The following is a 57,098-nucleotide window of genomic DNA, read 5'->3' as shown; positions in this document are numbered from 1 at the left end:
CAACGTGCGCGCGATCACACCGACAGCCCGGTGACCGTTGCCGTACCGCTCAGTACATTGACGTAAACCCTCGTTCACTCCTCTCATCCAAGGGGCTGTGCCTCATGTCCGGAACGAACAACACCACTTCAGTGATCGTCGCAGGGGCCCGCACGCCCATGGGGCGGCTGCTCGGATCGCTCAAGTCCTTCTCGGGTGCCGACCTCGGCGGTTTCGCCATCAAGTCCGCGCTGGACCGGGCCGGGATCTCCGGCGACCAGGTGCAGTACGTGATCATGGGCCAGGTGCTCCAGGCCGGCGCGGGCCAGATCCCGGCCCGCCAGGCCGCGGTCAAGGCCGGCATCCCGATGAACGTGCCCGCCCTGACCATCAACAAGGTGTGTCTGTCCGGCCTGGACGCGATCGCGCTGGCCGACCAGCTGATCCGCGCCGGTGAGTTCGACATCGTGGTCGCCGGCGGCCAGGAGTCCATGACGAACGCGCCGCACCTGCTGCCCAAGTCGCGCGAGGGCTACAAGTACGGCGCCATCGAGATGCTCGACGCGATGGCCTACGACGGTCTCACCGACGCCTTCGAGAACATCGCGATGGGCGAGTCCACCGAGAAGCACAACACCCGCCTGGGCATCGAGCGCGCCCCGCAGGACGAGTTCGCCGCCGCCTCGCACCAGCGGGCCGCCGCCGCGCAGAAGAACGGCGTCTTCGACGCGGAGATCACCCCGGTCGAGATCCCGCAGCGCAAGGGCGAGCCGGTCGTCTTCTCGAAGGACGAGGGCATCCGCCCCGAGACCACCGCCGAGTCCCTCGGCAAGCTGCGTCCCGCTTTCGCCAAGGACGGCACCATCACCGCCGGCACCTCCTCGCAGATCAGCGACGGCGCCGCCGCCGTGGTCGTGATGAGCAAGGCCAAGGCCGAGGAGCTGGGCCTGGAGTGGCTCGCCGAGATCGGCGCGCACGGCAACGTGGCCGGCCCGGACAACTCCCTCCAGTCGCAGCCGTCGAACGCGATCCTGCACGCGCTGAAGAAGGAGGGCCTGGAGGTCTCCGACCTCGACCTGATCGAGATCAACGAGGCCTTCGCGGCGGTCGCCGTGCAGTCAATGAAGGACCTCGGGGTGACCCCGGAAAAGGTGAACGTCAACGGTGGCGCCATTGCCCTGGGGCACCCGATCGGCATGTCCGGCGCCCGCGTGGTGCTGCACCTGGCGCTGGAGCTCAAGCGCCGCGGCGGCGGCGTCGGCGCGGCCGCCCTGTGCGGCGGCGGCGGCCAGGGCGACGCCCTGATCGTCCGCGTCCCCGGGGCCTGAGCACCCCGGCAGCACCCGTACCCGTACGAGAACCGAGGAGCGCAGCACGTATGACGGCGGTGGACGTCCCCCAGCTGGTGGCCCAGGCGCGTGAGGGCCGGCCGAGAGCGGTGGCCCGGCTGATCTCGCTGGTCGAGGGGGCGTCCCCGCAGTTGCGCGAGGTGATGGCGGCGCTCGCGCCGCTCACCGGCAACGCGTACGTGGTGGGGCTGACGGGGTCGCCGGGCGTCGGCAAGTCGACCTCGACCTCGGCGCTGGTGTCCGCGTACCGCAAGGCCGGGAAGCGGGTCGGCGTGCTCGCCGTCGACCCCTCGTCGCCCTTCTCCGGGGGTGCGCTGCTCGGCGACCGGGTGCGGATGTCGGACCACGCCTCCGACCCGGGGGTCTACATCCGCTCCATGGCCACCCGCGGCCACCTGGGCGGCCTCGCCTGGGCCGCCCCGCAGGCGATCCGGGTGCTGGACGCGGCCGGCTGTGAGGTGATCCTCGTCGAGACGGTCGGAGTCGGGCAGTCGGAGGTGGAGATCGCCGCGCAGGCGGACACCTCGGTGGTGCTTCTGGCCCCCGGGATGGGCGACGGGATCCAGGCCGCGAAGGCGGGGATCCTGGAGATCGGCGACGTGTACGTGGTCAACAAGGCCGACCGGGACGGCGCCGACGCCACCGCCCGGGAGCTGAACCACATGCTGGGCCTGGGGGAGTCCCGGGGCCCGGGGGACTGGCGTCCGCCGATCATCAAGACCGTGGCCGCGCGGGCGCAGGGCATCGACGAGCTGGTCGAGGCGCTGGAGAAGCACCGGGCGTGGATGGACGAGCGGGGCGTACTGGCCGAGCGGCGCACGGCGCGGGCGGCGCGCGAGGTGGAGACGATCGCGGTGACGGCCCTGCGGGCCCGAATGGCCGATCTGCACGGCAACGCCCGGCTCGAGGCGCTGGCGGCCCGGGTCGCCGCGGGCGAGCTGGATCCGTACGCGGCCGCCGACACGCTGTTGGGCAGCTTGGCGGAAGCCTGATGCGGGCGGGGCCGGGCGACCCTAGACTGGCGAACGCCCGGAATACCCCGATCCAGGGAGTGGTGGCTCATGGCCAAGCGCGGCAACAAGAAGCGAGCACGCAAGAAGAAGAAGGCGAACCACGGCAAGCGTCCCAACGCCTGACCGGAACCGCCTGACGTACTGGACGTACGAGAGGAGCCGCGCCCCGGACCAGGGGCGCGGCTCCTCTCGTGTGTGCGCCGGCCGGTGGTTTCAGTAGTTTTGGTCCTGGTCCTGGTCCTGGTCCTGGTCGCTGTCGTTGTCCGGGGCCGTCTTCCACGGGGTGACCTTGGCGGTGGTCGGGTCCACGGCGCCGTACCAGTCCTTGCCGTCGGTGCCCTTGACCTTGACGTGCCAGTACGGGGCCTTGCCCTCGTCGTCATCGTCCCAGTCGACCGCCCAGACCTTCCCCGGGTGGTCTGCCACGGCCGCCTTGATGGCCTGCTCGGCGGTGACCTTGGCGTCGATCAGCGCCTTGTACTCGGCGCTGTCCTGCTCGGTTTCCTCGTTCCGCGTGGTCACCGCGCCGCCGGCGGCGTCGACGTCCAGCTCGGCGTGGCCCCGGCCGTCCTTGCTGATCACGTCCACGTGCCAGGTGGAGCCGTCCTTGTCGAGGGACTGGACCACGCCCGGGTACTTCTTGAGCGCCGCGGCGGCCGCCCCCTGGGCGTCGACGTCGGCCCGGGCGGCGGTGGCCGCGGTCACGGTTCTCGCCGTGTCGGCGGATGCCGCCGCGGCGACCGCCACCGGTCCTCCCACCATCAGGACCACGGACGCGGCCGCGGAGATGTACACGTTGCGCTTCATGGGCTGGACCTCCTCAGGCCGGCCATGACCGCGTACCCGCGGTTGCCCGGGGGCGGGCGGCCGGCAGCGAGCGTTCCCGCTCATTGTCCGGCCGGTCGCCGCGGCCCGCCGCCGGGAGCGTGACGCCCCTGGTCAGACCTTGCCGCGGGTGCCCCGCAGGTGGTCGGCGACCGGGGTCAGGGAGGCGCGCAGCGCCGTCAGGGCCTCCGGCGGGAGCAGGTCGATGAAGTGCCGGCGGACGGATGCCACGTGGTGCGGGGCGACCTTGCGCATGGTCTCCATGCCCTCGTCCGTGAGCACCGCGAAGAGGCCGCGGCGGTCGGACTCGCAGTTCACGCGGCGGACCAGGCCCGCCGTCTCCATGCGCGTGATCTGGTGGGACAGCCGGCTCTTGGACTGCAGGGTGGCGGTCGCGAGATCGCTCATCCGCATCCGGTGCCCCTCCGACTCCGAGAGGTTCACGAGGATCTCGTAGTCGTTGTTGGTGAGTCCGAAGGGCTGGAGATCCTTTTCCAGCTGGTGCATCAGCAGTCTGCTGACGTCCAGGTGGGTGCGCCACGCGCACTGCTCGGAATCGGTCAGCCAGCGGGTGGCCGTCTCGGTCTCCATGGTCTCCATGAATGAACTCTACCTAAGAAGTTGAATTACGTACAAAGATGGGTGGCCAGAGGCCGGCGTGCGGGCCGGCCCGGGGTCACAGTCCGAAGCGGCGCTGGAGATCGCCCAGCTGCCCCGGCATCCGCGGTACGCCCAGCTGCCCCAGCGGACCCTGGCCGGCCCCCGGAACCCCCTGCGCCTGGCCCGCGGCCGCGCCGGCGCCGACCGCGCCCACCGCCTGCTCCGCCATCAGCATCTCCGACGACTGGAGCAGCACCGTCCCGGCCCCGACGAACTCGAACTGGTGCTCCTCGCCCGAGGTGCCGCCGAGCCCGGTCAGCGAGCGCAGACCGCCCATCACCCCCGACATGTAGCCGTGGTCGTAGTGGTGGCAGGGGGAGGGGCAGTCCGCCCAGCCCACCAGCGCCTGCGGGTCCACGCGCAGCGGCGGTTCCATGAACACCACCGGCCCGTTGGACGCCGCCACGAACTTCCCGGTCCCGATCAGCGTCAGGAAGCCCGGGACGATCGACTGCTTCAGGGCGAGGGAGGGCTGGTACGCGAGCAGGTTGCCCGACCGGATCGTCAGGTTGCCGTTGTCCAGGTCGTACGAGTTCACGTCGAAGGCCCGGTCGGCCAGCAGCATCTTGCCCTGTCCCTCGGCCACCACCCAGTCGCTCGCGTGCAGCGGCGAGTGGAAGCTGGTGCGCAGCAGCCGGTCGAAGCGGCCGTTGCCGATGCCGTTGAACTCGATGCTCCCGTAGTACGAGATCATCTTGCCCTTCTGCAGGAACCACTGGCTCCCCTTGAGCTCGACGCAGAAGGTGTACGCGTTCACGTTGTCGTCGGAGGGCAGGGTGTACGGGTCGAAGACGGTCGGGCCGCCGGGTCCGCCCGTCACGGGACCAAAGTTCACAGCTTCTCCTCCGAGGCCTGTACGTACACCGCGCCCTGGCCGGACAGCTCCAGCTGGAACGCCTCGCCCGAGCCGCGCCCCACCATGTCGCGCCAGCCGAGGGCGGTGGAGAGCTTGTTGCGGACGTCCCCGTGGTGGGCGACGTACGCCTGCGGGTCCACGTGGACCGGCCGGTTCGGGTGGATCGGGAGCTCGATGACCCCGCCGTGGGCCATCACGGCGACCGAGCCGTGGCCCTTGAGGGTCGTGGTGAACAGGCCCTGGCCGGTCACCTGGCCGCGGACCATGCCCATGACCCCGCCCTGCGAGCCCATGAACATCGTGCCCTGCTGCAGGGTGCCGTCGAAGGCGAGCAGCCGGTCGGCCTCGACGTAGAGGGTCTCGCCGGTCAGGTTGATCACCTGGATGTGGTGGCCGCCGTGGCCGAACATCACGGTGCCGCTGCCCTCGACGGACATCAGCGGGGTCTGCTCGTTCGCCACGCGGCGCCCGATCATGCCCATCACGCCGCCCTGGCCGCCGGTGATGCTCGGGGTGAAGGAGACGTCGCCGCGGTAGGCGAGCATCGCGCCGCGCTGGCTGTACATCTTCTGCCCGGGGACGACCTGGGCCTCGACCATCTTCGAGTTGATCTCGCGGAACGGCATCAGATGTCGCCCCCGATGGTGTTGCGCTCGCTGGGCTGCACGTACACCAGGCCCTCGCCCTCGAAGCGGATCTGGAAGGACTCGCCCGAGCCCTCGCCGATCAGCGTGCGGAAGTTGACGCCGGACTGGAAGGACTGCTGGAGGTTGCCGGTGTGCGCGATGTACGCACCCGGGTCGACGGAGAGCGGGTACTGGGCGCTGACGCGCAGCACCACCGCCGGGCCGTCGGACATGATCGCCGCCTGGCCCGAACCCTCGACGGTCGTGGTGAACAGGCCGTTGCCCGTCGTCGCGCCGCGCAGGCCGGTGAAGGTGGTGCCGGTGCGCAGACCGGCGTCGGTGCACAGCAGGTTGCTGGACTCGACGTAGAGCTTCTCGCCGCGCAGGTTGACCAGATTGATCTCACTCGCACGGTCGGCGAAGAAGCAGGTGCCGTGTCCCTGCACTTCCATCACGGTCATCTGCTCGCCGGTCAGCCGGCGGGTCACCATGCCGCGGAGGCCTTCGCCGCCGCCTGTCATCTTCTTGAAGGCCATCTGACCGTCGTACGCGACCATGGAGCCGTTCTTCGCTTTCACGGCATCCCCGGTCAGGTCGACGGCGAGCACCTTGCTGCCTTGGAGTCGGAACTGAGCCACGGGATGACGTTATCGGCAGCGGGCGGACCCGAACAGGGGCACGTGGCCGATATGTGCCACAGCCGGAGGTCCGGGGTCGGGAGCCAGAGCCCGGGGGCCCGGGGGCCCGGGTCAAGATCCCGCAAAGCGGCTGAGACACTGGGACGGACCCTGACCTCCACCCGAAGGTTCCCCGTGGACATCAAGACCGCCTCCGCCCTGCACCGGCTGCGCCTCATCTCCGTCCCGGAGGCGCTGTCGTTCCCGGCCCTGCTGATCTTCGGCTCGCTGCTGAGCCGGATCTCGGACATCGACTACCTGATGATGCCGCTCGGCATCCTGCACGGGATCCTGTTCGTCATCTACGCGGTGTTCCTGCTGGACGTGTGGAACAAGGCGAAGTGGCCGGCCAAGAAGGTCGCCCTGTTCTTCCTGCTGGCACTGCTGCCCTTCGGCGGTCTGTACGGGGACAAGCTGCTCAAGCGGGACGAGGCCGACAGCGTGATCGCGGCCCGTGCGCGCCAGGCGGCCGACGCATGATCATCGCATTCTCGGTGACCCCGCTGGGCGTCGGCGAAGAGGTCGGGGAGTACGTCGCCGACGCGGTGCGCGTGGTCCGCGAATCGGGGCTGCCGAACCGGACCGACGCGATGTTCACCACCGTCGAGGGTGAGTGGGACGAGGTCATGGACGTGGTCCGGCGCGCGGTGGCCGCGGTGGAGGCCAGGGCGCCGCGGGTCTCCTTCATCCTCAAGGCGGACATCCGCCCCGGCGTCTCCGACGGGATGACCTCGAAGGTCGAGACGGTGGAACGGCACCTGGCCGAGGGCTGACCCCGGCCCGGCTCCCTGCCCCGCGGCGGGGGATTGGCCGGTTCTCCGTCACTCCCCGGCGCGGCGAGCCCGGGCGGCTCAGGCGGGGATGCCCGTGGTCAGGGCGATGGCCAGCGGGGTGCGCTCGTACAGCACCTGGTGGCCGTGGCGGGCGGAGACGAGCAGGCCCGCCGCGTGCAGGACCCGCAGGTGCGCCGAGACCGAGGACGGGGCCAGCCCCAGGCGCCGGGCCAGGCCCGTCGTGGAGTCCGGCTCGCCGAGCGCGCACAGCACGCCGGCGCGGGCCCGGCCCAGCAGGCGGGCCAGCGAGTCCGGGGCCGCCGCCGTGGAGGCCGCCCACAGGGCGCCGATGCCGCGCGCCGGATAGACGAGGGTGGGCTGCCACGGCGGGTCGTAGCCGCCGACCACCTCCGGCCAGACGAAGGCGCTCGGCATCAGCAGCAGGCCGTCGCCCCCGAGGGCGCGGTCGTGGTGGCCGGGCTTGTCGATGGTGAGGGTGTCGGTGTCCCCGTGCCACCGCAGATCGGGATGCAGGCCGTCGAAGAGCGCCTCCAGGCCGCCGGCCGCCAGCCGCCGCGAGTGGAAGAGGACGTCCGCCTCCATGAGGCCGCGCAGCCGCGGCCAGTGCGGGGCGACCAGCGCCTCCCAGGCCCGCTCGTACAGATCGGCCAGCTCCCGCACCGCCCGTGCCGGATCCGCGAGCATCCGCTGCCCGATGTCGCTGTCCAGGGCGCCGGCGGTGCAGGCGAGGGAGCGTCGCAGGTCTTCGCGAGCCGCCTCCGGGCTGGCGGCCCGTATCCGGGCCAGCTCCTGCTCGAAGGTGACGGAGGGGCCGAGCGGGGGCGGACTGAGGAAGTCCGGATTGTGGCCCTTCTTCGGCATCAACAGCCACAGGGGGCGCAGGTCCAGTCCCTCGGCGGCGGCGCGGACCTGCCGGAGCCACGGGAGGTGGTAGCTCTGCCGGTCCGGACGGAGCAGGACCCGGACCGCCTCCTGCGTCTCCCAGCGGGGGGAGAGGGAGAAGCGGCACCGGAGCAGGTCACCGGGCCCGAAACGGAAGTGGAACCCCATACCGGCCGCGCCCTCCCCGTCCGGGAGATTCGGGTCAGGCCGAATCTCTACGCCCGCCACCCTAGTCGGCGCGAAGCTGCCCGGCATGGCAACCGTCAAGCAGACCACCGCCCCCGCCCCAGCCCCCGCCGGCTACGGCCCGGTCTTCCGGATACGGGAGTTCCGGGCCGTCTTCGCCGCGCACCTGGTGTCCGTGCTCGGGGTGGTCGTCGCCGAGATCGCGCTGACCGTCCTCGTGTACCGGGCCACCGGCTCGCCGCTGCTGAGCGCGCTCACCTTCGCCCTCGGGTTCCTCCCGTACGCCCTCGGCGGCACCCTGCTCGCCGGGCTCGCCGACCGCCACCCCGCGCGGCGCGTGCTCGTCGGGTGCGATCTGGTCTGTGCCGCCTGCGCCGCGGCCATGGCCCTGCCCGGCACCCCCGTCGCGCTGCTCCTCGTACTGCGCTGCGCGACGGCCTTCGTCGCCCCGTTGTTCCAGGGCGCCCGCAGCGCCTCCCTCCCCGACATCCTGGGACCCGGCGAGGCCTTCGTCCTCGGGCGCTCGCTGCTGCGGATGGTGGCCCAGAGCGCCCAGCTCATCGGCTTCGGCCTCGGCGGGCTGCTGCTGACCGTTCTCCCGCCGCGCGGGGCCATAGCCCTGACCGCCGCCGGATTCCTCGGCTCCGCACTGCTCCTGCGCCTCGGCACCCGCAGCCGCCCCGCCCGCGCGGGCTCGCGCGAGTCCCCGCTCCGGGGGCTGCGGGCCGTGCTCGGCGACCGCCGCATCCGCGCGCTCACCCTCCTCTTCTGGCTGCCGCCCGTCTTCCTCGTCGTACCGGAGGCCCTGCTCGCCCCGTACGCCGCCGGGATCGGCGCCGGCACCGCCGCGCTCGGGGTGCTGATGTGCGCCCTGCCCGTCGGCACCATCGCGGGTGAACTGTGGGCCGGTTCCGCACTCACCGCCCGAACGCGTTCGCGGATCACGGCCCCGCTCGCCGCCGCCGGACTGCTGCCGCTGCTGCTGTACGCCGCCCGGCCCGGGGTGCCGGTCGTCCTCGGCGCCCTGCTGCTCGCGGGGCTCGCCCACGCCCACACCCTCGGGCTCGACCAGTGGTACCTGGCCGCCGTCCCCGACGACCTGCGCGGACGCGCGATGACCCTGCTCAGCACGGGGCTGATGACCCTCCAAGGCGTCGGCATGGCCCTGGCCGGCCTCGCCGCCGAATTCCTGCCGGTGCACGTGGTCGTCACCGGGGCCGGACTCACCGGCACGGCCGTCGTCCTGCTCCTGCTCGCCGAACTCCGGGCCGCGACCCCGAAGTCCGTGGCGGCCGAGGAGTGAGACGGGGCTCCCGGTCATATGACCGCCCGGTAGGGTCTGGTCCGTGCCCAAGCCGCTCAGCCTTCCCTTCGACCCCATCGCCCGCGCCGACGAGCTCTGGCAGCAGCGCTGGGGACCGGTGCCGTCAATGGCCGCCATCACCTCGATCATGCGGGCGCACCAGATCCTGCTCGGCGAGGTCGACGCGGTGGTCAAGCCGTACGGACTGACCTTCGCGCGGTACGAGGCGCTGGTGCTGCTCACCTTCTCCAAGGCCGGCGAACTGCCGATGTCGAAGATCGGCGAGCGGCTGATGGTCCACCCGACGTCGGTGACGAACACCGTGGACCGGCTGGTGCGGTCCGGACTCGTCGACAAGCGGCCCAACCCGAACGACGGCCGCGGCACGCTCGCCTCCATCACGGACAAGGGGCGCGAGGTCGTCGAGGCCGCCACCCGGGACCTGATGGCGATCGACTTCGGCCTCGGCGCCTACGACGCCGAGGAGTGCGCGGAGATCTTCGCCCTGCTGCGCCCCCTGCGGGTCGCGGCCGCGGACTTCGAGGAGAGCTAGGGCCTGTCGTCAAAGCCCGTCTGCCCCGCGACGCCTGGCACGCACTCTCGCCGCGCCGGGCGAAAGCCAAGTACGTCCAGTACGCGGGCTTCCGCCCGGCGCACCGAGAGCACGCACCAGACGCCGCGGGGCCGCCCTGCGGTCGACGACGCGACTTTGACGACAGGCCCCAGGGGAGAGCCGGGGGCGTCCGGCGGATCAGGACGAGGCGGGACCCGGGCCGGCCGCCGACCCCGGCCCCCGGTCAAGATCGGCCAAAGCGGACGGTTAGGCTCGACGCCATGAAACGCAGTGTGCTGACCCGCTACCGGGTGATGGCTTTCGCGACCGCCGTGATGCTGCTGGTGCTCTGCACCTGCATGCTCTTCAAGTACGGTTTCGACAAGGGCGCCGACCTGACCCTCGTGGTGTCCCAGGTCCACGGCGTGCTCTTCATGATCTACCTGGTCTTCGCCTTCGACCTGAGCTCCAAGGCCAAGTGGCCCTTCGGCAAGATGCTCTGGGTCATGATCAGCGGCACCATCCCGCTGGCCGCGTTCTTCGTCGAGCGCAAGGTCCGCGCCGAGGTCGAACCGCTGGTCGCGGACGATCTCGCGACCGCGAACGCCTAGTCCGCCAGTAGGGCGCCGGCAGTGCGCCACTAGGGCGAACCCACCCCGGGGGGCATCTCCCCCGGGGTTGCCCATCGACATTTACTAGGACGTCCTAGTAAATTCATGGGTATGGAAGCTGACGCCATCGAGGAGGGCCGCCGCCGCTGGCAGGCCCGTTACGACAAGGCCCGCAAGCGCGAGGCAGACTTCACCACGCTCTCCGGCGATGCCGTCGATCCGGTCTACGGGCCCCGGCCCGGCGACGCGTACGAGGGGTTCGAGCGCATCGGGTGGCCGGGGGAGTACCCCTACACCCGCGGCCTCCACGCCACCGGGTACCGCGGGCGTACCTGGACCATCCGGCAGTTCGCCGGGTTCGGGAACGCCGAGCAGACCAACGAGCGCTACAAGATGATCCTGGCCGCCGGCGGCGGCGGGCTCTCCGTGGCCTTCGACATGCCGACCCTCATGGGGCGGGACTCCGACGACCCCCGCTCGCTGGGCGAGGTCGGGCACTGCGGGGTCGCCATAGACTCCGCCGCCGACATGGAGGTCCTGTTCAAGGACATCCCGCTCGGCGACGTGACCACCTCCATGACCATCTCGGGCCCCGCCGTGCCCGCCTTCTGCATGTACCTGGTCGCCGCCGAGCGGCAGGGCGTGGACCCCGCCCTCCTCAACGGCACGCTCCAGACCGACATCTTCAAGGAGTACATCGCCCAGAAGGAGTGGCTCTTCGAACCCGAGCCGCACCTGCGCCTCATCGGCGACCTCATGGAGTACTGCGCCAAGGGCATCCCCGCCTACAAGCCGCTCTCCGTCTCCGGCTACCACATCCGCGAGGCCGGGGCCACGGCCGCGCAGGAGCTCGCCTACACCCTCGCCGACGGCTTCGGCTACGTGGAGCTGGGCCTCTCGCGCGGCCTGGACGTGGACCACTTCGCCTCCGGCCTCTCCTTCTTCTTCGACGCCCACCTCGACTTCTTCGAGGAGATCGCCAAGTTCCGCGCCGCCCGCCGCATCTGGGCCCGCTGGATGAAGGAGGTCTACGGGGCCAAGAGCGAGAAGTCCATGTGGCTGCGCTTCCACACGCAGACCGCCGGGGTCTCGCTCACGGCGCAGCAGCCGTACAACAACGTCGTGCGCACCGCCGTGGAGGCCCTCGCGGCCGTCCTCGGCGGCACGAACTCCCTGCACACCAACGCCCTCGACGAGACCCTCGCACTGCCCAGCGAGCAGGCCGCCGAGATCGCCCTGCGCACCCAGCAGGTGCTGATGGAGGAGACGGGCGTCGCCAACGTGGCCGACCCGCTGGGCGGTTCCTGGTACGTCGAGCAGCTCACCGACCGCATCGAGGCGGACGCAGAGAAGATCTTCGACCAGATCAAGGAGCGCGGGCTGCGCGCCCACCCGAACGGGCAGCACCCCATCGGGCCGATCACCTCGGGCATCCTGCGCGGCATCGAGGACGGCTGGTTCACCGGGGAGATCGCCGAGTCGGCCTTCCAGTACCAGCGGTCGCTGGAGAAGGGCGACAAGCGCGTCGTCGGCGTCAACGTCCACCACGGCTCGGTCACCGGGGACCTGGAGATCCTGCGGGTCAGCCACGAGGTGGAGCGCGAGCAGGTGCGCGTCCTCGCCGACCGCAAGGGCCGCCGCGACGACGCGAAGGTGTCGGAGTCGCTGGCCGCGATGCTCGACGCCGCCCGGGACGGGTCGAACATGATCCCGGCCATGCTGGACGCCGTGCGGGCCGAGGCCACGCTGGGAGAGATCTGCAACGTCCTGCGCGAGGAGTGGGGCGTCTACACGGAGCCCCCGGGCTTCTGAGCCCCGCCGCACGAAGGCCGCTCGCGTCCGCCCCGTACGGGGCGGACGCGAGCGGCCTTCCCGGCGTTCAGGCCGGGGTCGGGCCCCGGAGGCCGTGCATCAGGAGGGCTGTGAAGGCGGACACCCAGAGCTCGTCCACCGGCTCCGAGCTGACCAGGGCGCGGTGCACCACCGTGCCCGCGATCACGTCGAAGATCAGGTCCGTCGTGTGGCCGGCGACTGCCTCGTCCTCCTCGTACGGGAGCTCCCCGCGGGCCTGGGCGCGTTCGCGGCCCAGTACGACGAGACGTTTCTGCCGGTCCACGATGGCCGACCGGATACGGTCGCGCAGGGCCTCGTCCCGGGTGGACTCGGCGACCACCGCCATCAGGGCCGTACGGGCCTCCGGGCGCCGCAGCAGCGCCGCGAACTGCAGGACCACGTACTCGATGTCGGCTTCGAGGGAGCCCCGGTCCGGGAGTTCGAGCGCGTCGAAGAGCTCCGCGACCGCGTCCACGACCAGCTCGTTCTTGCCCGCCCAGCGCCGGTAGAGGGTGGTTTTGGCCACCCCGGCCCGGGCCGAGACATCGCCCATCGTCAGCTTCGACCAGCCCAGCTCCACCAGCGCGTCCCGGGTGGCGGCGAGGATGGCCGCGTCCGCCGCGGCGCTGCGGGGGCGGCCGGGGCGGGCGGGGCTGGAGCCGGGACTGGGGTTGCGCATGGCCGAGACCATACCCGCCGGTAGCCATCTGGCCGGATCCCGGCGCGCTGTGGGCCAGATCACGGGCGCCGGAGGGCCGGGAGGAGTTACGCTACGGCTCGTAGCGTAAGAGCGACAACCACGCGAAGGGCTACAGGCGCCAGGTGGGGACCCGGCGCCGCACCACAGAACGGCCTCAGGGCCAGGGCAATTCACGCGATCTTTTTCATCGGCGCGCACACACGGGGGAGGATGTACGCATGCAGCCCAGAAACATGTCCATGAGCGGCGTCGTCGACCTCGCCGCGGTGAAGGCGGCCGGTGAGGCCAAGGCCAAGGCCGAGCAGGCCCGCGCCGAAGCGGCGCGGCAGGCGGCCCAGGGCGGCGGGGCCGGTCCGGCCCCCGGCGCCGTGCCGCCCTCCGCGCTCGTCATCGACGTCGACGAGGCCGGCTTTGAACGCGATGTGCTCCAGCTCTCCGCCGAGGTCCCGGTCGTCCTGGACTTCTGGGCCGAGTGGTGCCAGCCGTGCAAGCAGCTCAGCCCGCTCCTGGAGCGCCTGATCACCGAGGCCAACGGCCGCCTCGTGCTCGCCAAGATCGACGTCGACGCCAACCAGATGCTGATGCAGCAGTTCGGCATCCAGGGCATCCCGGCCGTCTTCGCCGTGGTCGCGGGCCAGGTGCTGCCGCTGTTCCAGGGCGTGGCCCCCGAGCAGCAGATCCGCGAGACCCTCGCCCAGCTGGTGCAGGTCGCCGAGGATCGCTTCGGGATCATCGGCATCGAGGTCGACCCGAACGCCGAGGGAGCCGCCCCGCAGGCTCCGGCCGAGATCCCGGCCGGCCCGTACGACGCCCTGCTGGAGGCGGCCGTCGTCGCGCTCGACGCCGGTGACCTGGGCGGCGCGGTGCAGGCGTACAAGAACGTCCTCTCCGAGGACCCTGGCAACACCGAGGCCAAGCTGGGCCTGGCCCAGGCCGAGCTGCTCAGCCGGGTGCAGCACATGGACCCGCAGGCGGTGCGCGCGGCGGCCGCCGAGAACCCGCGCGACCCGGCGGCGCAGATGGCCGCGGCCGATCTGGACCTGGCCGGCGGTCACGTGGAAGACGCCTTCGGGCGCCTGGTGGACACCGTGAGGGTGACGTTCGGTGAGGACCGGGACGCAGTACGGGTCCGCCTGCTGGAGCTGTTCGAGGTCATCGGCGCGGAGGACCCGCGGGTGACGGCGGCGCGTACGGCGCTGGCCCGGGTGCTGTTCTAGAACCGTGTCCGGAAGCGGCCTCCAGGGCGCTTCCGTGGGCACTCCGGTCGTCGGAGGGTCACCGACGATTTGTTGACACGTAGATAAACAGCGGCCGCACTTTGCCAAAACTTGGCAATTGCGGCCGCTGTTACTCGCAGTAAATCGAACCCCGTGAACTGTCCGGTGTGTTCACTCTTCCGCCGATCTGTCGTGGCCCCTGGTTACACCCTGTGTTGCTGCCCGATGGCGGCGGGTCGCGCTCAGGTTATCTGGCCGTTACCCGCCAGTAACGAACCCCCTTGTGCCCCGGCCGGGAATGGACCACGATCGGCGACGCTCGGTCCTTCCCGCAGAGCCGCTCATCCGGAGCCGCGGTGGAGGGTCCCCACCGAGCCGCCCGGTGGCAGTGGCACCGGGTGTGGGACAGGGGGGTCTCCGCCACACGGTGGGGCCTGTCCTCCAGGTTGCGCGAACGCGTGGCCCAGTGGTTGTCGCTCGGGGGTGATCGCCGGTGATTCGGACGTGGCACTGCCGCGGCCCGGCCGCCTGCGCTCCTTCCCGAGGACGTAGCACTTCTCCCATCCCAGGACGGGCACGGCCCGGACCGGAGATGTACGTCCGAGAAGGAGGAACGAAATGAGTTCTCAGGTTCGTGGCGGGACCAGATGGAAGCGCTTCGCGCTCGTCATGGTGCCGAGCATCGCGGCCACCGCCGCGGTCGGTGTGGGTCTGGCGCAGGGTGCCCTCGCGGCGTCCTTCAGCGTCTCCGGCCAGGACTTCAAGGTCTCGGCCGACAAGCTCGACGGTGACAACCTCATCCAGTACGGCGGCATTGCCGAGGGCCACGACCTCAAGGGCAACGTGCAGCACCACCCGGTCACCATCTCCGGGTTCAGCCACGCCGAGATCACCAACATGTGCCAGTCGCTGGTGACCCCGACGCCGCTCGGCAACATCACGCTGCAGCTGCGGACGGGCCACAAGGGCAAGCCGGCCGTCGCCGACAACATCTACCTGGATGTTGCCGAGCTCGACACCGACGCCGAGTTCAAGAACCTGGACATCGGTGTCGCGGTGGGCGACGCGAGCCACAAGACGAAGCCGCAGGCCGGTACGGTCGCCAGCCCGTACGCGTTCTCCCAGCGCGCCGACAAGGCGATCCTGACGAACGTGCGCCAGAAGGCGTGGGCGACGACGGCGGGCACCTTCAAGCTGCCCGACCTGAAGCTGCGCCTCATGGGCGGCGACCAGCCGTGCTACCAGGACGAGAAGTAATCCGTCCCGGTGAGTGACCGGACGGGTGGCCGGCGGCGCCCCGCGTGGCCGCCGCCCGCCCGTCCGGGCTCCACAGAGTTTTCCGTACCACCGTTTCCAGGGAGCTGTTGTCCATGAACCCCCAGGCCCCGGTTTACGTTCGCGCCGAAGACGACGCCTGGCTGACCATGGTGTGGTATCGCTTCTACGCCTGGCGCGGCCGCCGTCCTTTCTGGGCCGGGCTGTTCACCCTCATCAGCGGCTTCCCGATCGCGTACTTCCCGTACGCGGACCTCCGGCTCGGCAACCTCAGCCTCGCGATGGCCACCACGGGCGGCGCGGGCGCACTGATCATCGGGATCCTGCTGATCACGCTGGGCCTCGCCCTCTGGTTCCAGCAGGCGATCCGGGTCTTCGCGGGCGTCGCCTCGATCCTGCTGGCCCTGGTGTCCCTGCCGGTGTCCAACCTCGGCGGCTTCGGGCTGGGCTTCGTACCCGCGCTCCTCGGCGGCGCCCTCGCGCTCGCCTGGGTCCCGGGACAGCCCGCGGAGGAGGCTCCGGCGGACGGCCTGCCGGCCGCGGTCGACCTGGGCAAGACGGAGGCGATGGCCCACGGCGTCCCGGGACAGCGTGAAACGGAAACGCCGGCATACGCGAGCGAGACGACTGCCCACGCCGATGGCGGGAGGAACAGTGCGGGGTGACGAGACGCAGCGGGGCGTGGCCCCAGGCGCAGAGTCCCGTGAGATCAAGGGGCCGCGCCACGCGGCGCCCAGGAAGTCGCTGCTGAACAAGCTCCAGATACCCGTCGGCAAGACGATGGCTCTCGCGGCGATGCCGACGGCCGTGTTCGTCGGGATGGGCATGGCGCCGAAGCTGGCCGTGGCCGACGAGACGGACATCCCGTTCGCCCCCGGGCCGTGTGTGACGCGGTCCGACGAGCCGACGCAGTCGCCGTCCCCGACGGCCTCGACCACGCCCTCGCCGAGCGCGAGCGCCTCGCCCGGTGCGAGCCCCTCGCCGTCCGCGTCCGCGTCCGCGAAGCCCAAGCCGAGCACCTCGCCGTCCCCGTCCGCGTCGGCCACCAAGCCCGCGGCGGACCCCAAGGCCCCGGCCCAGGCCACCACGCCGTCGCCGGCCAAGAGCACGAACCCGCTGGACCCGCTGGGTGTCGGCGACGCGCTCAAGGGCCTCGTCGACAGCCTCGGCAGGCCCCTGAAGGACCCGAAGGCGACGGCGACCCCGACGCCCGCCCCCAGCACGACTCCGGCGCCCGCCAAGACCACCCCGGCCCCCGACCCGTCCGCGGACGCGATCCGCGAGGCGGCGAAGAAGGCGGGCGCCTCCGTCGAGGAGCTCTCCGACGAGGTCAAGGACACCACCAAGACCCCGAAGGACGAGACGGGCGCGACGACCGGCGAGGACGACGCCGACAAGGACGACAAGGACGAGGCGAAGAAGGACGCGGACGGGAAGGAACCCTTCCCCTGTCCGACCTACGACGCCCAGGCCCTGGCCGACGCCGAACTGGAGCAGGGCATCCCGCTCCTGCCGGACGAGCCCTGGTACCTCGACAGCTCGCTGCTGACCCTCTACGGCCTGGACTACCACGGCATCGTCGAGGTGAAGACGGCCGGCGGCAAGACCAAGAAGGTCCTGAAGTTCACCGCGGACTCGCTGGACATCAAGGACCTCTACCAGACGGTCGGCAAGGAGGGGAAAGTCGCCCACCTGAAGTCCCGTCCGGGCTCCACCTCCAAGATCCGCGGCGGCACGGTGACGATGTACACCGAGAGCCTCAAGGGCAACCTCTTCGGCCTGATCCCGATCGAGTTCACCCCGAACAGCCCGCCGCCCCTGAACGTCCCGTTCGCCTTCTTCACGAACGTCAAGGTCGTCCAGGCCGGCCAGTTCGGCGGCACCCTCACGGTCCCGGGCCTCAAGAACTACATCGGCCCGCCGGAGTAGTCCCGTAGGAGATGTGAAAACGCCGAGGGCGGCACCCCCACCGGGGGTGCCGCCCTCGGCCTCTGTGCGGCAGAGTTCAGGCGGTCCGGCGACTTCAGTCGCGCTCGCCGCCGCCCAGGTGGTGGACCCGGACCATGTTGGTGGTGCCCGGGACGCCGGGGGGCGAGCCGGCGGTGATGATCACGGTGTCGCCCTCGTTGTTGCGGCCCAGCTTGAGCAGCTCGCCGTCCACCAGGTCGACCATCGCGTCGGTGGTGTCCACGTGCGGGACGATGTACGACTCGACGCCCCAGCTCAGCGAGAGCTGGTTGCGGGTGTGCGGGTCGGTGGTGAAGGCCAGGATCGGCTGCGTGGCGCGGTAGCGCGACAGGCGGCGGGCGGTGTCACCGGACTGGGTGAAGGCGATGAGCGCCTTGCCGTCGAGGAACTCCGCGATCTCGCAGGCCGCGCGGGCGACGGAGCCGCCCTGGGTACGGGGCTTCTTGCCCGGGACCAGCGGCTGGAGGCCCTTGGAGAGGAGCTCCTCCTCGGCCGCCGCGACGATCTTCGACATCGTCTTGACGGTCTCGATCGGGTAGGCGCCCACCGAGGACTCGGCGGAGAGCATGACCGCGTCCGCGCCGTCGAGGATCGCGTTGGCGACGTCGGACGCCTCCGCGCGGGTCGGGCGGGAGTTGGTGATCATCGACTCCATCATCTGGGTCGCGACGATCACCGGCTTGGCGTTGCGGCGGCACATCTCGATGAGCCGCTTCTGGACCATCGGGACCTTCTCGAGCGGGTACTCGACGGCCAGGTCGCCGCGGGCCACCATGACCGCGTCGAAGGCCGCGACCACGGCCTCCATGTTCTCGACGGCCTGCGGCTTCTCCACCTTGGCGATGACGGGGACCCGGCGGCCCTCCTCGTCCATGACCTTGTGGACGTCCTTGACGTCGTTGGCGTCGCGGACGAAGGAGAGGGCGACCATGTCGCAGCCCATCCGCAGGGCGAAGCGGAGGTCGTCGACGTCCTTCTCCGACAGTGCGGGGACGTTGACGGCCGCACCGGGCAGGTTGATGCCCTTGTGGTCCGAGATGACACCGCCCTCGATGACGATGGTCCTGACCCGCGGGCCCTCGACCTCGGTCACCCGGAGCTCGACGTTGCCGTCGTTGATCAGGATCTGGTCGCCCTTGGCGACGTCACCCGGCAGGCCCTTGTAGGTGGTACCGCAGATGGACTTGTCACCCGGGACGTCCTCGGTGGTGATGGTGAACTCGTCACCGCGCACCAGCTCGACGGGACCCTCGGCGAAGGTCTCCAGACGGATCTTCGGGCCCTGGAGGTCGGCGAGGACGCCGACGGCGCGCCCGGTGTCCTCGGAGACCTTCCGGACGCGGTCGTACCGCTCCTGGTGTTCTGCCTGGGATCCGTGGCTGAAGTTGAATCGGGCCACGTTCATACCTGCCTCGATGAGCGCTTTCAGCTGCTCATACGAGTCGACGGCGGGGCCCAGCGTGCAGACGATTTTGGAACGGCGCATGGAGCGGATCCTATCCGTTTGTTTCGTAGCGGAATATTCCGTCTGGTGGAAAGTCCAAGTGACTACTGAGTAACCAGCGCGTACGCCTGGGTCGCGATCTCCAGTTCCTCATCGGTCGGGACCACGGCCACGGCCACCCGCGCGTACTCCGCCGAGACCAGCCGCGGCTCCGGGGAGCGCACCGCGTTGGCCTCCAGGTCCAGCGCCAGGCCCAGCTCGGCCAGGCCGTCCACCGCGGCCTCCCGGACCTGGTGGGCGTTCTCGCCGACCCCGGCCGTGAACGCCACCGCGTCCACCCGGCCGAGCACCGCCGAGTAGGCGCCGATGTACTTCTTCAGACGGTGGACGTACGCCGCGAAGGCGGTGCTCGCCGCCTCGTCGCCCTCGCCCGCCCGCCGCAGCACCTCGCGCATGTCGTTGTCGCCGCACATGCCCAGCAGACCGCTCTTCTTGTTCAGGAGCGAATCGATCTCATCCACCGAGAGGCCGCCCACCCGCGCCAGGTGGAAGACGACCGCCGGGTCGAGGTCGCCCGAACGGGTGCCCATGACCAGACCCTCCAGCGGGGTCAGCCCCATGGACGTCTCCACGCACACCCCGCCGCGGACGGCCGAGGCCGAGGCGCCGTTGCCCAGGTGCAGCACGATCACGTTCACGTCCTCCACCGGCCGGCCGAGCAGCGCGGCCGTCGCCCGGGACACGTAGGCGTGGGAGGTCCCGTGGAAGCCGTACCGCCGGATGGAGTACTTGTCGGCCGTCGCGGCGTCGATCGCGTACCGTGCCACGTACTCCGGCATCGTCGAGTGGAAGGCCGTGTCGAAGACGGCGACCTGCGGGATGTCCCCGCGCAGCCCGCGCGCCACCTCGATGCCCGTCACGTTCGCCGGGTTGTGCAGCGGGGCGAGGGGGATCAGGTTGCGGATCTCCGCCAGCACCTCGTCGTCGATGACGGTCGGCTGCGTGAACCGCGTCCCGCCGTGCACCACACGGTGCCCCACCGCGGCCAGTTCGGGGGAGTCCAGGCCCATCCCGTCGGCGGACAGCTCCGCCGCCACCGCCGCGAGCGCCGCCTCGTGGTCGGCGATCCGGCCGAGCGTCTCCCGCTTGCCGCCCGCGGCGCCCGGCCCGGTCAGCGGCTCGTGCACGAGCCGGGAGGTCTCCTCGCCGATGCGCTCCACCAGGCCCACGGCCAGCCGGGAGCGGTCCGCCATGTCGAGGAGCTGGTACTTCACCGACGAGGAGCCGGAGTTGAGGACGAGTACGCGCGATGCGGTCACGGTGGGGGTCTTTCCTTTTCGGTGGGAGGTCGGTCCGGTCAGGCGGTGGGCGCGGGCGCGCCCTGCGCCTGGATCGCGGTGATGGCCACGGTGGTGACGATGTCCTGCACCAGCGCGCCGCGCGAGAGGTCGTTGACGGGCTTGCGCAGACCCTGGAGGACGGGGCCGACCGCCACCGCGCCCGCCGAGCGCTGCACGGCCTTGTACGTGTTGTTGCCGGTGTTGAGGTCGGGGAAGATCAGCACGCTCGCGCGGCCGGCCACCTCGGACCCGGGCAGCTTGGTCGCGGCGACCGAGGGCTCCACGGCCGCGTCGTACTGGATCGGGCCCTCGATGAGCAGGTCGGGGCGCTGCTCGCGGACGATCTCGGTGGCCTTGCGGACCTTCTCCACGTCCGCGCCGCTGCCCGAGGTGCCGGTCGAGTACGAAAGCATCGCGATCCGCGGCTCGACGCCGAAGGCGGCCGCGGTGGCGGCCGACTGGACGGCGATGTCGGCGAGCTGCTCGGCGTCGGGGTCCGGATTGACGGCGCAGTCGCCGTAGACCAGGACCTGGTCGGCCAGGCACATGAAGAAGACCGAGGAGACGATGGACGCCTCGGGCTTCGTCTTGATGATCTCGAAGGCCGGGCGGATGGTCGCGGCGGTGGAGTGCACCGAGCCGGAGACCATGCCGTCGGCCAGGCCCTCCTGGACCATCAGGGTGCCGAAGTAATTGACGTCGGTCACCACGTCGTTGGCCAGCTCGACGGTCATGCCCTTGTGGGCGCGGGCCTTCGCGTAGTACTCGGCGAAACGTTCCCGCAGGGGGGAGGTGGCCGGGTCGATGAGCTGGGCGCCCGAGATGTCGATGCCGAGGTCGCCGGCCTTCTTCAGGATCGCCTGCTCCTCGCCCAGCAGGGTCAGGTCGCAGACCCCGCGGCGCAGCACCACGTCCGCGGCGCGCAGCACGCGCTCCTCGGTGCCCTCCGGCAGGACGACGCGGCGGCGGTCGGAGCGGGCCCGCTCCAGCAGCTCGTGCTCGAACATCATCGGGGTGACGCGCTCCGAGCGGGCCACCGACAGCAGGTCGCGCAGCTCGCCGGTGTCCACGTGCCGCTCGAAGAGGCCGAGCGCGGTCTCCAGCTTGCGCGGGGTCGCGGAGTTCAACCGGCTCTGCAGCGAGAAGAGTTCGGCGGCGGTCGGGAAGCTGTTGCCGGCCACCGACACCACCGGCGTGCCCGGGGCCAGCTTCGAGGCCAGCGTCAGGATGTCCGGGCCCGGGCGCTCGTTCAGGGTCAGCAGCACGCCGGCGATCGGCGGGGTCCCCGAGGTGTGCGCGGCCAGCGCGCCGACGACGAGGTCGGAGCGGTCCCCGGGGGTGACGACCAGGCAGCCGGGGGTCAGGGCGTTCAGGAAGTTCGGCAGCATGGCGCCGCCGAAGACGAAGTCGAGGGCGTCGCGGGCCAGCCCGGCCTCGTCGCCGAGGAGCACCTCGCCGCCGAGCGCCCGGGTGATCTGGGCGACGGTCGGTGCGGACAGCGACTTGTCGTCCGGGAGCACGTAGCAGGGCACGGGCAGCCGGGCGGCGAGCCGCTCGGCTATGGGGTCCCGGTCCTCGGGGGCCACCCGGTTGACCACCATCGCGACGACGTGGCAGCCCAGGCTCTCGTACGCGCGGTAGGCGTTGCGGGCCTCGGCGCGCACGGCCTCGGCGGGGTGCTTGGTGCCGCCCACGACGGGAACGACGACCGCCCCCAGCTCGTTGGCGAGGCGGGCGTTGAGCGCCAGCTCGTCCGGGAGGTTGGTGTCGGCGTAGTCGGTGCCGAGGACCAGCATGACCTCGTAGTCGCGGGCCACCCGGTGGTAGCGGTCGACCAGCCGGGAGACGAGCTCGTCGGTGCCCTTCTCGGCGAGGATCGCCGAGGCCTCCTGGTACTCCATGCCGAAGGCGGTGGCGGCGTCCTGGTCGATCCGGTAGCGCGCCTTGAGCAGTTCGAAGAGCCGGTCCGGCGCGTCGTGGAGCAGCGGACGGTAGACGCCGACCCGGCCCGTCTGCCGGGTCAGGAGCTCCATGATCCCCAGTTCGACGACCTGGCGGCCGTCCCCCCGCTCGATACCGGTCACGTACACGCTGCGCGTCACGCGTGCTCTCCGTCCATGTGTGTCTGGGAGTCGATTGACCCAGTTAGGGTGGGCTTGACCTCTTGACAATACCTCTGCGGATGGATAGGGCGCCCGCCGGGAAATAGGCCTGGCCAGGGGGGTCGAAAGGCCCTGCGCGCGGAGCAGTACGAAGCGCGCCGCACCCGGGGCCCGTGGAACAATCGGACAGGCTTCATCAATACGCCCTTCATATGTACGGCCGTCCGCCCGCACGCGAACGTCCAGGTACGACCAGGAGCAGGAGACACAGCACGATGCGTATCGGAGTTCTCACCGCAGGCGGCGACTGCCCGGGCCTCAACGCTGTCATCCGGTCGGTCGTACACCGAGCCCTGGTCGGTCACGGGGACGAGGTCATCGGTTTTGAAGACGGCTTCAAGGGTCTGCTCGACGGCCACTTCCGCCCCCTCGACATCAACGCGGTCAGTGGCATTCTCGCCCGCGGCGGCACGATCCTCGGCTCGGCGCGCATGGAGCGGGCCCGTCTCCACGAGGCCGCGGAGAACGCGCAGGAGCTGGCGAAGCGCTACGGCATCGACGCGCTCATCCCGATCGGCGGCGAGGGCACCCTGACCGCCGCCCGGATGCTGTCGGACGCCGGGATGCCGGTCGTCGGCGTGCCGAAGACCATCGACAACGACATCTCCTCCACCGACCGCACCTTCGGCTTCGACACCGCTGTCATGGTCGCCACCGAGGCCATCGACCGCCTGAAGACCACCGCCGAATCGCACCAGCGCGTGATGGTCGTCGAGGTCATGGGCCGCCACGCGGGCTGGATCGCCCTGGAGTCCGGCATGGCCGGCGGCGCCCACGGGATCTGCCTGCCGGAGCGCCCCTTCGAGGTGGACGCCCTGGTGAAGATGGTGGAGGAACGATTCGCCCGCGGTAAGAAGTTCGCCGTCGTCTGCGTCGCCGAGGGCGCGCACCCGGCCGAGGGCTCCATGCCGTACGAGAAGGGCGAGATCGACCAGTACGGCCACGAGCGCTTCGCCGGCATCGGCAACCGCCTGGCCGTCGAACTGGAGCACCGCCTGGGCAAGGAGGCCCGCCCGGTCATCCTCGGCCACGTCCAGCGCGGCGGCACCCCCACCGCCTATGACCGCGTCCTCGCGACCCGCTTCGGCTGGCACGCCGTCGAGGCCGTCCACCGCGGCGAGTTCGGCAACATGACCGCCCTGCGCGGCACCGACATCGTGATGGCCCCGCTGGCCTCCGCCATCACGGAACTGAAGACGGTCCCCGAGAACCGCATGTACGAGGCCGAGTCGGTGTTCTGACCTTCCGGTAGGGGCCGGACTTCCCGGTCTCCGGGACTTCCGCCCCGAATCCTCAGGCCGAACGGCCCCGATCCCGTCCCCCGCGCGGACGGCTCGGGGCCGTTCGAGCAGGCACCCGGTCCGTCCGGATGTGTCCTACGACGCACCGCCCGCGAGCTGCCAGAAGCGGTCCACGATCTCCGCGAGGAACTCCCGCCCCGCGTCCCCGCTGGCGGCCTCACCCCCGCCGCCGCCCCAGCTCAGGGTGGCCACCATCCGCGACTGGTAGTCCCCGTGCAACTGTTCGAGCACGGCCTCCAGGTGGCCCTTGGGGATCGGCAGCAGCTTGGCCAGCGGCTTGACGTACGCCTGCCAGCGGGTGGTCACCGCGCTGCGCAGCAGGTCCGCCAGCTCGTCCTCCTTGCCGGTCGCCGAGACGAACTGGGCCAGCGTCAGCCCCAGCACCGTCGCGAGGGCGGCGGACTGCCGCTCGTTGCCCTTCCAGCGCCCGGTGTCCTCCATCCTCTGGTACGAGTTCGTCTCCAGGCCGAGGCGCCGGGCGAGGTCGTCGACGGACAGCCCCCTGGCGATGCGGTGCTCCCGCAGGGTGACCGGCTCGGCGAGCAGCTCCCCGGGCGCGCACCACAGGACGCCGGCGAGCGCCGTGAGCTCGGCCTGGGTGGGCGAAATCTCGCCACGCTCCCAGGCCATCACGGTCTCGGGGGCGACGATCAGTCCGTACTGGGCACGCAGGCCATAGGCGACATGACCGGGAGCCATGCCCAGGGCCGCACGCAGACGGCGCGCGGCGGGGGCATTGAAAGGTGGGCTGGAGTGCACACGGCACACCGTAGAAGTGGCCAAGGTGCGCCGACTACAGACCAAACAAACAAGCCCATAACTCGTAGGAAAGTCCCATGGAGTTCGGGCCTTTTTGCGGGTTTCCCGGCGACTGTCCGGTAATCGGTGCACTCGAAGATCGACTACTGCGTACGGTTCCAGCCAAAAGCCCTCGACGCAAGAGCCCTCACAGCCCCTCCACAATGTGGACTCGGACCCTTCCATTTGCCTTGACGTCGGCGTCAAGGATTAGCGTCGGGGCATGCGAATCGGCGAACTGGCGGAGCGGGCCGGAACCAGCACGCGGACCCTGCGGTACTACGAGTCGCGCGGGCTGCTGCCCGCACGGCGAACGGACAACGGCTACCGCACGTACGACGAGGACGACCTGCGCCTGCTGCGCCAGATCCGGATGCTCCAGGACTTCGGTTTCGAGCTGGAGGAGACCCGCCCGTTCGTGGACTGCCTGCGGGCGGGCCATCCGGCCGGGGACTCCTGCCCGGCCTCGCTGGCCGTCTACCGGCGCAAGCTCGGCGAGCTGGACGGACTCATCGGCCAGCTGGCCGACGTACGGGACCAGGTCGCCCGGCAGCTGGCCGCCGCCGAGAAGAGCGCAGGCGCCGAAGCGGCGCCGCGCTGCGAGATGACGGGCTGATACGACGTGAGGGCAAACGACGTGAGAGGGGAAACGACATGATCCACGCACAGGATGTGGCAGAGGTGACCGACGCGGACTTCGAGGCCGAGGTGCTCGGCGAGCGCGGCCGGCCCGTCCTCGTGGAGTTCACCGCGGACTGGTGCGGCCCCTGCCGCCAGCTCGCGCCGGTGCTGTCCGCCGTCGCCGCCGAGGAAGCCGACCGCCTCAAGGTCGTGCAGATCGACGCGGACACCAACCCGGGGACCGTCACGCGGTACGGGGTGCTGTCCATGCCGACCCTGCTCGTCTTCCGCGACGGCGAGCCCGTGCGGCAGATGGTCGGGGCCCGGGCCAAGCGCAAACTGCTCCAGGAACTGGAGGAGCACCTGGCCCCGGCCCGGGCGACCGCTACGGCCTGAGCCAGACCGTGGCCAGCGGCGGGAGCGTCATCCGCAGGCTCGCCGGGCGGCCCTGCGCCGGGACCGGCTCGGGGCGCAGCGGCTGCAGGTGCCGCACGCCGCTGCCCCCGTACTGCTCCTGGTCCGTGTTGAGGACCTCCCGCCACAGCGGGACCTCCTCGGGCACCCCGATCCGGTACCCGTGCCGGACCACCGGCGAGAAGTTCGACACGCACAGCAGCTGCGAGCCGTCCTGCGCGTACCGCAGGAAGGCGAACACGTTGTCCTCGGCGGCGTCCGCCTCCACCCAGGCGAAGCCCTCCGGTACGGTGTCCCGCTCCCACAGGGCGGGCGCCGCCGCGTAGGTGCGGTTCAGGTCGCCCACCAGCGTCCGCACGCCCCGGTGGTCGCCGGCCGCCGCGTAGGAGGAGTCCAGCAGCCACCAGTCCGGCCCGTACACCTCCGACCACTCCGAACCCTGGGCGAACTCCTGCCCCATGAAGAGCAGTTGCTTGCCCGGGTGGGCCCACATGAAGCCCAGGTAGGCCCGGTGCGCGGCCCGCTGCTGCCACCAGTCCCCGCCGGGCATCTTCGACACCAGAGAGCCCTTGCCGTGCACCACCTCGTCGTGCGAGATCGGCAGTACGTAGTTCTCGCTGAAGGCGTACACCATCCCGAAGGTCATGTCGTGGTGGTGGTACTTGCGGTGCACCGACTCCTTCGACATGTAGCGCAGGGTGTCGTGCATCCAGCCCATGTTCCACTTCAGGCCGAAGCCCAGCCCGCCCACGTCCGTGGGCCGGGTGACCCCTTCCCAGGCCGTGGACTCCTCCGCGATCGTCACGACCCCCGGGCAGCGCCGGTACACCGTCGCGTTCATCTCCTGTAGCAGGGCCACCGCGTCCAGGTTCTCCCGGCCGCCGTGCTCGTTGGGCGCCCACTCGCCCTCGCCGCGCGAGTAGTCGAGGTAGAGCATCGAGGCCACCGCGTCCACGCGCAGCCCGTCCACGTGGAACTCCTCGCACCAGTACACGGCGTTGGCGACGAGGAAGTTGCGGACCTCCTTGCGCCCGTAGTCGAACTCCAGCGTCCCCCAGTCCGGGTGCGCGGCCCGCCGAGGGTCCTGGTGCTCGTACAGCGGCCGCCCGTCGAACTCGGCGAGCGCCCAGTCGTCGCGCGGGAAGTGCGCCGGCACCCAGTCGACGATCACCCCGATCCCGGCCCGGTGCAGCGCGTCCACCAGGAAGCGGAAGTCGTCCGGCGTGCCCATCCGCGAGGTCGGCGCGTAGAAGCCGGTCACCTGGTAGCCCCACGAGCCCCCGAAGGGGTGCTCGGCGACCGGCATCAGCTCCACGTGCGTGAAACCGAGCTCCTTCACGTACGCCGGGAGCTGCTCGGCCAGCTGCCGGTAGGAGAGCCCGGGCCGCCAGGAGGCCAGGTGCAGCTCGTACACCGAGAAGGGGGCCTGGTGCGCGGGCCGGGCGCCGCGGTTCGCCATCCACTGCGCGTCCTGCCACGCGTACCGGGAGGCCGTGACCACCGAGGCGTTAGCCGGGGGGACCTCCGCGGAGCGGGCCATCGGGTCCGCGCGCAGCGTGTGGCTGCCGTCGGGGCGCGTGATGTCGTACTTGTACAGCGCACCGGCGCCCACGCCGGGAAGGAAGAGCTCCCACACGCCGCTCGCGCCGAGCGAGCGCATCGGGTAGGCGACGGAGTCCCAGTACGAGAAGTCGCCGGTGACCCGCACCCCCTGGGCGTTCGGCGCCCACACCGTGAACCGGGTCCCGGCCACCCCCTGGTGCTCGATCGGCTCGGCGCCCAGGGCCTTCCACAGCTGCTCGTGCCGGCCCTCGCCGATCAGGTGCAGGTCCAGCTCGCCGAGGGAGGGCAGGAACCGGTACGGGTCGTGGATCTCGATCTCGTCGCTGTCGTACGCCACCAGCAGCCGGTAGTCCGGCACCCCGGTCAGCGGCAGCAGCCCGGAGAACAGCCCGTCGCCGTCGTCGTGCAGCTCGGCCCGCAGCCCCTTGGCGAGGATCGTGACCGCCTTCGCGTACGGGCGCAGCACGCGGAAGGCCACTCCGCCCCGCTGGGTGCGCGCGCCCAGCACCGCGTGCGGATCGTGGTGCCGGCCCTCCAGCAGCCGGGCCCGCTCCTCCGCGCCGAGCGCGGGCGCCGGCCGGACCCCGCGGGGAGGGGAGGCGCGGCGGGCCCGGGGCGCGCGCGGCTTGCGCGGGGCGGGCGGGGCGGCGGGTGCGGCTTCGTCCCTGACGGTCGGTGACGGCTGTCGTGCGGCGCTCACGCGAGCGGCCTCCTCGGGGGCATCTGGTGGGGGGTGGGGTGCGAGGCGATGGAGCCGGGGGCGGGCGGGGTCGGCGGCATCCGGTGGGCGGGCCGCTGGGGCTCCGAGAGCCGGCGGATCGCGGCCATCGGGACGTGCAGCCAGTCGGGGCGGTGCCGGGATTCGTAGCGCGCCTCGTACACCGCCTTGTCGGTCTCGTATGCCCGCAGCAGTACGGGGTCCTCGCGGGGGTCGCGGCCCGTGGTGCGGGCGTAGCCCTCGCAGAAGGCGGCCCGGCAGTCGTCCGCCCAGGCGGGGGCGAACGGCCGGTGCGAGCGGGCGGCGTAGTCGAAGGAGCGCAGTATCCCGGCGATGTCCCGCACCGCCGGCTCGGGGCGGCGCCGGTCGGCCAGGGGCCGGGCCGGCTCGCCCTCGAAATCGATCAACGACCAGCTGCCGTCGAGGGTGCGCAGGGTCTGACCCAGATGGAGGTCCCCGTGGATCCGCTGGGCGGGCACCCCGGCACCCCGGGAGGCGGCCAGGGCGTCGAAGGCCCCCCGCAGCCCCGGCTCGTAGGGCCGCAGCGCGGGCACCTCCCGGGCCGTGGCGGCCAGCCGGGCCGTCATCCCGGCGGCGAGCCGGGCCGTCTGCTCCGGGCCGAGCGCGAGGGTGGGCAGGGCGGCGGCGAGCGCGCTGTGCACCTCGGCGGTGGCCCGCCCCAGCGCGTGCGCCTCGGCGGTGAAGTCGGCCCCGGCGCCGAGCCGGCGCAGCGCGAGCTGCCAGCCGTCGTCGGAGCCGCGCAGGTAGGGCTGGAGCACGCCCAGGGTCAGCGACTCGCTGCCGGGCAGCTCGGCCTCGTACCAGGCGACGGGCGCGGGGACGCGGGCGCAGCCGGCGGCGGCCAGGGCTCTGGGCAGCTCCAGGTCCGGATTGACTCCGGGGCCGACCCGGCGGAACACCTTGAGGATGTACGAATCCCCGTAGATCAGGGAGGAGTTGGTCTGCTCACCGGACAGCTGCCGGGGCGTGAGCCCGGCCGGGACGGTCGCGTCCGGGTCCCGGTCGAAGCGCAGCGGGCCGAGGGAACCGGGGGAGCGCAACCGTTCCAGCAGTATCGCCGCGAGGCGGGGATCGCCCAGTGCCTCGTACACCGCGCGGCCCGCGTACGGGCCGTCCTCGGCGTGGCCGATCAGGGTGGGCGCGAGGGCGGGCGGCAGCGACGGCCGGATGCCCAGGAGCAGTTGGTAGCAGTCCCCGTCCACGTCGAGGAGCAGGTGCAGCAGTCCGGGGGTGGAGCCCGGCGGCAGCAGGTCGGCCGTCGAGACGGCCCTCAGCCTGCTGATGGGGCGGCCTTTGCCCGCGAACCAGCGCTGGGTGGGCAGCCAGGCCCGCAGCATGGGTTCCAGCGGGCCGATCCCGGCGGCCCGGTCGGCCGTCAGCCGGCTCCGGGCGGATGCAGCCTCCGACATGGCGTCGCGTCCTTTCCCCGGGCCGTCACGAAGTGCGCAGAGTGTCCCGGATGCGCGGCAGTTGCTTCTCCGGTATGTGCGAGTGTCGGGTCAGATGGTCCGTACAGGGGCGGGCGGTTGACCCGTTCGAGCTGCCCGCCCCGTACCCGGCTACTGCTCGGCGCGCTGCTCCGTACGCAGCCGGAACCAGTAGAAGCCGTGGCCCGCCAGGGTCAGCAGGTACGGCCACTCGCCGATCGGCGGGAAGCGCACATCACCCGTGAGCTCCACCGGGACCCGTCCGTTGAACGACCTCAGGTCCAGTTCGGTGGGCTGCGCGAAGCGCGAGAAGTTGTGCACGCACAGCACCAGGTCGTCCCCGAACTCGCGCAGGAACGCGAGTACCGCCGGGTTGGACGAGGGCAGTTCGGTGTACGAGCCGAGTCCGAAGGCCGGGTTCGCCTTGCGGATCTCGATCAGCCGGCGGGTCCAGTGCAGCAGTGAGGAGGGCGATGCCATCGCGGCCTCGACATTGGTGACCTGGTACCCGTAGACCGGGTCCATGATGACCGGCAGGTTCAGCCTGCCCGGATCACAGGAGGAGAAACCGGCATTGCGGTCCGGGGTCCACTGCATGGGCGTGCGCACACCGTCGCGGTCGCCCAGCCAGATGTTGTCGCCCATGCCGATCTCGTCGCCGTAGTAGAGAACCGGCGAACCGGGCAGTGACAGCAGCAGGGCCGTGAACAGCTCCATCTGGTTGCGGTCGTTGTCCAGGAGGGAGGCGAGGCGGCGACGGATGCCGATGTTGGCCCGCATCCGCGGGTCCTTGGCGTATTCGGCGTACATGTAGTCGCGCTCTTCGTCCGTGACCATTTCGAGGGTGAGCTCGTCGTGGTTGCGCAGGAAGATCCCCCACTGGCAGCGGTCCGGGATCGCCGGGGTCTTGGCCAGGATTTCGGAGACGGGGTAGCGGGACTCTCTTCGGACGGCCATGAAGATGCGCGGCATGACGGGGAAGTGGAAGGCCATGTGGCATTCGTCCCCGCCCGTCGTGAAGTCGCCGAAGTAGTCGACGACGTCCTCGGGCCACTGGTTGGCCTCGGCGAGCAGCACGGTGTCCGGGTAGTGCGCGTCGATCTCGGCCCGGACCCGCTTGAGGAGCTGGTGGGTGCGGGGCAGGTTCTCGCAGTTGGTGCCCTCCTCGGCGTAGAGGTAGGGCACGGCGTCGAGGCGGAACCCGTCGATGCCGAGGTCGAGCCAGAAGCGCAGCGCGGAGATGATCTCCTCCTGCACGGCCGGGTTCTCGAAGTTGAGGTCCGGCTGGTGCGAGAAGAAGCGGTGCCAGTAGTACTGCTTGCGTACCGGGTCGTACGTCCAGTTCGAGGTCTCGGTGTCGACGAAGATGATGCGGGCGTCCTGGTACTGCTTGTCGTTGTCCGCCCACATGTAGTAGTCGCCGTACGGCCCGTCGGGATCCTTGCGCGACTGCTGGAACCACTCGTGCTGGTCGCTGGTGTGGTTCATGACGAAGTCGATGATCACCCGCATGCCGCGGGTGTGCGCCGCGTCCACGAACTCCACGAAGTCGGCGAGGTCGCCGAACTCGGGGAGCACGGAGGTGTAGTCGGAGACGTCGTAGCCCCCGTCGCGCAGGGGCGAGGCGAAGAACGGCGGCAGCCACAGGCAGTCGATGCCGAGCCACTGGAGGTAGTCCAGTTTGGCGGTGAGCCCCTTGAGGTCCCCCACGCCGTCGCCGTTGCTGTCGTGGAAGGAGCGGACGAGGACCTCGTAGAAGACGGCCCGCTTGAACCAGTCGGGATCGCGGTCCTTGGCGGGGGTGTCCTCGAAGGTGTCGGGGACGGGATCGTTGATCATCATGTGGTGGGTGACCCTCCGGTGGGCGGGGACGGTCGCAGAGCGGCCAGTACGTGCGCGGGCGTGCGGCCCGGTTCCAGGCGCACGTAGTTCGCCCTGCCCCAGTGATAGGTCTCGCCGGTGAGCTCGTCGCGCACCGCGAGGGACCCGTGCCAGTCGAGGCCGAGTACCGGCATGTCCAACGACACCGTCGCCTCCTGGGTGTGGTGCGGATCGAGGTTGACGACCACCAGTACGGAATTGGCTCCGGCGTGCTTCGAATAGGCGATCACCTGTTCGTTGTCGGTCGTGTGGAAGTGGATGTCGCGCAGTTGCTGGAGCGCGGGATTGCGGCGGCGCATCCGGTTCAGGGCCGTGATGAGCGGGGCGATGGTGCGGCCCTCGCGGTCGGCGGCGGCCCAGTCGCGCGGCCGGTACTCGTACTTCTCGGAGTTCAGGTACTCCTCGCTGTCCTCCCGGACCGGCTCGTTCTCGCAGAGCTCGTAGCCGGCGTAGACCCCCCACGCGGGGGAGAGGGTGGCCGCGAGCACGGCCCGCACCTCGAAGGCGGGGCGGCCGCCCTTCTGGAGGTACTCGTGGAGGATGTCCGGGGTGTTGACGAAGAAGTTCGGCCGCATGACGGAGGCCGAGGGGGTGGCGGCGAGCTCGGTCAGGTACTCGGTGAGCTCGGCCTTGGTGTTGCGCCAGGTGAAGTAGGTGTACGACTGCTGGAAGCCGACGGCCGCGAGCGCGCGCATCATCGCGGGCCGGGTGAAGGCCTCGGCCAGGAAGATGACGTCCGGGTCGGACTTGTTGATGTCCGCGATCACCTTCTGCCAGAAGGCCACGGGCTTGGTGTGCGGGTTGTCGACGCGGAAGATGCGGACGCCGTGGTCCATCCAGTGCCGCAGGATCCGGCAGGTCTCCTCGACGATGCCGGCCATGTCGGTGTCGAAGTGGATGGGGTAGATGTCCTGGTACTTCTTCGGCGGGTTCTCGGCGTACGCGATCGTCCCGTCGGCGCGGTGGCGGAACCACTGCGGGTTCTTCTCCACCCACGGGTGGTCCGGGGAGCACTGGAGGGCGAAGTCCAGGGCGATCTCCAGGTTCAGCTCGCGGGCGCGCGCGACGAAGGCGTCGAAATCCTCCAGGGTGCCGAGGTCGGGGTGGACGGCGTCGTGCCCGCCCTCGGTGGAGCCGATGGCCCACGGCACGCCCGGGTCCCAACTCCCGGCGGAAAGGGTGTTGTTGGGTCCCTTGCGGTAGGTGCTGCCGATGGGGTGGATGGGCGGCAGGTAGACCACGTCGAAGCCCATGGCGGCGATGGCCGGCAGCCGCTCGGCGGCGGTCCGGAAGGTCCCGCTGACCGGGGCCCCGCCGGGCTCGACCACGGCCCCCTCCGACCGGGGGAACATCTCGTACCAGGACCCGAAGAGGGCGCGCTTGCGCTCGACCAGCAGCGGGAGGGGCTTGGCGGCCGTGACCAGCTCGCGGTACGGGCGCCTCGCGAAGGCGGCGTCGACGGCGGGATCGAGGGCGGCGGCGTACCGGTGGGCGACCTCCAGGTCCTCGTCCCGCATGGTCTCGGCGGCCGCGAGCACGGCCCCGCGGCCGTCGCGCTTGGGGATCCTGGTGCCGGCCCGCTCGTAGAGCTCGGCACCTTCGAGGAGGGTGAGGCCGGTGTCGATCCCGGCGGGGATCTTGACGGCGGCGTGCGCGCGCCAGGTGGCCACCGGATCGCTCCACGCCTCGACGGTGTACGTCCACCTCCCCTCGACCTCGGCGGAGATCCGGGCCCCCCACCGGTCGGTGCCGGGGGCGAGCTCGCGCATCGGCACGGGGGGCCGCAGCCGCCCGCTCGGGTCTCGGAGCACGACGTGCGCGGCGACGGCGTCGTGTCCTTCGCGGAACACGGTGGCGGAGATCTCGAATACCTCGTCCACGACCGCCTTGGCGGGTCTGGCGCCGCAGTCGACGGCGGGGCGGACGTCCAGCACGGGAATGCGACCGATCATGATGGGCTCACCTGGGGGCAGTTCGCAGGGCTCGGTGACGGGCCAGCCGGAATCACGGCTGGTAGTGCACGCTCTGTTCGCTCTGTTTCTAGCCGCTCGGTGGACGGCTGGGCTGCGGGCATGGCCGCTCCTGTCCGCGTTCACTCGGGTGGCGGGGAGAGGTTGGGGGCGGGTGCGCCGTGCGGGTACCACGTGTACCCGGGGAGCCCTTCCCACTCACACCCCGCCCAATCCGCGCGCTTGGTTAACTACTCGTACGTAGTGGCGAGGGCAATGGACAGCGCTCGGCCGACATCCGCCGGGGCTCCGTCAAGTCGGCCAGGACTACCTGATGTAGGGACACGCCACGCGGACCCCGCCTGTCACTCGACCCCCGCACGGCTCACGGGACGACGTCCCCAAAGCGGAGGAACGCCGCAAATGCCCGTGCATGAAGTCCGCCCGTACCGCCAGTGGGCCCGCCGCAGTTCGGCCGAATCACCCCCGCCCCGCAATCCCCGGGCCCCCGGCCTGTACGGCCACCGATCTCACAGTGTGGGACGGGGTCCCGGGGCCGGGAGGTGGAGGAGGCGGGTGGCCCGTCCACCGGCGCGAGGCCCGCCGGAGGCGCCATGGTCGTGCGGCGGGGGCGGCGCTAGCCTTCCGGGGGTCGATGCGCGGATGCACAGCGTGGTGCGGCCGCCCGGATCCGTCATCCCCTGCGAAGGTGGAACACGTGAAGGCTATCCGTCGATTCACCGTGCGCCCCGTCCTCCCGGAGACCCTGCTGCCGCTCGCCGATCTCGCGCGCAATCTGCGCTGGTCGTGGCATGCCGAGACCCGCGAACTCTTCCAGACCGTCGACCCCGAGGGGTGGCAGGCCGCCGGCGGCGATCCCGTCCGGCTGCTCGGTGCCGTCTCCGCCGACCGGCTCGCGGAGCTGGCCGCCGACCGGAGGTTCCTGCGGCGGCTCGCCGTCGCCGCCGCCGACCTCGATGACTACGTCAACGGCGGGAGGTGGTACCAGAGCCGGGAGAACGGCCCGGAACTGCCCGCCGCCCTGGCCTATTTCTCCCCCGAATTCGGTATCACCGCCGCCCTGCCCCAGTACTCCGGCGGCCTCGGCATCCTCGCCGGGGACCACCTGAAGGCCGCCAGCGACCTCGGCGTCCCGCTCATCGGGGTGGGCCTGCTCTACCGGCACGGCTACTTCCGCCAGTCCCTCTCCCGCGACGGCTGGCAGCAGGAGCACTATCCCGTCCTCGACCCCAACGAACTCCCCCTCGACCTGGTCCGCCACGAGGACGGCACCCCGGCCAGGGTCTCGCTGACCCTGCCCGGCGGCCGCGCCCTGCACGCGCACATCTGGCAGGCCCGCGTCGGGCGCGTACCGCTGCTGCTCCTGGACTCCGACGTCGAGGACAACGACGCCGCCGCCCGCGAGGTGACCGACCGGCTCTACGGCGGCGGCAGCGACCACCGGCTGCTGCAGGAGATGCTGCTGGGGATCGGCGGGGTGCGTGCCGTGCGCGCGTACTGCCGGATCACCGGGCATCCGGACCCCGAGGTCTTCCACACCAACGAGGGCCACGCCGGCTTCCTGGGGCTGGAACGCATAAGGGAACTGGAGCGGGAGCACGGCCTCGGCTTCGACGCCGCCGTCGAGGCGGTCCGCGCCGGCACTGTGTTCACCACGCACACCCCCGTCCCGGCCGGCATCGACCGCTTCGAGCGCGCCCTGGTCGCCCGGCACTTCGGGGAGGGCGGCGAGCTGGACGGCGTACCCGTCGACCGGATCCTCGAGCTGGGCGCCGAGTCCTACCCCGGCGGCGACCCCGGCGTCTTCAACATGGCCGTCATGGGACTGCGCCTGGCCCAGCGGGCCAACGGGGTGTCCACCCTGCACGGCGCGGTCAGCCGGGAGATGTTCGCCGGGCTGTGGCCCGGCTTCGACGCCTCCGACGTGCCCATCACCTCCGTCACCAACGGGGTCCACGCCCCGACCTGGGTGGCCCCCGAGGTCGTCCGGCTCGGCGCCCGCCAGATCGGCCCCGGGCGTACGGAGGACGCGCTGTCCGTCGGCGGCTCCCCGCGCTGGGACGCGGTCGCCGACATCCCCGACCAGGACGTGTGGGACCTGCGCCGCGTCCTGCGCGAGCAGCTGGTCCAGGAGGTACGGGACCGGCTGCGCGCCTCCTGGCGCCAGCGCGGGGCCGCCGACGCCGAACTGGGCTGGGTGGACTCCGTACTCGACCCGGACGTCCTCACCATCGGCTTCGCCCGCCGGGTGCCCTCGTACAAGCGCCTCACCCTGATGCTGCGCGACCCGGACCGGCTGCGCAGGCTGCTGCTCGACCCCGACCGGCCGGTGCAGATCGTGGTCGCGGGCAAGGCGCACCCCGCGGACGACGGCGGGAAACGGCTCGTGCAGGAGCTGGTGCGGTTCGCCGACGACCCGCGGGTGCGCCACCGCATCGTCTTCCTCCCCGACTACGGCATGGCCATGGCGCAGAAGCTCTACCCGGGCTGCGACGTCTGGCTGAACAACCCGCTGCGGCCGCTGGAGGCGTGCGGGACCAGCGGGATGAAGGCCGCCCTGAACGGCTGCCTCAACCTGTCCGTGCTGGACGGCTGGTGGGACGAGTGGTTCGAGCCCGACTTCGGCTGGGCCATCCCGACCGCCGACGGGCTCGGCGCGGACGAGGACCGCCGCGACCACCTGGAGGCGAGCGCCCTCTACGAGCTGATCGAGGGCCGGGTCGCGCCCCGCTTCTACGACCGGGTCGGGCGCACCGGACTCCCGGTGCGGTGGATCGAGATGGTCCGGCGCACCCTGGTCTCGCTCGGCCCGAAGGTGCTGGCAGGGCGGATGGTCCGGGAGTACGTGGAGCGGCTCTACGCGCCGGCCGCGCTGGCCCACCGCGCCCTCACCCCGGAGGCGGCGGGCGACCTCGCCTGGTGGAAGGGCCGGGTCCGGGCGGCCTGGCCGCGGGTCGGCGTCGAACACGTCGAGGCCCTCGCGGCGGCTCCCGTCGACGGCACGGCCGAGCTGGGGGCCACCCTCACCCTGCGCGTCCAGGTGTCCCTGGACGCGCTCGCGCCCGAGGACGTGGAAGTCCAGGCCGTCGCCGGGCGGGTGGACCCGCAGGACGTGATCCGGGACGGCCGCGCCTTCCCGCTCAAGCCGGCCGCCGGACCCGACATGGAGGGCCGCTGGGTGTACGAGGGCCCGCTCGCCCTCGACCGTACGGGGCCCTTCGGCTACACGGTCCGCATCCTGCCGACGCACCCGCTGCTGGCGACCCCGGCCGAACTGGGCCTGGTCGCGGGCCCGGTGGACACCGACGCGGGAGGCGGCGTACTCCTGCGCTAGACGGCTCGGTTCAGGGGGCGGGCGGCGGGTCCACCAGCCGCCCGTCCTCCACGAGCATCCCGGCCCGCTTGACGCTGCGCAGGGTCGGGATCACCTCGACCCGGTCCACGCCGTCCACCGCGCCGATCCGCTCGGTCAGATACCTGTAGAGCGCGTCGGTGTCCCGGCACACCACCACCGCCATCAGGGAGGCGGCCCCCGTCACGGCAGCGGCGAACGCCACCTCGCGGTGGCTCGCCAGCGCCGCCCCGACCTCCGCCAGCCGGGCGGGCGGGACGGTCAGCACCAGCGTCGCCTCCGCCTCGTAGCCGAAGTGCGCCGGGTCGAACTCCACGTCGAAGAAGACGGCCCCGACATCGCGCAGCCGCTCCAGCCTGCGGCGGGCCGTGGACTCCGACAGGCCGGTGGCGCGCGCCAGTTCCGGGTACCCGGCGCGGCCGTCCCGCCGCAGCACCGCGAGCAGCGCCGACTCGGCCTCGTCCAATGCGTACCGCTCCGGCCCGGGCTCGACCGGCGGCCGCTCCAGGGCCGCGATCTGGTCCGGGCCCAGCAGGTCCGTACCCGTCCACGCGTCGGGCCCGCCGAAGAACTTCCGCAGGATGGTGTGGGCGCTGATGCCGGTCACCCGGCGGGTACGCGGCAGCTTGTCCAGCAGCAGCGCGTCCCGGTCCTGGCGGGTACGGGCCCGGGTCATGCAGTGGATCTCCGTACCGCCCGAGTTCAGGGTCACCCACGCGATGTCCGGGCGGCGGGCGAGCGCCTCGGCCACCGGGAGCGCCGCGTCGGGGGCGCACTGCACCCGCAGCCAGGACTCGAACAGCCCGACGCGGCTGCCCTGCGGCAGCCCGACGACGCGGATCAGGCCGGTGGTCCGCAGCCGCCGGTAGCGGCGTACGACGGTCTGGTCGGAGACCTCCAGCACCTCGGCGATCCGGCTGAAGGCGGCCCGGCCGTCGATCACGAGGGCCTGGACCAGGCACTGGTCGAGCTTGTCCAGCTCCGTCTCGTTCATGGTTTCCATCATGCCAGGGGCTCCGATGAGGGAAATCCGGCAGGAACGTGCTGCTGGGTGGGGGGTGGGGGCGGGGCGCTGAGACCTTGGGGCCACCGGGGCGCGCCCCCGCGCCTCCGCTTCCGGCCTCCGCCCCTTCCTGATCCGAGGAGACTCCCGTGCGTAAATGGCTGCCGCTGACGGCCGTCTGCCTAGGGGCTTTCATGCTCCTGATCGACGTCACGATCGTGACCGTCGCCCTGCCCGACATGGCCGCCGACATGCGGAGCGGATTCGCCGGCCTCCAGTGGGTCATGGACGTCTACGCTCTCGCCCTGGCCGCCCTGCTGCTCGGCGCGGGCTCGCTCGCCGACCGGATCGGCCGGCGCCGCGTCTACCTCGGCGGGCTCGGCCTGTTCGCCGCCGCCTCGCTCGCCTGCGGCCTGGCCACCGGCCCGGCCGCGCTGATCGCCTTCCGCGCCGTCCAGGGCGTGGGCGGGGCCGCCATGTTCGCCACCACCATGGCCCTGCTCAGCGGGGCCTACCAGGGCCGCGACCGCGGGGTGGCCTTCGGCGTCTGGGGCGCGGTCAACGGGGCCGCCGCCGCGGCCGGGCCCATCATCGGAGGGCTGCTGACCGAGCACTTCGGGTGGCGCTGGATCTTCTTCATCAACCTGCCCGTCTGCGCGCTGGCCGTCTACGTCACCCTCAAGGCGGTCGCCGAGTCCCGCGATCCGCACGCCACCCGCCTCGACCTGCCCGGCATGGCCACCTTCACCGCGGGCGCGGGGGCCCTCACGTACGCCGTGATCCGCGGCGGGGAGAACGGCTGGAGCTCCGCCACCACCCTCGGGCTGCTCGGTTTCGCCGCGGCCGCCTTCGCCGGCTTCGTCCTCGTCGAACTGCGCGGCCCCCACCCGATGCTGGACCTCTCCCTCTTCCGCAGCCGCACCTTCGTCGCCGTCATGGCCGCCGGACTGCTGCTGTCCGGCGCCGCGTTCTCGTACCTGATGTACGTCTCCCTCTGGCTGCAGTCCGCCGAGGGGATGGGCCCCGTCGGCGCGGGCCTGGTGCTGCTGCCGCTGAGCGCGGCCGGGTTCGTCGTCGCCGCGGCGGCCGGGCGGCTGCTGCACGGGGTCTCGCCCCGGCTGACCATCGGCGGCGGGCTGCTGCTGATCGGCGTGGGCGCACTGCTCCAGGCCTGGATGCTGCACGCCGGGGACGGCTGGGCCGTGCTGGTCCCGGGGCTGCTCGTGACGGGTGTGGGGGTGGGCGCCGCGACCCCGGCGCTGGCCGCGACCGCCATGGCGGCCGTGACCCCGGCCCGGGCGGGCATGGCCGGCGGGGCACTGAACACCGCCCGGCAGTTGGGCACCGCCCTCGGCATCGCCGTGCTCGGCGCGGTCTTCCACGCCGGGCTGCGCTCGGGCCTGGGCGGGGGCGGTCGGGGGCTGTCGGAGGCACTGGCCGCCGGCGGCGCCGGGCGGCTGCTCGACGGGGCACCGGCCGGGGCGGCCCGCGACACCCTGACCGGGCTGGTGGAGGCCGCCTTCGCGAGCGGCCTGCGGGACACCTTCCTGGTCTCGGCGGCGATGGGGCTGGCCGGCGCCCTGGCGGTGTTCCTGCTGATCCGCGGAACCTCCGGCACGGCGGCCGTGCCGCGCCCGGCGGCGGCTCCGACGGCCGAGCGCACCGCGGCGGCGCGGTCGTAACGCGACCCCGCCATAAGGCGGGTGGCCGGGCATCTGACGGGTGAACCTTCGAACGCGCTGCGCACGCCGAATCGTTTCGGCACAGGGGTCCGCTCCTACGCTGCCCGCGGATGCCACCGGACCCGGTATCCGCGGAACCCGAGAAACGGACTCCTTATGCGTCTTCGCACCACCGCCGCCGTGTTCGCCGGCGCCCTCGCGCTCGTCCTGCCCACCGCCGGCCCTTCGCTGGCCGACGATCACGGCGGCCGCAGCCTGGGCACGCTCCACTACCGGTTCGTCGACCAGGACGGCGAGGACCGCAGCGGGCAGATCCGGCCCGCGGAGAACGACACCTGCTACGTGCTCACGCGCACCTCCGAGGAGGAGCCGGCCGTCGAGGTGGTGAACGAGACGAAGTCCCTCGCCGAGCTCTACGACAACCGCAGCTGCGACGGCAAGGCGAAGCGGACACTGCGGCCGGGCGAGCGGGCACGGCACGTGGAGGCCGTCTCGGTCTTCTTCAAGCCGGTCGTGGAGGACGGCGCGAGCCGTCCGGACGAGGGCCGCGGCGACTGGACCGGCCGCGACGACGAGGGCCGCGGGGAGCAGGGGCGTGACGACCAGGGTCGCGATGACCAGGGCCGGGGCGAGCAGGGGCGTGACGACCAGGGTCGCGGCGACCACGGCCGTGACGACCACGGCCGTGACGACCAGGGCCGGGGCGACCAGGGCCGTGACGACCAGGGCCGGGGCGACCACGGCCGTGACGACCAGGGCCGGGGCGAGCAGGGCCGTGACGAGCAGGGTCGCCCGGACAACGGCGGTCGTGAGGACCAGGTCGCGGCCCCGGACAACGGCGGTCGTGAGGACCAGGTCGCGGCCCCGGACAACGGCGGTCGTGAGGACCAGGCCGTAGCCCCGGACAACGGCGGTCGCCCGGACGGCGCCATGGGCGACGAGGAGGAAGAGGAGGAGCCGGAGGAGGACATCTTCAACGTGATCTTCCGCGCCATCCCCTGACCCCGCACTCCTCGCACGGACGGGCCCGGCACCCCGCACAGGGGCGCCGGGCCTCCGTGCGTCAGGCGGCGGGTGCCGCCTCGGGCGCCAGCCAGTCCACGACCTCCGCCGCCGTATAGGGCCGCGCGTCCGGCGAGAGGCCCGTCAGGAAGGACAGGTCCTTGGCGATGGTCACCAGCGGGGGCTCCACCCGGCCGCCCGGCCGCCGCTGCGCCAGCCCGATGGTGGCCAGCAGCCCGTTGCACAGGCATCGGCGGCCCTTCGCGTCGGCCGCGTCACCGCTCTTGCGGACGTACGAGGCCACCGGCTCGGCCGCACACCGGTAGGCCAGGCCGCGCGGTCCCCGTACCGGAGTCCGCCGGAAACCCAGATCGCACACTCGGCGGCGGGCCGCCGCCACTTCGGGCTCGGAGACCGTGCCCGGCAGCTCCGCCACCTTGAAGGGGAACGACGTCGGCGAGGCCTCGGGGTCGTTGCGCACGGTGAGGGTGCCGGCCAGGGCCCGGCCGCGCAGCTCCGCGCGCAGGTGGGGGCCATGCCCGACTCCTCGCACAGCGCGAAGGCGCTGCCGATCTGCACCCCGGCCGCCCCCTCGGACCGCGCGGCGGCGACGGCCTCCGGGGAGGCCTGGCCGCCGGCGAGCCAGAACGGCAGCCCGAGCGCCGCCATTTTCGCGAGATCGGGATGGTCGCGCGGACCGTAGACCGGCTGGCCGTCCTCGTCGAGCCGCATCGGCCCGCGCGGCGGGGCGCTGTGCCCGCCCGCCCCGCTGGTCTCGATCACGAAGCAGTCGGGGCGCGTCGCCTCGTCGCGGGCCAGGTAGGCGGCCAGCACCGGCAGGGGCACGATGGCCAGCACGTCCGGGCGGCGCAGCGGGCCGGGAAGATGCCCGGCGAGGAGCGCGGCCGGGTCGAAGAGGTGGTCCAGCGGCTGCTCCTCGTCCGCGACCGCGATCCGGGTCACGCAGGCTTCGTAACGCGCCAGTCGCGAGACGAGGGCCGGGATCTGACCGGGGACTCCCGCGCCCACGAGCACGTAGTCGACGCCTGCCAGGATCGCGCCGAACTCCCCCAGCTACCGCTGGGAGGTGCCCCCAGCGGGGGCGGTGGCCAGTTGGATCTTCTCCAGGTAGTTGATGCCGACGACGCCGTCATGTCCCTCCTTCGCGAGCCAGACCTCGGCGAAGTTGCCGAGGACGGTGAGGATTTCCGCCTGGGCCCCTCCCCCAGACTCCGTCCGGGGGGACCCCCAGGACGCGCGCAGCCGCGGGGTGGTCCGCATCGGGACGCCCTCGTCGAGGCCGTCCTCGCGGAAGTAGCAGTCGAGCGCGGTCTGCGCGAGCTCGGGCAGCGGGAAGGCGGCCAGCGCCCGGCGGACGTGCCCGCCCGGGTCGCCGGTCTGGAGCACGCGGGCCAGGACGACGTCCAGCGCGGTGCCGGAGACCACGCCCAGCTGGCCGGTCCGGGACACGGCCCGGGCCAGCCGCCAGCCGGAGACCCCGACGCCCATCCCGCCCTGGATCAGCCAGGGGCGCCGTGCGGCGGCGGGAGCGGTCGTGGGGGGCTGCGGCATGGGGCACGTCCGTCACTCGGTGGGTCACCCGAACCTACGCTTCCGTAGGTTCGCTCGGTTTCAGTCTCCCCGCACGGGGACACGCGGACCGGCGCCGAAAGTCCCCGGCCCGGGGGGAGGTGGTCCCGAACGGACACGGCCGAATGGTTCCGCACGTGGAACAGGGCCGCCCGGGGAGGTCTTCTCCCGGGCGGCCCCGTGGTCTAGCGGTTCAGCTCTGGCTCACTCCGTGCCCCGGTGGGGGTCAGAAGGTGAGCTTCCAGCTGTCGATCTTGCCGGTGTCGAGGTTCGCGTTGTCGTTGACCCGGAGCTTCCAGACGCCCTGGGCCACCTCGGAGGAGGCGTTGACCGTGTAGCTCTTGACGATGTTGTCCGCACTGCCGCCGGAGCGGTTGTGCAGGTTGTAGACGCTGCCGTCGGGGGCCACCAGGTCGACCTTCAGGTCACCGATGTAGGTGTGGACGATGTTGACGTCCACCTTGAGGGTGCTCGGGGCGTTGCCGGTGCGGGTCACCGTGATCGGGGACTCGACGGTCGAGTTGTCCGCGATCGCGTAGTCGGTCGTGTTCTCGAACACGTTCTGCTGGGAGGTGCCGACGGTCCAGGTGAAGGACGCCGTTCCCGTCTTGGACGCGGAGTCGGTCACCGTGACGGTCACGTTGGACGTGCCCGTGGTGGTCGCCGTGCCCGAGATCAGACCGGTCGAGGAGTTGATCGACAGACCGGCCGGCAGGCCGGTCGCCGCGTAGGACAGGGCACCCGGGTTGGTGCTGGTGGCCTGGACCTGGAGGCTCACCGCGGTGTTGACCTGGGTGGTCTGGTTCGGGATCGCGGTGACGGTGACGCCGTCGTTGATGCGCGGGCCGACGTTGATGGCGGCCCAGGCGTTCGCGACGTTGTTGTAGGTCGTCGAGCCGGCGCCGTACAGGTCGGCGGCGGCCTTCAGCGTCTGGACGCGGGCGTCGGCGTAGTTGGTGTTCGACTTGAAGTAGCCGACCGTCAGCGCGCGGAACCAGATCTTGGACGCGGCGTCGCGGCCGATCGCGGTGACCGGGAGGCCGTCGGAGGTCGGCGAGTCGTAGCTCACGCCGTTGATGACCTTGGCGCCGGAGCCCTCGGAGGCCAGGTAGTACCAGTGGTTGGCCGGGCCGGAGGAGTAGTGGACGTCGACGCCGCCGATGCCGGAGTACCAGGCGTCCTTCGACGCGCCGTCCTTGCTCGGCTTGTCCATGTAGCGCAGCGGAGTGCCGTTGCTGTTGATGTCGATCTTCTCGCCGACCAGGTAGTCGCCGACGTCCTGCGGGTTGTTGGCGTAGAACTCGACGGCCGCGGCCATGATGTCCGAGGTGGCCTCGTTCAGACCGCCCGGCTCACCGGAGTAGGTCATGTTGCCCGTGACCGAGGTCAGACCGTGGGTCATCTCGTGCGCGGCCACGTCGGTGGAGGTGAGCGGCTTGACGTTGCCCTCGCCGTCGCCGTAGGTCATGCAGAAGCAGGAGTCGTCCCAGAAGGCGTTCACGTAGTTGTTGCCGTAGTGGACCCGGCTGTAGGGCGCGACGCCGTCGTTGCGCAGGCCGTTGCGGCCGTGCACGTTCTTGTAGTAGTCCCACGTGACCGCGGCGCCGTAGTGCGCGTCACCGCCCGCCGTCTCCAGGTTCTGCGGCGTGCCGTTGCCCCAGATGTCGTCCGGCCCGGAGAAGAGGGTGCCGGTGCCGGAGGTGGCGTGGTTGAGGTTGTACGTCTTGTGGCTGCCGCGCCCGACGTCGGTCAGGTTGTAGGTGCTGCCCGACTGCGAGGTGCCGAGCGTGACCTGGCCGCTGTACATGGTGTTGCCGGTGCCGGTCTCGATGGCCTGCCACGAGGTGATCTTGGCGCCGGTCTTGGCGTTGGTCACCACGTGCAGCTCGCTGGGCGTGCCGTCGTGCTGGAGCCCGCCGACGACGGTCTCGAAGGCGAGGACCGGAACGCCCTCGGCCGCCCAGATCACCTTGCGGGCGCTCTTGGAGGCCTTGGCCTCCTTCGCGCCCTCCGCGTTCGCGGCGGAGACCGCCTGGCCCTCGGCGGCCGCCGGGGTGACCGAGGCGCTGGTGTCGGCGACCTTGATCTCGTGGTTGGTGGCCTTGGTGACGCTCCTGGTGACGCCGTCCTTGGCGTGGACCGTCAGGTCGCCGCCGAGTACGGGCAGACCGTCGTAGGTCCGCTCGTAGGTGGTGTGCGTGGTGCCGTCCGCGTCCTGGACCACGTCACGGACGACGAGCTTCTCGCCGCTGCCGAGACCGAGGGCCTTGGCGGCCTGCGCGGTGGTGGAGTTGGCCTCGGCGAGGAGCGTCGCACGCTCCGAGGCGCTGAGTGCGCGGTTGGCCGCGCCCGGGTTGGGCTTGGCGGCCGTGCGGGCCTGCGACGCGGTGGCGTCGGCGGATGCGGTTCCGGCCTGTATGCCTACGGCGAGCATGGCCGCCGCGGCAACGAGCGCGCCGGCCGCGGTGGCACGCCTGTGGGGGGTGGGACTCAACGCAGACTCCTTCTGCAAGGGGGTTCCGGACGGCTGGGTGGGCCTCCGGGCAGATCAGGGCTGGTGCGATGAACGGTCGAAGAGTGCCACTTACCGGCCCCAATGTCAGGGCCGCGTCAAAGGATTGGCCGGAAATGGTTCGTTGTCCGAGGAGACGTGTCCGGTATCCGAACCCTTCACCTTCGTGTGGCACCCTGCGCGGCCCGGGGTCGGAACGCCTGGTACCGGTTGCTAACGCTTGAGCAACAAGAGGTCCGGTAAAGTCAAACGGCACTTACCGTACGGGTGTTTGTCGTACTGTTTCCCGGTGCGACAGCCGTCCGAGGTTTGGGGAAGCCGCGGGCTGTCGCCGCTGTCATAGACCACGTGCCAGGGGGGCCCATGAGGCATGTCCATTTTCCTGCGCAAAGAGTGGCCGGAACGGCCAAGGGGACCGTTCTGCCCGCACGGCGCCTGGGTGACAAGGCCCGTTGGTACCTGCCCGCCGCCGTCACCGCCGACGTCCTCGGTGCCGCCGTACCCGTAGGCCTCGTCTTCGAGGCCGCGGAGCAGGTCCGGCCCCTCTACTGCGCCCTCGGCGCCGCCCTGGCGTGGACCGGGGTGCAGGCGCTGCGCCGGCGCTACTCGGCGCGGGTGCTCGGCGAGTCCCGCGGGGTGCTGCCCGTGCTGCACGACTGGCTGATTCTCATCGGTGTCCTGGCCGTCGCCCGGGTGGTGACGGAGGAGGACACCCCCCGGCTGTCCGCCCTCGGGGCCCTGCTGCCCGCGCTGCTGATCACCGTCGCCTGCCACAAGCTGACCTACCGTCACCTCTCGGCCGCCCGCCGCGAGGCCCAGGCCGTCAGCCGGGTCCTGGTGGTCGGCGAGCCCGACGCCGCCGAGGACGTCATCGCCCACCTCGCCGCGCGCACCGATCACCCGTACGTGGTCGTCGGCGTGGTCCCGGTCGGCACCGGATCCCTCGTCAGCGGGGTGCCCGTCGCGGCCCGGCTCGACGCGGTGATGCCCGAGGCGGCGAACGGCGACTCCGCGGCCGTCCTCGGCGCCGTCGCCAGCCACCACGCCGACCTGGTGCTCGTGGCCCCCGGCGCGCGGATCGCGGGGGAGCGGCTGCGCCGGGTCGCCTGGGCCCTGCACGACGCCGGTCTGGAACTGGCCGTGTTCCCCGGGCTGGTGGAGGTCTCCGTCAAGCGGCTGGAGACCCTGTCCGCGGGCGGCCTGGCCGTGCTGCGGGTGGTGCCGCCGGTCAGCCGGGGCGTGCAGACCCTGCTCAAGTCGGTGCTGGACCGGGTGGGGGCCGCGGCCGGACTGCTGCTGCTCTCCCCGCTCTTCCTCGGGATCGTCCTGTCGATCCGCCTCGGCTCGCGCGGCCCGGCCTTCTACCGGCAGCGGCGCATCGGCCGCGACGGGGTCCCGTTCGTGATGTGGAAGTTCCGCACGATGGTCGTCGACGCCGACGCCCGCAAGGCCGAGCTCTCCGGGGCCAACGAGAACGACGGCCTGATGTTCAAGATCCGCCGGGACCCCCGGGTGACCCGGGTGGGCCGGCTGCTGCGCCGCACCTCGCTGGACGAACTGCCCCAGCTGATCAACGTACTGACGGGCCACATGTCGCTGGTCGGCCCGCGCCCGCCGCTGCCGGAGGAAGTGGCGCGGTACGACGAGGTCGAACTGCGCCGGCTCACCGTGCGGCCCGGGATGACGGGGCTGTGGCAGATCAGCGGGCGCTCCGACCTGTCGTGGGACGAAACGATCCAGCTGGACCTCCAGTACGTCGACAACTGGTCCTTCACCAGTGACGTCGACGTCATGGGCCGTACGATCCGCGCCGTCGTCGACGGTCGCGGAGCGTACTGAGGGACCGTGGCCCGTGCGGTCAGCGCTGCTCGCCCAGCCACCACTGGTAGGTGGAGGCGATGCCGTCCCGCAGCGGGATCCCCGGCTTCCAGCCGAGCGAGGTCAGGCGGCCGACGTCCAGGAGCTTGCGGGGGGTGCCGTCCGGCTTGGAGGTGTCCCAGGCGAGCCGGCCCCGGAAGCCGGTCACCTCGGCGACGGTCTCGGCCAGCTCCTTGATGGTCAGGTCCTCACCGCAGCCGATGTTGACGGGCTCGTCGCCGTCGTACGTGTTCAGCAGTACGGCACAGGCGGCGGCGAGGTCGTCCACGTGCAGGAACTCCCGGCGCGGGGTGCCGGAGCCCCACAGGGTGACCTCCTCGCGGCCCTCGGCGGCGGCCTCGTGGAAGCGGCGGATGAGGGCGGGCAGGACGTGCGAGGACTCCAGGTCGAAGTTGTCGCCCGGGCCGTAGAGGTTCGTCGGCATGGCCGAGATGTACGAGGCCCCGTACTGCTTGCGGTACGACTGGACCTGGACGATGCCCGCGATCTTGGCGAGGGCGTAGGCCTCGTTGGTCGGCTCCAGCGGGCCGGTCAGCAGGGCGTCCTCGCTGATGGGCTGCGGGGCCAGCTTCGGGTAGATGCAGGAGGAGCCGAGGAACAGCAGGCGGCCGACGCCGGCGGTGTGCGCGCCGGCGATGACGCTGAGCTGGATCTTGAGGTTGTCCTCCAGGAACTGCACCGGGTAGGTGCTGTTGGCCATGATCCCGCCGACCTTGGCGGCGGCCAGCACGACCGCGTCCGGGCGGACGTCGCGGAGGTACGCCTCGGTCGCGGCGGCGTCGCGCAGATCGAGGTCGGCGCGGCCCCGGGTGAGCACCTCGTGGCCGTCGGCGGTGAGCCGGCGGGCGACCGCGGAACCCACGAGGCCGCGGTGGCCGGCGACGAAGACGCGGGCGTTCGGGGGCAGGAGCGGCAACGAACTTGTCATACCGCCGATGATGCCAGTCCGCTCCCGCGGAGGTGGCGGCGGTCCGGACCCTGCCGGTCCGGGGCCGGGCGGCCACGAGCGGGCGTGTACGGTACGCATCCAGTCCTCGGGGGTTCCCGGGTACGGCCTCGGGCGGGCAGGGGAAGCACGCTCAGCACAAAGAACACAACGCACCCCAGGGGGACCGCATGGGTAAAACGGCACTGATCACCGGCGTCACCGGACAGGACGGCTCGTACCTGGCCGAGCTGCTGCTCTCCAAGGGCTACACGGTGCACGGACTCGTGCGGCGGTCCTCCAGCTTCAACACGGAGCGGATCGACCACATCTACCAGGACCCGCAGACCGCCAACCGGTCCTTCGTGCTCCACCACGCCGACCTGTCGGACGGTGTGGCCCTGGTGAACCTGCTGCGCGAGATACGGCCCGACGAGGTCTACAACCTCGGCGCGCAGTCGCATGTACGCGTGTCCTTCGACGCCCCTCTCTACACCGGCGACGTGACCGGGCTCGGCGCGCTGCGGCTGCTGGAGGCCATCCGGGCCAGCGGTGTGGACACCCGCATCTACCAGGCCTCGTCCTCCGAGATGTTCGGCGCCACCCCGCCCCCGCAGAACGAGGGGACCCCGTTCCACCCCCGCAGCCCGTACGGCGCCGCGAAGGTGTTCGCGTACTGGACCACGGTGAACTACCGCGAGGCCTACGGGATGTTCGCGGTCAACGGGATCCTCTTCAACCACGAGTCCCCGCGCCGCGGCGAGACCTTCGTGACCCGCAAGATCACCCGTGCGGTGGCCCGGATCAAGGTCGGCCTTCAGGAGAAGCTCTACCTCGGCAACCTCGACGCCGTCCGCGACTGGGGCTACGCGCCCGAGTACGTGGACGCCATGTGGCGGATGCTCCAGCAGGACGAGCCCACCGACTACGTCGTCGCCACCGGAGTCGCCGCGACCGTCCGCGAGTTCGTCGAGGCCTCCTTCGGCCACGCCGGCCTCGACTGGAACGAGCACGTGCGCTACGACCCCAAGTACGAGCGCCCCAGCGAGGTCGACGCGCTCATCGGCGACGCCTCCAAGGCCCAGGAGCTGCTTGGCTGGAAGCCGACGGTCCTGGTGGCCGAATTGGCGAGGATCATGGTCGACGCCGACATCCGCCAGGTCGAGGACCAACTGGCGGGCGTGACGGTCCGCATCGACCGCTGAAGGCCTTATATTTCCCCTACGATTTGCCGTGTCCCGGTCATTCGCGCAGTCCGCTGCCGGTGTGACCGGGGCAAACCTGCCGTATGTCCGTAGTGCACCCTCCATGCTGAACCTGTTGATTCCAAGTTGGTATGACTTGGGTCAAGTGAGGTGACCGGGCCCTTGTCTGAGCCCTAGTCTGCGCCCCGTACATATGGCTGTTCGGATAGTTCCAGCCATCAAACCGGGCGATTGCCCTGGGGGGCTCATGCGTAGATCCAGAGGGCTGACTGCCGCCCTCGTCCTGTCACTGGCCGGTGCCGGCACCGGTATAGGCCTGGTGCTGATGCCTCAGGCGTCCGCCATCACGCCGCCGGTGGCATTCACCGCGGACGAACTGCCGACCTGGCAGACGAACGGCGTCGTCTGGGCGATGGCCCAGGCCAACGGCACCGTCTTCGCCGGTGGCACCTTCTCCGCCGTGCGCCCGCCCGAGGGCACCGCCGGTGCCGAGCAGGAAGCCGTGAACTTCGTCGCGCTCGACGCCGCGACGGGCAACCCCACCTCCTGCAAGCTGGCGTTCACCATCGGCGACGGCACCGCGACCGTGCGGACGCTGGTGGTCTCGAAGGACAAGAAGACCCTCTACGCGGGCGGTTCCTTCGGCGCGGTCAACGGCACCCCGGTCTCCAGCATCGCCGCGATCGACATCGCGAGCTGCACCCCCAAGGCCGCGTTCCACCCGGGCTTCCCCGCCACCGTGCGCGCGCTCGCCGTCACCGACGACACCCTGTACGCGGGCGGCGACTTCGGCACCGTCGAAGGCCAGACCCGCGAGCGGTTCGCCGCGGTCGACGCCGCCTCCGGTGCGCTCAAGCCCTTCGTCGCCAACGTCGACGAGCCGGGCCGTGCGGTCGAGGTCACCCCCGACGGCAAGAACGTCCTGCTCGGCGGCGACTTCTTCACCGTCAACGGCAAGACCAGCCACGCCCTGGCCGTGGTCAACGCCGCCACGGGCGCGGTCACCAAGACCTACACCAACATCCCGTCGAACTCGGTCGTCAAGGACATCGCCACCGACGACAACGGAGGTTTCTACACGGGCAACGAGGGCTCCGGCGGCGGTGTCTTCGACGGCCGCATCGGCTTGAAGCTGAGCGACTTCAGCGAGAAGTGGCGCGACCGCTGCCTCGGCGCGACCCAGGCCGTCCTGCCGTACGAGGGCGTGCTGTACAGCTCCTCGCACGCGCACGACTGCTCCACCGAGCTGGAGTTCCCCGACGGAAAGCGGAACTTCCTGCTGGCCCAGAACACCAACTGGGAAGGCGCCGCCCCCGCGCCCGTGAACGGGTTCGTACGCAGCCCCGGAAAGCTCGGCTGGCACCCCACCGCCAACGACGGCGGCATGGCCAACATCGAGGGCATCGGCCCGCGGGTCATGGCCGTGGCGGAGAAGAACGACGTCAAGTACATGTGGGTCGGCGGTGAGTTCACCCTCATCAACGGCAAGACGCAGTGGGGCCTGACCCGCTTCGCCTCCACCGGCGACCGCGGCGCCCCGACCACCCCGGCCGTCAGCGCCGCCAGCGTTAAGGCCGGCGAGGCCCAGGTCCGCTGGCGCACCAGCTACGACGCGGACGACAGCAAGCTGACGTACCGCATCTACCGCAACGGCTCGGCCACCCCGATCGCCTCCGTGAGCGCGAGCTCGCTGGAGTGGGAGCGCCCGCAGGCCTCCTGGAACGACACCACGGTCAAGGCCGGCCAGACCTACACCTACCGTGTGACCGCGACCGACGGCGCGGGCAACACCAGCGCCCTGTCGGCCACCGCCTCGGTGACGGTCCCGTCCGCGGTCCAGGCGTACCCGAACCAGGTCCGCGCGGACGGCGCCCAGCTGTACTGGCGCTACGACGACACCGTCAGCCCGTACGTCGCCGACTCCTCGGTCAGCGGCAACACCAGCGGCATCCAGCTCAACGCCCCGGCCCTGCGCCAGTCGCCCGGCGCCCTCTCCGGCTCCAGCACCGCCATGGGCTTCAACGGCACCAGCCAGCAGGTGTACAGCGACCGCCGCCAGACGGTCGGCAGCACGTACACCATCGAGACCTGGTTCAAGACGAACACCACCCGCGGCGGCAAGCTGATCGGCTTCGGCGACAACCAGAGCCGCAGCAGCGGCATGTACGACCGGCAGATCTACATGACCAACGCAGGTCGTCTGGTCCTCGGTGTCTACAACGGCCTCGCCAGGACCGTCACCACGGACGGCGCGTACAACGACAACAAGTGGCACCACGTGGTCGGCACCCAGGGTCCCGGCGGCATCACCCTGTACGTCGACGGCCGTCAGGCCAAGGACACGCTGAACGCGACCAGCACCCAGAGCTATGCGGGCTACTGGCACGTCGGCGGAGACACCCTGGCCAACTGGCCGAACCGCCCGTGGAGCAACTTCTTCGCCGGTCAGCTCGACGAGTCGGCGGTCTACCCGACGGCGCTCACCGCGGCCCAGGTCAAGAACCACTTCGACCTGGCCGGTGCCCCCACCGACACGGTCTCCACGGTCAAGGCGGCGGAGGACACCTACATCAACCAGGGCGCCCCGAGCACCGCCTACGGCACGTCCACCTCGCTCGCGGTGCGCGGCACCTCGGCGTACGAGACGTACCTGCGCTTCAGCCTCCCGGCCGCCCCGGCCGGCCAGGTCCTGAAGTCCGCCTCCCTCCAGATCAAGACCACCACGCAGACGGGCGCCGGCACCGCCGACAAGGTCTCCGTGGTTCCGGTCACCGGCACCTGGAGCGGCGCGGGCACCACCTTCAACACCAAGCCCACCCTCGGCACCACCCCGCTCGGCTCGATCGCGAGCGTGCCGGACGGCTCGGCGGTCCAGGCCGTCCCGCTGGACACCGCCGCGCTCTCCGCGGTGCTGGGCAGCAGCTACAGCCTGGGCCTGACGAGCACGGGCACCGACCCGCTGTGGATCTGGTCCTCGGAGTCCACGGCGGCGGAGGGCGCGCCGCAGCTGGTCCTCACCTTCGGCGCGAAGTAGCCACCGCCTGAGGACGGGCGGGGCCCGGCTCTACGTGGCCGGGCCCCGCCCGTCTGTCCCACCCAGCAAGTACGCACATATGTAAGTACGGGAGCCATCCGATGTACCGACGCTCCGCAGCGGCTGCTGTTCTGCTGGCCGCCGCCCTGACGCTGACCGCCTGCAGTTCGGACGGGGGCAAGGCCGACTCCGGCGCGGAGGCGAAGCCCCCGGCCTCGTCGTCGGTCCCCGACCCCGCGGACACCCCGGCGCCCGCGGCGTCCGCCCCCGACGCGAAGCCGACGGGCCCCGTCGTCCCCGACTCGAAGCTCACCCCGAAGACGGGCAGCTTCACGCCGCAGGAGAAGAAGTACCTGAGCGGGCGGGTCCCCGAGAAGATGGACCCGGCGGCCGTCCTGCAGCGCGGCCAGGAGGCCTGCCAGCGGGTGGAGCGCACCGCGAAGCGCGACAAGGACGCGGCGACCGGGGCCGTCATCACCGGGGAGATCCCGGGCGCGAAGGACGCGATCACGCTCCTGTGCCCGGAGCAGCAGCCGATCCTGGCGGCGGCGGAGAAGGGCTTCCCCGAGGGCACCCGCCAGTCGCCCGCGGCGGGCTCGTACCGGGCGCTGACGCAGGCCACGACGTGCACGTGGGAGGCGAAGGGCAAGGACGGCACCACCCTGGCCTCCGGCCCGCAGACCCCGCCGAAGGCGGGCGACAAGATCACGGCCACCATCCCGTCGGGCACGGCCGAGTTCACCTCGTCAGGCTGCTACGCCTGGCTCCCGGCGTAGCCCCCCGCCAAGCCCACCGGCTTCGCTTGCGTTCTAGTGGTCGTCGCAACACCCCAGCTCAGGGGATGCGATGGACTTCAAGATCCGGGAGAACCGGAAGCCGGGCGGAGGAAGGCTGGTGCGGGAACGCGCCGCATACTTCGAGCTCATGAAGCAGGGCTACAGCACGAGGGATGCGGCGCGGATCGTCGGGATCAACCTGCGCACCGGCAAGTGGTGGCGTAACGGCTGGCACTCACCGCCGCACGGCCAGAAGCCGGTTCCTCCCATCTACGGGACGGGGCCGGCTTCCGTGTTGCCTGAGGCCGCCGACAGCCCGGGAACATCCCGGTTCCTGACCGAGTCTGAGCGGATTCACATCGCCGACCGGCTGCGGGAGAAGGCATCCATCCGGCGCATCGCGTCCGAGCTGGGACGCAGCCCTTCCACCGTCAGCCGGGAGGTCCGGCGTAACCGACGACCCATGCCCAATGACGGCTTCGCCTACCAGCCGTTCCACGCCCACCGCTGGGCCGTCTTCGCACCGGCCGGGCCTACCGCCGGCCGCACCGTCACGCCGCCAAGCGTGTCAGCCGCCCGGTCAAGAACATGGTCTTGATCAGCGAGCGTCCCGCCGAGGCCGCCGACCGGGCGGTCCCAGGCCACTGGGAAGGCGACCTCATCATCGGCAAGGACGGCCGCTCCGCCATCGGAACCCTGGTCGAACGCTCCACCCGCTACGTCATGCTCGTCCACCTGCCCGACGGCCACAACGCGCAGGCCACCCGCAACGCCCTCGCCACCACAGCGGAAACGCTTCCACGCCATCTGTGGCGGTCGTCGACGTGGGACCAGGGCTCGGAGATGGCCGCCCACCGGGCCTTCACGGTGGCCACCGACATCACGGTCTGCTTCTGCGACCCGGCCAGCCCCTGGCAGCGCGGCTCGTACGAGAACACCAACGGACTGCTGCGGCAGTACTTCCCCAAAGGCACCGACCTGACGGCCCACACCCCCGAGGACCTGGCCGCCGTCGCCGCCGAGATGAACAGCCACCCCCGCAAGACGCTCGGCTGGGAAACCCCTGCCGCGCGTCTGCGTGAGCTGACAGCTCCCACAAGCTGATCTTCGCCTACCTGGGATCGTCGCTTTCCCAGGGATAGACGAAGAGGCTGGGCTGGACACCCCACGTGTTGAGCACCGTCCTCAGCTCGGATTCGTCCCCGGCGTCGGCGGACCCGATGAGGGCCGAGCCGATGTCGTAGTCGAAGCCATCAATGCGCTCGCGGTCGTACTCCCAATGCTCCAGCCGGAAGCTCCGCTCAACGTCACTGCGGACCCAGCCCTCGCCCCGCGCCCGGGCATCAGACTCGCTCCACGCGGGACGGATGCCCACGAACGCGCGGCGACCCGGCCGCGATGCCGGAACTTCCGCGACCAGCCTCCTGCCAAGTCGGAGCGCGTTGAGTTTGTCCGTCGGCCAGTTCGATCCGTCATGCATGAGGCTCATTCTGTTCCTGGCAGCGCACTACCCGCCACAACGCAGCAGTGGCACGGCTGGGGCCCCAGCCGAGCCACTGCATACACTGCTCGCCACACACGCCAGTGATCACGTGTTGCAACGATCCCTCGAATCCGCCCGAAGCCGGGGCGCTTTCGCATGCCTTCGCCTCGGCGCCGTGCGGGCACCACCCCGGGACTCCCGTGGGTGGCGGCCCGGATTCGCGTGGAGGTCACGTGTTCCGCTTGACGCTCGCGCACGCAACCGTCACGTCGCCCCCGTACGCCTCGATCACGGTCTTCGAACCGGTGACCGCACCCGACATGCACAGCTGGCCGCCCATAACCCGAAGGTCCAGTACGAACCGTGTGCTGTCGCCGGAGCGGGCCAGCTCGTGGATGCGGCTGCTGGGGTATCCGGCGCCATTGAGGGCCTTGCGTAGCTGCTCGGGGTCCGTCTTGCCCTTGAGTAGCTGGGTGATGCGGTCGGCGTGCAGGCGAGCGGTGCACTTCTCGGACTCCCCGAGCACGGTTTCCGCCGTGGCGTTCGGATTCGGGTCGCCGGTGGGGACGGGCGGGGGCTCCAACGACGGCAGTGGTGCCGGCGGCGGGGTCTTGCCCGTGTCCGGGCCTTCCGCCGGCGTCGTGGGGTCCGGGACCGGGTCAGCGGGGGCGCCGCCCGGGTCACAGGGCCGGTCGACTTCCAGCAGCATCTGCATGAAAGCCAGCTCCTTCTCATCCTCCGAGAGCGCGGAACCCGGCTTCGGGGTGCCGCAGCCGGTCATGGCGAGCGCGCACAGTGCTGCCGCGGCCGTGGCCATGGTGAATCGGGCACGGCGAACCGTGCCTGTCGCAGGAGCGGTCGGCGTCATTCGGCCAGTGTCGCCATGGCTGGTCACCGGCACATGAGTACGCGTACTCATGCCCTCTGAGGGTGACGTAGATAGTGGCAACACCCCTTGTTACCAGGGAGTTTGACTCGATCTCAGGATGTGGACGGGGGTTGTGGCCAGCGGGAGGCGCGACCTAATGTCCCGACCCGATCAAGCCAAATGATCATCAACCAGGGGAGAATTGTGCGAAGATCAGTGCTGCCTGTCGTCGCCGCCATGTCGTTGTCGCTGCTGCTGCCGCAGCAGGCCGCGAGCGCGGATACGCTGCCCGTGCAGCCGTTGTCCGGCGCCGAGATATCGCAGGTGGGACCCGGCACCTACTACTCGGACACGAAGACCTTCCGGTTCACCGAGTCCGACGTACCTGCCGGCCTGATGGGCCGCAAGCACAGCGTCGTCACGCCCGCGGAGGGCGGCCTGGCCAAGCCCGAATCCGCACCCGAAACCCGCCCGGACATGGGCGTGTTCGGTGCCGGCTGGGAAGCCGAGTTCCTCGGCGGTCAGCTCAACCGCAAGCTGGAGCAGGTCGACGGGGCCGTCGTGGTCACCGACCTGGTCGTGAACGAGTCCTTCCGCTATGAGCTGGTCGACAGCATCGAGTACCCGGGAGGCGGTGGCGTCAACAAGTACGAGGACGCGAGCGGCTCCAAGATCACGGAGACCACGAAGTGGGACGAGGGCCAGGCAGCCCTGACCACGACGATCAGCGAGGTGATCGCGACAGAGCTAAGCGCCGTCGCGGCAGGTGACGACAAGTTCAAGGACGCGAACGGCAACCCGCTCTCCAACGCGGATCTCGCTCCCACCTACACGTGGCAGCAGCCCGCCGGGTACACGGGCGCCGACACGTGGCGGGTGACCAAAACCGGCAACAATGCCTTCGGCGCGAACACGGCCACCTACGACGCCAAGGGCCGTGTCTCCACGGTGACCACCATCCCCAACAGCGAGGGTGTGACCGACTCGCTGGCCGTGACCTACGCGGACTCAACCACCGCCAGTGGCTCAGCTTTCGGTGACTTCTCCGGCCTGGTGAAGGAGATCAGCGCCACCAACGGGCAGACCACGCAGACGGTGGCGCGCTACTCCTACGACGCTTCGGGGAAGCTGCGCACGGTCTCCGACCCGTCTGAGAGCTCCGAGCCGGAGGCGACGTATTCCTACGACGAAACCGGCCGTGTCAACGACATCGACTCCGCGCTGAACGGGTCTTGGGAACTGGACTTCCCGGCTGAGGGCGCCGTGCCGAACGCCACGTTCGACGGCCCGGCATCTCCCTCCTCGGAGGCACAGCTCCAGGGCTCGGCGGGCATCACCGACCCGAACGCCACCGGCCCCATTCAGTCGGAGTTCCTTCAGCCAGGCGGCCCGGAGGCGCCCCTGAGCAACCCGGGGCAGTGCTACACCGCCTACAGGTGGATGTACTACGCAACCTACGGATGCGCGGCATGGGCGAAGCACTACGGCTGGAAGCAGCCGTACTTCAAGTGGACGCCCGACGGCACCCGCGTCGTCGGCATCAACAACGACCACTGCACCGATTCGCCTGACCAGCCCTCGGGTTACGACTTCCGCACGGCATGCGACAGCCACGACTACGGGTACGGCCTCATCGGCAACACCTGGACGTCGTACTCGTACTACCTCAGCCGGTACAACAAGGATGCTGTCGACCAAGAGTTCTACAACATGCTGGTGAACAAGACCTGCGACGCCTACCGGAACAAGAGCACGTGCAGGAGCCGGGCCGGCACCTACTTGTGGTTCGTACGCCACTTCGGAGACCCGCACAACGGCGCGTGATCGCCGGCGCTTGTTGATCAATCACGCCTGAGCGTGGCGGCCGGATGGCGCCCGTGCGCCATCCGGCCCTTCCGTGCGCAAATCCCACACTTCGCCTGGGTACGCGTCGTGCCCAGTATTCGAAATGGACTTACATGAGAAGACCGATATGGTTCTCCGTGCTGTTGGCGCTGACAGCGCTGACGCTCGGCGCGGCGCCGTCCTACGCGGAGGACGGACTCGACGGCACACAGATCACCTCCCCCGTCGACCCGCCGCTGTACGACGAGGTGGTCGACGGCGGCAAGGTCCGCGTGAACGTCGTCACCGAGAACCGCAGCCAGCTCGACCAGGCGGCCACGGCCGGCGAGACGCTGCAGACCCTGTCCACACTCCCCGTGGTGACGCTCCGGGTTGACGAAGCGGGCCTGGAGGCGCTGGCGTCCCAGGAGGGTGTCGTATCGGTCACCGAGGACGTTCCCGTCCCGCCGAGCCTGGATGAGAGCACAGCTCTGATCAAGGCGGACAAGGCCACGGCAGGCGGCTACGACGGCTCCGGCCAGGCGGTCGCGATCCTGGACACCGGTGTCGCCGTGAACCACCCGTTCCTCAAGGACAGGGTGATCGCGGAGGCGTGCTTCTCGTCCAACGACTCGGCTTACGGTGCGACCAGCCTGTGCCCCAACGGCACTACGGCACAGGAAGGGCCGGGGACGGCCGACGTGGAGGCGACGGGCTGCGCGACGATCGCGGGCTGTGACCACGGCACCCACGTCGCAGGCATCGTCGCGGGCAACGGCAAGGACATCACCGGCGCCCCGAAGCAGGGTGTCGCGCCGGGCGCGGGCATCGTCGCCATGCAGGTCTTCTCCAAGTTCACTTCGTCGGCCTACTGTGGCGCAACCGCGCCGTGCGTGCTCAGCTTCACTTCCTCGCAGCTCGCCGCGATGGAGAAGGTCCTGGCGCTGAAGCAGGGCGGAATGCCGATCGCTGCGGCGAACCTGAGTCTGGGCAGCGG

Annotated in this window: 47 protein-coding genes and 2 pseudogenes (1 of these 49 cut by a window edge); 26 read left to right on the top strand and 23 right to left on the bottom strand. The window is 71.1% G+C overall.

Going from position 1 to position 57,098, the window contains the following annotated elements:
- The first annotated feature begins 104 nt into the window (after positions 1–104).
- The 3 genes from ACGFYU_RS24810 (at position 105) to ACGFYU_RS24800 (ending at position 2,464) form a co-directional block, all read left to right on the top strand.
- Positions 105–1,307: an acetyl-CoA C-acetyltransferase gene (locus tag ACGFYU_RS24810; RefSeq protein ID WP_393829509.1), complete on the top strand. Its 1,203-nt coding sequence runs from the start codon at positions 105–107 to the stop codon at positions 1,305–1,307.
- A gap of 50 nt (positions 1,308–1,357) precedes the next feature.
- On the top strand, positions 1,358–2,320 hold the full coding sequence (gene meaB / locus ACGFYU_RS24805) for a methylmalonyl Co-A mutase-associated GTPase MeaB (protein WP_393829508.1): 963 nt from the start codon (positions 1,358–1,360) through the stop codon (positions 2,318–2,320).
- A 69-nt stretch (positions 2,321–2,389) separates the two neighbouring features.
- Positions 2,390–2,464 carry a 50S ribosomal protein bL37 gene (locus ACGFYU_RS24800; protein WP_099895366.1) on the top strand — a complete coding sequence of 25 codons (75 nt, stop codon included), beginning with the start codon at positions 2,390–2,392 and terminating at the stop codon, positions 2,462–2,464.
- Between the two features lie 90 nt (positions 2,465–2,554).
- Here ACGFYU_RS24800 and ACGFYU_RS24795 read toward each other — a convergent pair whose 3' ends face one another.
- The 5 genes from ACGFYU_RS24795 to ACGFYU_RS24775 form a co-directional block, all read right to left on the bottom strand.
- Positions 2,555–3,148: a PepSY domain-containing protein gene (locus tag ACGFYU_RS24795; RefSeq protein WP_393829507.1), complete on the bottom strand. Its 594-nt coding sequence runs from the start codon at positions 3,146–3,148 to the stop codon at positions 2,555–2,557.
- Positions 3,149–3,280: 132 nt separating this feature from the next.
- A complete protein-coding gene (locus ACGFYU_RS24790; RefSeq protein WP_393829536.1) occupies positions 3,281–3,757 on the bottom strand; it encodes a MarR family winged helix-turn-helix transcriptional regulator in 477 nt (158 codons plus the stop codon).
- A gap of 85 nt (positions 3,758–3,842) precedes the next feature.
- Positions 3,843–4,646: an AIM24 family protein gene (locus ACGFYU_RS24785; RefSeq protein WP_393829535.1), complete on the bottom strand. Its 804-nt coding sequence runs from the start codon at positions 4,644–4,646 to the stop codon at positions 3,843–3,845.
- An 11-nt stretch (positions 4,647–4,657) separates the two neighbouring features.
- Entirely contained in the window at positions 4,658–5,308 is a 651-nt protein-coding gene (locus tag ACGFYU_RS24780; protein ID WP_365165895.1) for an AIM24 family protein, read from the bottom strand.
- On the bottom strand, positions 5,308–5,946 hold the full coding sequence (locus ACGFYU_RS24775; protein WP_385603659.1) for an AIM24 family protein: 639 nt from the start codon (positions 5,944–5,946) through the stop codon (positions 5,308–5,310). Before ACGFYU_RS24775 ends, ACGFYU_RS24780 begins: the two co-directional genes overlap by 1 nt.
- 174 nt (positions 5,947–6,120) lie before the next feature.
- On the opposite strand from ACGFYU_RS24775, the gene ACGFYU_RS24770 reads away from it, so the two are divergent.
- Positions 6,121–6,465, top strand: coding sequence for a DUF3817 domain-containing protein (locus ACGFYU_RS24770; RefSeq protein WP_393829506.1), 345 nt, complete (start codon positions 6,121–6,123; stop codon positions 6,463–6,465).
- Positions 6,462–6,758, top strand: a complete 297-nt coding sequence (locus tag ACGFYU_RS24765; protein WP_267012159.1) for an MTH1187 family thiamine-binding protein — start codon at positions 6,462–6,464, stop codon at positions 6,756–6,758. The genes ACGFYU_RS24770 and ACGFYU_RS24765 overlap by 4 nt, the downstream gene beginning before the upstream one ends.
- A gap of 78 nt (positions 6,759–6,836) precedes the next feature.
- Here the strand turns inward: ACGFYU_RS24765 and ACGFYU_RS24760 are convergent, their stop codons facing one another.
- Positions 6,837–7,829, bottom strand: coding sequence for a DUF5937 family protein (locus ACGFYU_RS24760; RefSeq protein ID WP_393829505.1), 993 nt, complete (start codon positions 7,827–7,829; stop codon positions 6,837–6,839).
- 85 nt (positions 7,830–7,914) lie between these two features.
- On the opposite strand from ACGFYU_RS24760, the gene ACGFYU_RS24755 reads away from it, so the two are divergent.
- The 4 genes from ACGFYU_RS24755 (at position 7,915) to ACGFYU_RS24740 (ending at position 12,126) form a co-directional block, all read left to right on the top strand.
- Positions 7,915–9,150 carry an MFS transporter gene (locus ACGFYU_RS24755; RefSeq protein ID WP_393829504.1) on the top strand — a complete coding sequence of 412 codons (1,236 nt, stop codon included), beginning with the start codon at positions 7,915–7,917 and terminating at the stop codon, positions 9,148–9,150.
- Positions 9,151–9,193: 43 nt separating this feature from the next.
- Entirely contained in the window at positions 9,194–9,703 is a 510-nt protein-coding gene (locus tag ACGFYU_RS24750) for a MarR family winged helix-turn-helix transcriptional regulator (protein WP_393829503.1), read from the top strand.
- 281 nt (positions 9,704–9,984) lie between these two features.
- Positions 9,985–10,314 carry a DUF3817 domain-containing protein gene (locus tag ACGFYU_RS24745; protein WP_393829502.1) on the top strand — a complete coding sequence of 110 codons (330 nt, stop codon included), beginning with the start codon at positions 9,985–9,987 and terminating at the stop codon, positions 10,312–10,314.
- Between the two features lie 111 nt (positions 10,315–10,425).
- Positions 10,426–12,126, top strand: coding sequence for a methylmalonyl-CoA mutase (locus ACGFYU_RS24740; RefSeq protein ID WP_393829501.1), 1,701 nt, complete (start codon positions 10,426–10,428; stop codon positions 12,124–12,126).
- Between the two features lie 67 nt (positions 12,127–12,193).
- Here ACGFYU_RS24740 and ACGFYU_RS24735 read toward each other — a convergent pair whose 3' ends face one another.
- On the bottom strand, positions 12,194–12,826 hold the full coding sequence (locus ACGFYU_RS24735; protein ID WP_393829500.1) for a TetR/AcrR family transcriptional regulator: 633 nt from the start codon (positions 12,824–12,826) through the stop codon (positions 12,194–12,196).
- A gap of 239 nt (positions 12,827–13,065) precedes the next feature.
- On the opposite strand from ACGFYU_RS24735, the gene ACGFYU_RS24730 reads away from it, so the two are divergent.
- The 4 genes from ACGFYU_RS24730 to ACGFYU_RS24715 all read left to right on the top strand — a co-directional run bounded on the left by ACGFYU_RS24730 (position 13,066) and on the right by ACGFYU_RS24715 (position 17,268).
- Complete coding sequence (locus tag ACGFYU_RS24730) at positions 13,066–14,064, top strand: tetratricopeptide repeat protein (RefSeq protein WP_393829499.1); 999 nt, start codon at positions 13,066–13,068, stop codon at positions 14,062–14,064.
- Between the two features lie 618 nt (positions 14,065–14,682).
- The gene (locus ACGFYU_RS24725; protein ID WP_393829498.1) at positions 14,683–15,321 is read left to right on the top strand and encodes a DUF6230 family protein; all 639 of its coding nucleotides are present in this window, start codon (positions 14,683–14,685) and stop codon (positions 15,319–15,321) included.
- 113 nt (positions 15,322–15,434) lie between these two features.
- Positions 15,435–16,004, top strand: a complete 570-nt coding sequence (locus tag ACGFYU_RS24720; protein ID WP_393829497.1) for a DUF6114 domain-containing protein — start codon at positions 15,435–15,437, stop codon at positions 16,002–16,004.
- The gene (locus ACGFYU_RS24715; RefSeq protein WP_393829496.1) at positions 15,994–17,268 is read left to right on the top strand and encodes a hypothetical protein; all 1,275 of its coding nucleotides are present in this window, start codon (positions 15,994–15,996) and stop codon (positions 17,266–17,268) included. The genes ACGFYU_RS24720 and ACGFYU_RS24715 overlap by 11 nt, the downstream gene beginning before the upstream one ends.
- A gap of 94 nt (positions 17,269–17,362) precedes the next feature.
- Here the strand turns inward: ACGFYU_RS24715 and pyk are convergent, their stop codons facing one another.
- The 3 genes from pyk to pta form a co-directional block, all read right to left on the bottom strand.
- Complete coding sequence (gene pyk / locus ACGFYU_RS24710) at positions 17,363–18,793, bottom strand: pyruvate kinase (protein WP_393829495.1); 1,431 nt, start codon at positions 18,791–18,793, stop codon at positions 17,363–17,365.
- Between the two features lie 62 nt (positions 18,794–18,855).
- Positions 18,856–20,070 (bottom strand): acetate kinase, encoded by a 1,215-nt coding sequence (locus tag ACGFYU_RS24705; protein ID WP_393829494.1) that lies wholly within the window; start codon positions 20,068–20,070, stop codon positions 18,856–18,858.
- 38 nt (positions 20,071–20,108) lie between these two features.
- Positions 20,109–22,193, bottom strand: coding sequence for a phosphate acetyltransferase (gene pta, locus ACGFYU_RS24700; protein WP_393829493.1), 2,085 nt, complete (start codon positions 22,191–22,193; stop codon positions 20,109–20,111).
- 275 nt (positions 22,194–22,468) lie between these two features.
- On the opposite strand from pta, the gene ACGFYU_RS24695 reads away from it, so the two are divergent.
- Positions 22,469–23,494: an ATP-dependent 6-phosphofructokinase gene (locus ACGFYU_RS24695; RefSeq protein WP_393829492.1), complete on the top strand. Its 1,026-nt coding sequence runs from the start codon at positions 22,469–22,471 to the stop codon at positions 23,492–23,494.
- A gap of 135 nt (positions 23,495–23,629) precedes the next feature.
- Here ACGFYU_RS24695 and ACGFYU_RS24690 read toward each other — a convergent pair whose 3' ends face one another.
- Positions 23,630–24,313, bottom strand: a complete 684-nt coding sequence (locus ACGFYU_RS24690; RefSeq protein ID WP_393829491.1) for a helix-turn-helix domain-containing protein — start codon at positions 24,311–24,313, stop codon at positions 23,630–23,632.
- A 262-nt stretch (positions 24,314–24,575) separates the two neighbouring features.
- Between ACGFYU_RS24690 and ACGFYU_RS24685 the strand changes: the two genes are divergently transcribed.
- Positions 24,576–24,968 carry a MerR family transcriptional regulator gene (locus ACGFYU_RS24685; protein WP_393829490.1) on the top strand — a complete coding sequence of 131 codons (393 nt, stop codon included), beginning with the start codon at positions 24,576–24,578 and terminating at the stop codon, positions 24,966–24,968.
- A 38-nt stretch (positions 24,969–25,006) separates the two neighbouring features.
- A complete protein-coding gene (gene trxA, locus ACGFYU_RS24680) occupies positions 25,007–25,369 on the top strand; it encodes a thioredoxin (protein ID WP_393829489.1) in 363 nt (120 codons plus the stop codon).
- Here the strand turns inward: trxA and glgB are convergent.
- The 4 genes from glgB to ACGFYU_RS24660 form a co-directional block, all read right to left on the bottom strand.
- On the bottom strand, positions 25,359–27,650 hold the full coding sequence (glgB, locus tag ACGFYU_RS24675) for a 1,4-alpha-glucan branching enzyme (RefSeq protein WP_393829488.1): 2,292 nt from the start codon (positions 27,648–27,650) through the stop codon (positions 25,359–25,361). The genes trxA and glgB overlap by 11 nt on opposite strands.
- Positions 27,647–29,098, bottom strand: coding sequence for a phosphotransferase (locus ACGFYU_RS24670; protein WP_393829487.1), 1,452 nt, complete (start codon positions 29,096–29,098; stop codon positions 27,647–27,649). The genes glgB and ACGFYU_RS24670 overlap by 4 nt, the downstream gene beginning before the upstream one ends.
- Positions 29,099–29,248: 150 nt before the next feature.
- A complete protein-coding gene (treS, locus tag ACGFYU_RS24665) occupies positions 29,249–30,958 on the bottom strand; it encodes a maltose alpha-D-glucosyltransferase (protein ID WP_393829486.1) in 1,710 nt (569 codons plus the stop codon).
- Complete coding sequence (locus ACGFYU_RS24660) at positions 30,955–32,949, bottom strand: maltotransferase domain-containing protein (RefSeq protein ID WP_393829485.1); 1,995 nt, start codon at positions 32,947–32,949, stop codon at positions 30,955–30,957. The genes treS and ACGFYU_RS24660 overlap by 4 nt, the downstream gene beginning before the upstream one ends.
- Before the next feature lie 715 nt (positions 32,950–33,664).
- Here ACGFYU_RS24660 and glgP point away from each other — a divergent pair.
- Positions 33,665–36,301, top strand: coding sequence for an alpha-glucan family phosphorylase (glgP, locus tag ACGFYU_RS24655; RefSeq protein ID WP_393829484.1), 2,637 nt, complete (start codon positions 33,665–33,667; stop codon positions 36,299–36,301).
- Positions 36,302–36,311: 10 nt separating this feature from the next.
- Here the strand turns inward: glgP and ACGFYU_RS24650 are convergent, their stop codons facing one another.
- The gene (locus ACGFYU_RS24650) at positions 36,312–37,313 is read right to left on the bottom strand and encodes an Lrp/AsnC family transcriptional regulator (RefSeq protein ID WP_393829483.1); all 1,002 of its coding nucleotides are present in this window, start codon (positions 37,311–37,313) and stop codon (positions 36,312–36,314) included.
- 158 nt (positions 37,314–37,471) lie between these two features.
- Here ACGFYU_RS24650 and ACGFYU_RS24645 point away from each other — a divergent pair, with 158 nt between their 5' ends.
- Both ACGFYU_RS24645 and ACGFYU_RS24640 read left to right on the top strand, forming a co-directional pair.
- Positions 37,472–39,004 (top strand): MFS transporter, encoded by a 1,533-nt coding sequence (locus tag ACGFYU_RS24645; RefSeq protein WP_393829482.1) that lies wholly within the window; start codon positions 37,472–37,474, stop codon positions 39,002–39,004.
- A 156-nt stretch (positions 39,005–39,160) separates the two neighbouring features.
- The gene (locus ACGFYU_RS24640) at positions 39,161–40,006 is read left to right on the top strand and encodes a hypothetical protein (RefSeq protein WP_393829481.1); all 846 of its coding nucleotides are present in this window, start codon (positions 39,161–39,163) and stop codon (positions 40,004–40,006) included.
- A gap of 61 nt (positions 40,007–40,067) precedes the next feature.
- Here ACGFYU_RS24640 and ACGFYU_RS24635 read toward each other — a convergent pair whose 3' ends face one another.
- The 4 genes and pseudogenes from ACGFYU_RS24635 to ACGFYU_RS24620 form a co-directional block, all read right to left on the bottom strand.
- Positions 40,068–40,559, bottom strand: coding sequence for a hypothetical protein (locus ACGFYU_RS24635; RefSeq protein ID WP_393829538.1), 492 nt, complete (start codon positions 40,557–40,559; stop codon positions 40,068–40,070).
- Positions 40,560–40,594: 35 nt separating this feature from the next.
- A pseudogene (locus ACGFYU_RS24630) lies at positions 40,595–40,789 on the bottom strand (hypothetical protein); the annotation flags it as partial.
- Between the two features lie 291 nt (positions 40,790–41,080).
- Positions 41,081–41,578 carry a hypothetical protein gene (locus tag ACGFYU_RS24625; protein WP_393829480.1) on the bottom strand — a complete coding sequence of 166 codons (498 nt, stop codon included), beginning with the start codon at positions 41,576–41,578 and terminating at the stop codon, positions 41,081–41,083.
- A gap of 244 nt (positions 41,579–41,822) precedes the next feature.
- Positions 41,823–44,090, bottom strand: a complete 2,268-nt coding sequence (locus ACGFYU_RS24620) for a M4 family metallopeptidase (protein WP_393829479.1) — start codon at positions 44,088–44,090, stop codon at positions 41,823–41,825.
- Between the two features lie 381 nt (positions 44,091–44,471).
- Here ACGFYU_RS24620 and ACGFYU_RS24615 point away from each other — a divergent pair, with 381 nt between their 5' ends.
- Positions 44,472–45,947 (top strand): sugar transferase, encoded by a 1,476-nt coding sequence (locus tag ACGFYU_RS24615; RefSeq protein ID WP_393829478.1) that lies wholly within the window; start codon positions 44,472–44,474, stop codon positions 45,945–45,947.
- Between the two features lie 19 nt (positions 45,948–45,966).
- Here the strand turns inward: ACGFYU_RS24615 and ACGFYU_RS24610 are convergent, their stop codons facing one another.
- Positions 45,967–46,914, bottom strand: a complete 948-nt coding sequence (locus tag ACGFYU_RS24610; protein ID WP_393829477.1) for a GDP-L-fucose synthase family protein — start codon at positions 46,912–46,914, stop codon at positions 45,967–45,969.
- Positions 46,915–47,102: 188 nt separating this feature from the next.
- Here ACGFYU_RS24610 and gmd point away from each other — a divergent pair, with 188 nt between their 5' ends.
- From gmd to ACGFYU_RS24590, 4 genes and pseudogenes are all read left to right on the top strand, one after another.
- The gene (gene gmd / locus ACGFYU_RS24605; protein ID WP_393829476.1) at positions 47,103–48,116 is read left to right on the top strand and encodes a GDP-mannose 4,6-dehydratase; all 1,014 of its coding nucleotides are present in this window, start codon (positions 47,103–47,105) and stop codon (positions 48,114–48,116) included.
- Between the two features lie 247 nt (positions 48,117–48,363).
- Positions 48,364–51,150 carry a LamG-like jellyroll fold domain-containing protein gene (locus ACGFYU_RS24600; RefSeq protein ID WP_393829475.1) on the top strand — a complete coding sequence of 929 codons (2,787 nt, stop codon included), beginning with the start codon at positions 48,364–48,366 and terminating at the stop codon, positions 51,148–51,150.
- 101 nt (positions 51,151–51,251) lie between these two features.
- Positions 51,252–51,926, top strand: a complete 675-nt coding sequence (locus ACGFYU_RS24595) for a hypothetical protein (protein WP_393829474.1) — start codon at positions 51,252–51,254, stop codon at positions 51,924–51,926.
- Between the two features lie 148 nt (positions 51,927–52,074).
- A pseudogene (locus ACGFYU_RS24590) lies at positions 52,075–53,030 on the top strand (IS30 family transposase).
- A 7-nt stretch (positions 53,031–53,037) separates the two neighbouring features.
- Here the strand turns inward: ACGFYU_RS24590 and ACGFYU_RS24585 are convergent.
- Both ACGFYU_RS24585 and ACGFYU_RS24580 read right to left on the bottom strand, forming a co-directional pair.
- Complete coding sequence (locus ACGFYU_RS24585) at positions 53,038–53,415, bottom strand: hypothetical protein (RefSeq protein WP_393829473.1); 378 nt, start codon at positions 53,413–53,415, stop codon at positions 53,038–53,040.
- A gap of 223 nt (positions 53,416–53,638) precedes the next feature.
- Entirely contained in the window at positions 53,639–54,226 is a 588-nt protein-coding gene (locus ACGFYU_RS24580) for a hypothetical protein (RefSeq protein WP_393829472.1), read from the bottom strand.
- 255 nt (positions 54,227–54,481) lie between these two features.
- Here ACGFYU_RS24580 and ACGFYU_RS24575 point away from each other — a divergent pair, with 255 nt between their 5' ends.
- Both ACGFYU_RS24575 and ACGFYU_RS24570 read left to right on the top strand, forming a co-directional pair.
- Positions 54,482–56,101, top strand: a complete 1,620-nt coding sequence (locus ACGFYU_RS24575) for a phospholipase A2 (RefSeq protein ID WP_393829471.1) — start codon at positions 54,482–54,484, stop codon at positions 56,099–56,101.
- 158 nt (positions 56,102–56,259) lie between these two features.
- A protein-coding gene (locus tag ACGFYU_RS24570) for a S8 family serine peptidase (protein ID WP_393829470.1) crosses the window boundary here: on the top strand, positions 56,260–57,098 show its 5' portion. The gene runs 1,159 nt beyond the window's last position; 839 of the gene's 1,998 nt are visible here — the first part of the coding sequence; the start codon lies at positions 56,260–56,262; the stop codon falls past the right edge of the window.

Source organism: Streptomyces sp. NPDC048337, from assembly GCF_043201175.1.
GTDB lineage: Bacteria > Actinomycetota > Actinomycetes > Streptomycetales > Streptomycetaceae > Streptomyces.
This window is presented reverse-complemented; position numbering and strand designations above follow the sequence as displayed.

What these genes read in the sequence shown, in the direction of transcription:
- ACGFYU_RS24810 (WP_393829509.1), top strand. Translation starts at nt 105, where the DNA reads ATGTCCGGAACGAACAACACCACTTCAGTGATCGTCGCAGGGGCCCGC.
- meaB (WP_393829508.1), top strand. Translation starts at nt 1,358, where the DNA reads ATGACGGCGGTGGACGTCCCCCAGCTGGTGGCCCAGGCGCGTGAGGGC.
- ACGFYU_RS24795 (WP_393829507.1), bottom strand. Translation starts at nt 3,148, where the DNA reads ATGAAGCGCAACGTGTACATCTCCGCGGCCGCGTCCGTGGTCCTGATG.
- ACGFYU_RS24790 (WP_393829536.1), bottom strand. Translation starts at nt 3,757, where the DNA reads ATGGAGACCGAGACGGCCACCCGCTGGCTGACCGATTCCGAGCAGTGC.
- ACGFYU_RS24780 (WP_365165895.1), bottom strand. Translation starts at nt 5,308, where the DNA reads ATGCCGTTCCGCGAGATCAACTCGAAGATGGTCGAGGCCCAGGTCGTC.
- ACGFYU_RS24765 (WP_267012159.1), top strand. Translation starts at nt 6,462, where the DNA reads ATGATCATCGCATTCTCGGTGACCCCGCTGGGCGTCGGCGAAGAGGTC.
- ACGFYU_RS24760 (WP_393829505.1), bottom strand. Translation starts at nt 7,829, where the DNA reads ATGGGGTTCCACTTCCGTTTCGGGCCCGGTGACCTGCTCCGGTGCCGC.
- ACGFYU_RS24755 (WP_393829504.1), top strand. Translation starts at nt 7,915, where the DNA reads ATGGCAACCGTCAAGCAGACCACCGCCCCCGCCCCAGCCCCCGCCGGC.
- ACGFYU_RS24745 (WP_393829502.1), top strand. Translation starts at nt 9,985, where the DNA reads ATGAAACGCAGTGTGCTGACCCGCTACCGGGTGATGGCTTTCGCGACC.
- ACGFYU_RS24740 (WP_393829501.1), top strand. Translation starts at nt 10,426, where the DNA reads ATGGAAGCTGACGCCATCGAGGAGGGCCGCCGCCGCTGGCAGGCCCGT.
- ACGFYU_RS24735 (WP_393829500.1), bottom strand. Translation starts at nt 12,826, where the DNA reads ATGCGCAACCCCAGTCCCGGCTCCAGCCCCGCCCGCCCCGGCCGCCCC.
- ACGFYU_RS24730 (WP_393829499.1), top strand. Translation starts at nt 13,066, where the DNA reads ATGCAGCCCAGAAACATGTCCATGAGCGGCGTCGTCGACCTCGCCGCG.
- ACGFYU_RS24725 (WP_393829498.1), top strand. Translation starts at nt 14,683, where the DNA reads ATGAGTTCTCAGGTTCGTGGCGGGACCAGATGGAAGCGCTTCGCGCTC.
- ACGFYU_RS24720 (WP_393829497.1), top strand. Translation starts at nt 15,435, where the DNA reads ATGAACCCCCAGGCCCCGGTTTACGTTCGCGCCGAAGACGACGCCTGG.
- pyk (WP_393829495.1), bottom strand. Translation starts at nt 18,793, where the DNA reads ATGCGCCGTTCCAAAATCGTCTGCACGCTGGGCCCCGCCGTCGACTCG.
- ACGFYU_RS24695 (WP_393829492.1), top strand. Translation starts at nt 22,469, where the DNA reads ATGCGTATCGGAGTTCTCACCGCAGGCGGCGACTGCCCGGGCCTCAAC.
- ACGFYU_RS24685 (WP_393829490.1), top strand. Translation starts at nt 24,576, where the DNA reads ATGCGAATCGGCGAACTGGCGGAGCGGGCCGGAACCAGCACGCGGACC.
- trxA (WP_393829489.1), top strand. Translation starts at nt 25,007, where the DNA reads ATGATCCACGCACAGGATGTGGCAGAGGTGACCGACGCGGACTTCGAG.
- ACGFYU_RS24670 (WP_393829487.1), bottom strand. Translation starts at nt 29,098, where the DNA reads ATGTCGGAGGCTGCATCCGCCCGGAGCCGGCTGACGGCCGACCGGGCC.
- treS (WP_393829486.1), bottom strand. Translation starts at nt 30,958, where the DNA reads ATGATGATCAACGATCCCGTCCCCGACACCTTCGAGGACACCCCCGCC.
- ACGFYU_RS24660 (WP_393829485.1), bottom strand. Translation starts at nt 32,949, where the DNA reads ATGATCGGTCGCATTCCCGTGCTGGACGTCCGCCCCGCCGTCGACTGC.
- ACGFYU_RS24650 (WP_393829483.1), bottom strand. Translation starts at nt 37,313, where the DNA reads ATGAACGAGACGGAGCTGGACAAGCTCGACCAGTGCCTGGTCCAGGCC.
- ACGFYU_RS24640 (WP_393829481.1), top strand. Translation starts at nt 39,161, where the DNA reads ATGCGTCTTCGCACCACCGCCGCCGTGTTCGCCGGCGCCCTCGCGCTC.
- ACGFYU_RS24625 (WP_393829480.1), bottom strand. Translation starts at nt 41,578, where the DNA reads ATGCCGCAGCCCCCCACGACCGCTCCCGCCGCCGCACGGCGCCCCTGG.
- ACGFYU_RS24615 (WP_393829478.1), top strand. Translation starts at nt 44,472, where the DNA reads ATGAGGCATGTCCATTTTCCTGCGCAAAGAGTGGCCGGAACGGCCAAG.
- ACGFYU_RS24610 (WP_393829477.1), bottom strand. Translation starts at nt 46,914, where the DNA reads ATGACAAGTTCGTTGCCGCTCCTGCCCCCGAACGCCCGCGTCTTCGTC.
- gmd (WP_393829476.1), top strand. Translation starts at nt 47,103, where the DNA reads ATGGGTAAAACGGCACTGATCACCGGCGTCACCGGACAGGACGGCTCG.
- ACGFYU_RS24600 (WP_393829475.1), top strand. Translation starts at nt 48,364, where the DNA reads ATGCGTAGATCCAGAGGGCTGACTGCCGCCCTCGTCCTGTCACTGGCC.
- ACGFYU_RS24595 (WP_393829474.1), top strand. Translation starts at nt 51,252, where the DNA reads ATGTACCGACGCTCCGCAGCGGCTGCTGTTCTGCTGGCCGCCGCCCTG.
- ACGFYU_RS24585 (WP_393829473.1), bottom strand. Translation starts at nt 53,415, where the DNA reads ATGAGCCTCATGCATGACGGATCGAACTGGCCGACGGACAAACTCAAC.
- ACGFYU_RS24580 (WP_393829472.1), bottom strand. Translation starts at nt 54,226, where the DNA reads ATGGCCACGGCCGCGGCAGCACTGTGCGCGCTCGCCATGACCGGCTGC.